Below are 57671 nucleotides of genomic sequence, written 5' to 3' on the forward strand. Positions count from 1 at the left end.
TAGCGAGGAGAACTGCCTCATCTGGAAGCTGTACGACGCATTCTTTGTGTCCTGTCAGTGCGAAGAAGGTGTCCGGCAAGGTCGACGCGATGGGGTCGCTTGCCGCCTCCGCTGTGAGCTGAACTTCCGTCGTGCCAGCTTCCTCTGAAAACTCGCGGTTGACCTGGCCACCCATGGTAAATGCGGTATAGCTCGTGCCGTAGCAGGTCAGCAACGCTGGAACAGGAGAGTTCAAGATCTCGAACAGTAGGTCATGGGAATGCTTCTGCAGGTCGCTGTGCTCCCAGTCCGTCACGTTGAATGGGCTGCCACCAACAAACACACCGTCAAACTGGGATAAGTCGGGAAGATCGACGGTCAGCGAGGTAATGGGAAAATGCACAAGGTCGGATTCAGCCAAACCCGAGGATTCGAGAAAATCGAGATACTCTGAGCGAGCGGCTTCTTCGCCATCGCGCATAGCAACCAACAAATACCGACCATTTTCCATAACGAAAATTCTAGCCTGACCACTACCTATTCATGAAAAATACCCCTAGAAAGCTGGCCTGAACCAACTATCCGGGGGTCTTTTTGCACACGAAGCGGGTCTACCGGGCACCTATAGGTGTCGAGCTACGAGTCATGAGAACGAAGAGACGTCTCTACCAGGTCGAGAACTCTATCCATTCCCTCAACTGTGCGTCCCGACGCCAGCCTGGAGATAATGCCGTCGAGCACCAACTCGAGTAATAGCTGCAATGTTTCCGGCGGGAAATCCGACCGAAGGGAACCAGTAGCCGCAGTCTCTTGCAGTCGAAGCTGCACAGCCTCGTCAAGCTGCTCCTGATGTTCCATCCATTGCGCGCGAAACTCACTGTCAGTGCGTAGCCGACGAACAATTTCTAGTCGAGTACCGAGCCAGCCATGCTGCTCTGGATGCGTCACGATATCTCGCATCACCTCAACTAATCCAGAACTGGTAGTCACCTCCGCCATTCGAGAAGCGTCTTCTTCCGCGAGTGCAAGAAAGAGACCTTCTTTAGAACCGAAATGGTGGAAAATCGCACCACGAGACTTACCGGTGGCTTCTTCCAACCTGGCGACGGTCGCCCCGTCATAGCCGAACTCCGTAAAGCAGCGTCGTGCACCGTCGAGAATCTCCCGTCGACGTAACGCAAGGTCTTGAACACTGACCTTCGGCATGGGAACTACCTTCTATCCACTATGTAGTTGGTTGATTCCGCTGAACGCACTGTGAGACGCAACAGGGGCCGGGTCAGCTGTCGCAAAAGCAACTAACTAACTCGGCCCCTGCGTTGTCAAGCACATGAGCTTAACGACGAAGTACTTAGCCGTTAATCATGTTGCGCAGAACGTACTGCAGAATGCCACCGTGGCGGTAGTAATCAGCCTCACCCGGGGTGTCGATGCGGACTACAGCGTCGAAGTCGAAGGACTCGCCGTTTTCCTTGGTGACAGTGACCTTGACGGTCTTAGGCGTGGTGCCCTCGTTGAGCTCCTCGATACCAGCGATATCGAAGGTCTCAGTGCCGTCGATGCCCAGGGACTTCCAGGACTCGCCCTCAGGGAACTGCAGTGGAACGACGCCCATGCCGATCAGGTTCGAACGGTGAATACGCTCGAAGGACTCAGCAATGACAGCCTTGACGCCGAGCAGCAGGGTACCCTTTGCAGCCCAGTCACGGGACGAACCGGTGCCGTACTCCTTACCACCGATAACAACCAGTGGGGTGCCTGCAGCCTTGTAGTTCTGAGCGGCATCGTAGATGAATGCCTGTGGGCCACCCTCCTGGGTGAAGTCACGGGTGTAGCCACCGGTAACGCCGTCGAGAAGCTGGTTCTGCAGACGGATGTTAGCGAAGGTACCGCGAACCATGACCTCGTGGTTACCACGACGGGCGCCCAGCGAGTTGTAGTCGTGGCGAGCAACGCCCATGGAATCCAGGTACTGAGCAGCTGGAGTGCCTGGCTTAATAGAAGATGCAGGGGAGATGTGGTCGGTGGTGACCGAGTCGCCCAGTGCAGCCAAAACGCGAGCACCCTGGATGTCAGAAACTGGAGTTGGCTCCATGTCCATGTCATCGAAGTAAGGAGCCTTACGGATGTAGGACGAGGAGTCCTCCCATGCGTAGGTCTTGCCTTCTGGGGTTGGCAGGTTCTGCCAGCGCTCGTCACCAGCGAAGACGTCCTTGTAGTCCTCGTCGTACAGCTCGGAGGAAATGGAAGCCTGGATGGTGGATTCGATTTCCTCGGTGGATGGCCAGATGTCCTTCAGGAAGACGTCGTTGCCATCTGCGTCCTGACCAAGTGCGTCAGTTTCGAAGTCGAAGTCCATGGTGCCGGCAATTGCGTAGGCGATGACCAGGATTGGCGAAGCCAAGTAGTTCATCTTCACATCTGGGGAGATGCGACCTTCGAAGTTACGGTTACCGGACAGAACTGCGGTTGCAGCCAGGTCAGCCTCGTTGATAGCAGAGGAAACTTCTGCTGGCAGTGGGCCGGAGTTACCAATACAGGTAGCACAGCCGAAGCCTGCGAGGTAGAAGCCCAGACCCTCGAAGTCCTTCCACAGGTCAGCGCGGTCGTAGTAGCCGTTAACGACCTGCGAACCTGGAGCCATAATGGTCTTGACCCATGGCTTAGCCTTCAGGCCCTTCTCCAGTGCCTTGCGAGCCAGCAGACCTGCACCCACCATTACGGATGGGTTAGAGGTATTGGTGCAAGAAGTGATGGAAGCGATTGCAACCATGCCGTGGTCGAGCGTGTACTCGCCGCCCTTTGGAGACTGAACGGTGATTGGGGACGATGGGCGACCCTCAGCGGATGAAGCTGCGGACTCGCCGTTACCCTCGCGGGACTCGTTGTAGTCATTTACTTCGATGCCTTCTGGAGCGGAAGCCTTGACGACGTCCTTAACCTGGCCATCGGAGTAGTTGTGCAGATCCTTGCGGAACTGCTCCTTGGAGGAAGTCAGCTCGATGCGGTCCTGTGGACGCTTCGGGCCAGCAATGGAAGGTACAACGGTGGACAGATCCAGCTCGAGGTACTCAGAGTACTCAGCGTCTGGGGTGTTCTCGTCCAACCACATGCCCTGAGCCTTGGCGTAAGCCTCGACGCGAGCAAGGGTTTCTTCATCGCGACCGGTCAGTGCCAGGTACTTGATGGTTTCATCGTCGATCGGGAACATTGCGGCCGTCGAGCCGAACTCTGGCGACATGTTGCCGATGGTTGCACGGTTTGCCAGTGGCAGCTTGGAGACGCCCTGGCCGTAGAACTCAACGAACTTACCGACGACACCATGCTGGCGCAGCATGTCGGTGATGGTGAGAACAACGTCGGTAGCGGTAACACCTGGGTTGATGTCGCCGGTCAGCTTGAAGCCGACAACGCGAGGAATGAGCATGGAGATTGGCTGGCCGAGCATCGCTGCCTCAGCCTCAATGCCACCAACGCCCCAGCCCAGAACGCCCAGGCCGTTTTCCATGGTGGTGTGGGAGTCGGTACCAACACAGGTGTCTGGGTAAGCCAGGCCGTCGTTGTCGAAGACAACGCGAGCCAGGTACTCAATGTTGACCTGGTGGACAATACCGGTTCCTGGAGGAACAACGCGGAAGTTAGAGAATGCGCCAGTGCCCCAACGGAGCAGCTTGTAACGCTCTTCGTTGCGCTGGTACTCGATCTCAACGTTCTTCTCCAAAGCATCAGCAGAACCGAATGCTTCGATGATGACGGAGTGGTCAATGACCATCTCAGCTGGGTTGAGAGGGTTGACCTTGTCTGGGTCGCCGCCCAGGGTCTTCACTGCTTCGCGCATGGTAGCGAGGTCAACGACACATGCAACACCGGTGAAGTCCTGCATGATGACGCGAGCTGGCGTGAACTGGATCTCGATGGACGGCTCAGCCGAAGCATCCCAGTTAGCAATAGCCTTGATGTGCTCTTCGGTAATGTTTGCGCCGTCTTCGTTGCGCAAGAGGTTCTCTCCAAGAACCTTCAGTGAGTATGGAAGCTTCTCCATGCCTTCAACTGCATCGAGAGCGAAGTAGTCATAAGACTTTCCGCCAACCTCGAGAGTCTTCTTGGCATTGAAGGAGTTCTTGCTATCAGTCACAGGATGCTCCAATTCTTTGCTCGGGTGAGTTGTGTACCGGCCAAAGGCCAAATGCACTCGAAAAACCTAAGGCCCCGCGTGCCAGCACATGGCGCGAAAGAGATCAGACAGTAATGCCCGGCTACTCTCAATCGTCCTATCCAACAGGATAACAGTACGAGCGTTATGTTGCATTTACCTTCTGGTGGCGCGCCGCATTAGGGGTACACCCGCAGATCACTAATCGGACACCGAGATGCCACGTTACGTTTGTTTTCCCGTGATCCCATACAGTCCGGCCACGCTTCCATCAATTTCCGTGGATCTTATGTAAACCTATGGAAATCAAGAGATATGCGAGGAGCGCACCATGCCAACCACTGCAGCACAGCAGTCGAATACTGAGGTATCCGTCTCGGACCTCAACTTCGACTCGGTGATGAGCGAACTCCACAAGGATCAGATATTCACTAGTAACCCACAACTGGAAGCAAGCCTGCGCGGACTTGTCGACGATGCCAGTGGCCGAGGTATCGACAACCTCAAAATTGTAGCGGTCGACATAGACCCCCAAGTTGACGCACAACTCATGAACTTAGCCCGCCAGATCGTCGAGGCTGATGGCGGTACTGCGGTAGTGCGGTCTCCATCACTCGCCGCAGCGGCATCAGATGAATTTCCGCGCGCCGCGCTAGATCGGGCCCAGTACGCGATGGTCTCAACCGGATCGGAATACCCGGACGGACTTAACAAGTTTCTCACCGAGCTGACTGACTGGGTGATCCCATGGACTATCTACAGTCTGATCGTCGGCATTGCCATCGTGGCCATTTTCTCGACCCTCATTGTCCAGTGGTGGAAGCGTTCCCACGCCTAGTTCCAACTGAAACTCTGGATAACTCGCTCTTCTTTGGTAACAACTCCACCTCTAGTCAAGCGACATTCCTTGACGGGCGACAGTCTCGACTACCTGTTATCACGATCCCGTCACGATGACACGCGGACTCTCACCCTAAATGTGACACATCTCACACTATTTCTATGCCCTAGCAAAAGTGCAGGCCACGATAGATAACGAAATCGTCACAGCCAATGCATTGCATGAGAATTCTGTGACAACTGTTCTTTTAGTTGCATCTGTGCCGTAGCGTTTCCCATGATGCTTAGTGAGGAAGAAGCCTATTCGGCTGAATCCTTTCTAGTCATGATGCTTGACTCCTGTCACTCGCGTCGCAGACATGCACATCCAGGCAATGGGGAAGTTGCCTTCTCGGACAAAATGCATGTCGTTACGCAGGCATGGGTGCGTGACTGCGCTTTACGCTGTCGCCAACGAGGCGATCGTCGCAAGGCTCGGTTTCGTACGCATGTCATCGAAGGTCAAGTGTCACCCCTTTACGATTTGCTGATTTAACCGAGGAGACCAGGTGGCACTGAGCCGGAATTCTTATGCGAAAGGCTGGACACGGCCTGTAGCAGGTGTCGTTGTCGCTGCATTCATCGCGACGAACGCACAGACCGCGTCTGCAACTCCGCAGCGTGTATCTGACGACACCATTGCACAGGCAGAAGGTGCCGCACGCGATGCCAACAATGTCTTGCAGACCCTGGTGTCCGACGTCTCGACACGAGAGCGCGCCGTAGCGGAGCTTGAGCTTCGCATGGGAACGCTTCGTGAGGACGTCAACAAGTCGATGGTCGACCTGGACCGTGCACGCAGCGATGCAGACAAGGCACGTAGCGCAGTTGACGATGCCCGCGCGGTTTTCAACTCGACGCGTAAGCAGCTTCGAGAAGCACAGCAAGAATTCGACAAGATAGCTCGGTCTGTCATGCGACAGGGCAATAACGGCAGCCCATCGCTGAATGGCGCTGAGGGTGTATCGGACGCTTTGAACCGTGCGGCTGCGCTTCGTCGTGAAGCTGATAAGCAGCGCGCGCTCGTCGAACGCCTCGACCGTGCCCGCTCCAAGGATGCAAACGCTGAATCGGATCTTCGTGCGAAGAAGAATCGAGCCGAGCAGGCCGAGGACGTCGCAGCGAAGCATCAGACGGATGCTCAGACTGCTCTTGATGAGGCGGCTGCTGCGTTGCAGACCGAACAGGCGGCGTACGACAAGGCTGTCTTTGACCGTGATTCTGCACAGGCAGCCCTGGATGCAGCTCGTAAGGCAGTTGAGGCACTAAATGCCGACAGCCCTGGTTGGAGTAATGACGCTGAACGTCGTAAGGCAGAGAACGAAGCAGCTCAGAAGGCAGCGGACTCCGCTGTTGAACAGGCCGAGCAAGATGGTACCGTGGGTTCCGGATCTACCTCTACTGATTCTGAATCTGCACACGAGTCGACCGGGTCGAACGGATCGAATGGTTCCACCAGCACTACTCAGGACGAGTCTGCTGAAGAGTCCGAAGAGTCGACATCTACGACCACAACGACTCCATCGACGACTACGCCGAAGTCTTCCGAGTCCGCACAGTCGACCGAGGAAGTAGAAACGTCTGATTCCACTGGTTCCACTGATTCCTCCGACTCCACGGAGTCCACGGACAATGCTGAGCCAACCGATACGACGGAATCCACGGACGATACCGATTCCAGCTCTACCGAGTCCGACTCGACCGATTCTGAGTCAACGGATTCTGACTCGTCTGACTCCACGACGGATAACGCTGAGTCTTCTTCGGAAAGCACCGAATCGACGGCCGGTACCACCACAGGCACGACCGTTCAGACCTCGACCCCAAGCAACCCAGAAGAGGGTTCCACCAGCTCCGGCTCTCGCGACCAGCAGATTGAACTGGTCATCTCTCGGGCCATGGCTCAGCTTGGTCAGCCATACGCCTGGGGTGGCGGTGACGCTAACGGCCCTACCAAGGGTATCCGCGATGGTGGCGTTGCAGACTCTCACGGTGACTACAACAAGATTGGCTTCGACTGCTCTGGCCTGACCCTGTACGCATATGCGGCAGTTGGTATTACGCTTCCGCACTACACGGGTTACCAGTACCAGAAGGGCACCCACTACCCAGTGTCACAGATGCAGCGTGGTGACCTGCTGTTCTGGGGACCGAACGGACACGGACATGTCGCCATCTACCTCGGTGATGGCACAATGATCGAAGCACCGCAGTCTGGTGATGTCGTGAAGATTTCTCCAGTCCGCTATAACGGAATGACACCAAACGTCGTTCGTTTGCTCTAATCACCGCCTAAAGGAGTTCTTCTGTGACCGTCAACGTCAATACCAACGCAACGGTTCCAGAATCTGCTCCAGATTTGCAGCGAGTACTGGCCGAAATGAGCCAGGTGGTCGTTGGACAAGAGCATCTCTGCCGCCAGTTGGTGGTTGCGATGCTGTCCGGCGGCCACGTTTTGCTTGAGGGCGTTCCGGGCGTTGCAAAGACGCTGGCAGTCTCAACATTTGCCACCGTTATCGGCGGTTCGTTCTCGCGAATCCAGTTCACTCCGGACTTAGTGCCGTCTGACATCGTCGGCACGCGTATTTTTCGGCAGGACACTGGCGAGTTCATCACTGAACCTGGTCCGGTGATGGCAAACGTTGTGCTTGCCGACGAAATCAACCGAGCACCAGCGAAAGTTCAATCTGCACTTCTCGAAGTCATGGCGGAGCACCAGGTGTCCATCGCCGGTGTAACCCGTAGTGTCCCAGAGCCATTCCTGGTGTTGGCAACGCAGAATCCGATTGAGAACCAAGGCGTGTATCCATTGCCGGAGGCACAGCGCGACCGTTTTCTCTTCAAAGTTCAGGTCGGTTATCCAACACCTGCGGAGGAACGCGAAATTGTCTATCGGATGGGGTCAACACCTCCGACTGCGCGACAGATTTTGACACCTGTTGTGGTTCGTGAGCTGCAGAAGAAGACTCGGGAAGTCTTTGTGCATCATTCTCTGATCGACTACGTTGTGGCGGTTGTCGAACTCACGCGTAATCCTTCGCGCGCAGAACTGACCGATGTTGGGCGTTGGCTCAGTTACGGTGCGTCGCCACGTGCGACACTCGGCACTATTGCTGCGGCTCGAGCCAATGCCGTGTTGAAGGGACGCGACTACGTAATCCCAGAGGACATCACCGAGGTGATTCCTGATGTCCTGCGCCACCGACTAGTTCTTTCTTACGAAGGCCTCGCCGATGGCATTACCCCTGAATACATTATTGATCAGGTGCTGTCTCGAGTTCGTTTGCCACAGGTATCCGGCCAGGCATGAGTGAGCAGCCAGCGCAGCAACCAGTTACCGAGGACCTGAGTAGGGTTCTCCGGTTTCTGGAGCTCACGGTCACTCGTCGCCTCGATGGTCTTCTGCGTGGTTCCTTTCCGTCTGCAGATCCAGGCCCTGGTACCGATCCTGATTCCGCCCGCGAGTACGTCGTTGGCGATGATGTCCGGCGAATGGATTGGGCGGTCACTGCACGAACGGGCATTGCGCATGTTCGTGATCCGGAGGCGGAGCGGGAACTCGAATGCTGGGTGATCGCTGACTGCGCAGCGAGGCTGTCGACGGGTTCGGGTCCAACATCGAAGCGTCATCTCCTTACCGCCGCCACTGCGGCCGTTGCTTTGCTCAACGACGGGCCAGGCGACCGAACCGGGTTGATCGCTGATTCCACAGTCATACCGCCATCGGCCGGTCGAGCTCACTCCATGCGACTCGTGCAGGCTGTCGCCGTACATGAAGGTGGTGGAACGCTCGACTCGGATATCGCATCTATCGCCAACCGGGCCCCACGCGCAGGCCTCATCGTTGTCATTTCCGATTTCTTGGGCCCTATAAATTGGGCACAGGCCCTTCGCGTTGCAGGTGCACGTACCGAAGTGCTAGCTATCCGACTGGTTGACCCTGCGGATGAGGCATTGCCTGGGCATGGTCCCGTCGTCATGGCGGATGCAGAGACGGGTGAAGTTCTCGAAGTCACCATTGATGACAAGACCCGCACCCGGTATGAACAGGCTGCAACCGAACATAAGATTGACGTGCTTGCTGCGTTACGACGAGCACGTGCCCGAGTAATCACGCTGCGCACAGATAATGACTGGGTCGCTGACTTTGCCCGACAGATGGGAGAGCGCTGATGACTGCGTGGTTTGCGCATCCGTGGTGGTTGCTCGCGCTGGTAGTACCCGTGGTTTTCGGCGTTGGCTATGCGTGGGTGGTTCGCAAACGGAAGGAACGAGCGATTGCTTTCGGCAATTTCACCATCGTTGCGTCCGTCAGCGGTAGAGGTAATCCGTGGTTGAAGCACCTCGGGCCAGTGTCAGCGCTCATAGCTTTGACACTGTTGGTGATTGCTATTGCGGGGCCCATTTCAGAGACGAAAGTGGCTCGTAATCGCGCTACAGTCATGCTAGTAGTGGATGTTTCATATTCAATGTCAGCCACAGATGTCAAGCCGGATAGATTGACCGCAGCGAAGGAAGCAGGTCGGGAGTTTATCGATTCACTGCCGGATGATCTGAACGTTGGACTCGTGACATTTTCAGGTCGAACGCAGACTCCTGTCACCCCGACAACTGATCATGAGACGGTGTCACGAGCGTTAGAAGGTGCCACCCTAGACTCAGCCACAGCAACCGGCGACGCTATCGCCGCGGCAACGAACGCGATTACTCAGTTTGGCGAGTCAATCAAAGGTACCGAAGGCGCACCACCTGCGACCGTCGTCATGCTGAGCGATGGAAAGCAGACAATTCCTACTGAACTCGACGACCCTCGTGGCGCGTACACCGCGGCAGACGAAGCTGCGAAGGCGGGCATTCCCGTCAATACGATTTCCTTTGGAACGCGGGAAGGTGAAATCACGGTCGACGGCGAAACGATCCCTGTCCCGAATGATGATGACTCGCTGATGGAGATTGCACGTCGTACTGAAGGGGAGTTCTACGCTGCATCGTCGTTGGAACAGCTCCGCGATGTCTATAGTGAACTCACAGCTGACATCGGCTATGAACTCCGTCGCGCTGAGAACCCTCGGCCATGGCTGATCGCAGCGTTTGCTGTGCTTGCGTTATCAGCTGCGGGTTCGCTGTGGTCGGCTCGACGCGTTCCGGAGTAGGCACTCGTTTTCATTTCTCTTTCGTCTAACGGATATGCTCAACACCATGAATTCATCGGGTCATTGCGATTCACATGCAGATGCTGAGCACGTGCCATACGACGCATTATTGCTCCTGTCTTTCGGTGGTCCTGAGCAGGTCGAAGATGTTCGTCCGTTCCTCGAGAACGTGACCCGCGGTCGTGGTATTCCGCCAGAGCGTCTCGACGAAGTAGGCGAGCACTACTTCCATTTCGGTGGCAAATCCCCACTTAATGATTTGAACCGCGAGATCATTGCCAACGTCGAAGCAGAGTTGACCCGTCAGGGCATATCGATGCCTGTGTACTTCGGTAACCGCAACTGGCATCCGATGGTGAACGACACTGTTCGTGAAATGGCAGACGCTGGGGTACAGAACGCACTTGTTTTTGCAACGAGCGCATGGGCTGGCTACTCAGGGTGTCGCCAGTATCTGGAAGATATCGACGCTGCACGGGAAAGTCTCGGTGACGCAGCATTCCATATGGAAAAGCTCCGTGGTTTTCACGACCACCCATTGTTTATCGGAGAGTACGCGGCTGCAGTAGAGGCTGCATACGCAAAGTTGCCAGATGATCGTCGCAACCGAGCTCGCCTCGTCTTCACTGCTCATTCCATTCCTGTTTCTGCAGATAAGGCATCGGGTCCTGTAGCTGACGGCGGTTTCTTGTACTCGCGTCAGGTGAGGGAAGCGGCGGGGCTCGTCGCAAAGCAGGTTGGCGTGTCTGACTTCGATGTGGTCTGGCAATCCCGCTCCGGTCCGGCGCATGTGCCGTGGTTGGAACCGGACATCGTCGATCATGTTGAGGCATTGGTCGCGGACGGTTGCGATGCCGCGGTTGTGTGTCCGATTGGTTTTATCTCGGATCACATCGAAGTGGTGTGGGATCTCGATTCTGAATTGCAGGATGAGATGGCTCATCATGACATCGCGATCGAACGCGTAGCAACGCCAGGGCCGTCAAGGTCTTTTGCTGAAATGGTTGTGGAACTGATCAAGGAACGAACCGAAGGGGTTCCTGCCCGTAGATTGGGCACCGAGCCATTGCTCGGTGCCCAGTGCAACGGCACTTCGTGTGCAGCGAATTGCTGCACGCCCACGCGCCGGCCACAGCGCTAGTAACCCGCTCAGCGGTGGCTAGTGGTCAGCGAAACGCCAGCTAGAAGTCAGCCGTCCATTCTCGCACGGCGTAATCAACGGCTGCGATTCTGGCCATGCGAATGTTGCACCACAACGGAATGAGCTGCGGATCGAACGTTGCCGAACCGACGCCTGATTCCGCGCCTTGGGCAACGGTCACAATGGAGGCCACTTTGTCTGCCCGAGCAATGAGCGATGCTGCCCGCCGTGGCACCGCATCAGGAATGTGGGCAAGGTCAAAGTGATCATCCAGCATGCCAACCATGAGCTGGGGATCGGGGGTCGACGAACCACGAATCCCCCGTGCAGAAACTGCTGAAGCACCTGGATTCATCGCTGCAATCGTGGCTGCGGTCTGGCGGGTCGCTTCCGCCAGCATGTAGTCAGCCTCACCAATTCCCAGGTGATGTGGCTGCGGCAGCAATTCATCCGTAGAAAACCACTGCCACGGTTTCCCCCCATGAGCTGGAACAATGATGTGTGACCACTCTGGCTCGGCATCCTTGACGACGATCGCGGCTCCCGCAGCAGCCGCCTCGCGTGCCACCTCCAAGCCGGCAGGCAACAATGGGGGATCTCCCGCACCGGACAAGATGAGGCGTACCGGTGGCTCAGTTTCGCGCGACCATTCCGAGCCATCTGTGACCGCACGAATCAACCGCAGGAAGTCTGCACGGCCAAGGCCTGAATCCGCATCGAGAACATCGGGGATTGTCGCATCCGTGAGCTCGAAGCCGACGCTGGGACCGTCGTCAAGCAAAGCGCCTGGTCCGCCGAGGCGTCCGAGGGCATCGTAAACGAAGTCATATCCCTCGTGACCAGTAACCCAGGCACCAAGCCATAGCGCGAGGTGCTGAGTTGGAGTCCAAACTTCGTGGATGACTGTACGTTTCATAACGCTCACACTGTAGCCGATGGGTGCGCGGGATTTGATAAGTGTGCAGGGCAAAGGGCGACATCGAGTGACGCCTTGTTGCTGCTAATCTAGTGCCACCATGAGCTACCGACATTCTTCTCGCGATCCATATGCAGGACAAGACATTTTCGCAGGTGCGAAGGGGCATCAGCGCCGCCAACGGCCGGTAGTGCCAGAAGTGCCTGCGGACAATGGGTTGGTCGTTGAAGAAATCCTCGATGGTTATGTCGGTGCCATTATTGGTTGCGAGCGCACGCCGGACGGAGAGTTTGTGCGCCTCGAAGATCGCCACGGCAAGAACAAATTGTTCAAAATGCGCCCCGGCGGTTTTCTTATCGACGGGTCCCCAGTTACGCTCACCCGCCCGGCACCCAAGAAGGTCGATCCGCGGACGGTGCGATCGGCTTCTGGTTCCCGCAAGGTGGAGAACGTGCAGGCACGAGTTGCGCTGCCAAGCCGAATCTGGGTGGAGGGCATCCATGACGCAGCCATTGTCGAGCGAGTTTGGGGGCACGACCTGCGGGTAGAAGGCGTCGTCGTCGAACACTTGGAAGGACTGGACAACTTGGGAGATAAGCTCGCAGAGTTCCAGCCTGGGCCTAAGCGTCGGGTTGGTGTGCTGGCCGACCACCTCGTCGATGGTTCCAAGGAGACGAAGATGACCCAACGAGTAGGAGAGCACGTGATGGTAACTGGGCATCCCTACATCGATATTTGGCAAGCCGTGAAGCCAGCTTCGGTGGGGATAAGGGAGTGGCCGAGTGTTCCCTATGGGGAAGATTGGAAAACTGGGGTGTGCCAGAGGCTTGGTTGGGGAGATCCGACCGACGGATGGCGTCGCGTGTACTCGTCGGTGAATAGTTTCCGTGATTTAGAGCCATCGCTTATCGGGGCAGTTGAGCGTCTCGTCGACTTTGTTACAGAACCTCACCTGGACTTCTAGTTATCGCAAATAGTTAATACGGATTACTCTTCATTCGGAAATCCGTGAATGAATGTAGCCTGAGGGCGTGGCTTCATTAATTTGGTTCGGACTGAGTTTGCTGTTTGTATTCGCTGAACTTCTTGTCGGCGATTTGTCCATGCTCATGTTGGGCGGTGGTGCGCTAGCAGCTGCTGGCGTTTCCCTAGCCGATACTCCGGTATGGGTTGACATCATCGTGTTCGTTGTCAGCACTGCAGGTCTGATGGGCGCGGTTCGCCCGGTCTTGCGTCGCAAGATGACAGCAAACGACCATTCGCATGAGGTCGAGTCTTCGCCAAAGTCACTTCCAGGAAAATCGGCGATGGTCGTCGAAAAGATCACAGCCGACTCCGGATTGATCCGGCTGTCGGGCGATTTGTGGACTGCCCGCCCCATTGACCCGGGCATCACTATCGATCCTGGTACGCGTGTCACGGTCATCAATATCGACGGCAATACCGCCGTCGTAGATAAGGAGGTGTGAACCAGTGGGTCCTACCATAGTTATCATCGCGTTTCTGGTTCTCTTCATTGTTCTCGTAGCCAAGACAATTGTTCTGATTCCACAGGGTGAAGCTGCAGTTATCGAACGACTCGGACGCTACACCCGCACAGTGTCCGGTGGCATTAGCTTCGTCATCCCCATCATCGACAGGGTTCGTGAAAAGGTAGATACGCGTGAACGCATGGTTACGTTCCCTCCACAGGCTGTGATCACGGAGGACAACCTGACGGTCGCAATCGACACGGTGGTGACATTCCAGGTCAACGATCCAGCGCGCGCCATTTACGGTATTGCCGACTACATTTTTGGTATTGAGCAGATTACAACGGCCACACTTCGCGACGTCGTCGGTGGTCTTACTCTTGAAGAGACGCTGACGTCGCGTGACTACATCAACCGCCGTCTTCGTGGTGAGTTGGACGAGGCAACTGCGAAGTGGGGTCTGCGCATTGCCCGCGTCGAGCTGAAGGCAATTGAACCACCTCCATCTATTCAGCAGTCGATGGAAAAGCAGATGAAGGCTGACCGCGAAAAGCGCGCCATGATTCTGACGGCAGAGGGTACTCGCGAGGCAGATATTAAGACCGCTGAGGGTCGCAAGCAGGCTCAGATTCTCGCCGCCGAAGGTAACAAGCACGCTGCTATTTTGGCTGCTGAAGCTGAGCGCCAGGCGACGATGTTGCGCGCCGAAGGTGAGCGAGCTGCTAAGTACTTGCAGGCGCAGGGCGAAGCGCGTGCAATTCAGAAGGTCAATGCTGCAGTCAAGGCTTCCCAGCTGACTCCAGAGTTGCTTGCCTGGCAGTACTTGGAGAAGCTTCCAGAGCTTGCCAACAAGGACGGAAATACTGTCTGGATGGTGCCAGCGCAGTTCGGCGATTCCCTCGAGGCGTTTGCCCGCGCATTCGGCAAGATGGATGCCGATGGCGTTTTCCGTTACGAGCCACCGGCTGTGTCCGAGTCTGATCGCCGTGAAGTTGCGGAAGGCAAGGATGACGATTGGTTTGATATGTCGACCAACCCTGAGATTGCAAAGGCCGTGGCGGCGGCAAACGAGGTCGCTAATCGCCCAGTAGCTGACCCGATGGCTGAAGCCCAGTCGAAGCGGAAGTCCGTAAAGGACAAGGAATCACTGGAGGATATGCCAGAACTACCAGCTCAGGCGCCATTCCAGCCACCTGCAGCACCTCAGGCCGGGGCACACGCAGCAGGAGCTCAAACGGCACCATCTGCACCATCTGCACCATCTGCACAGCCAGTGGAGTCGCAGCCAGTTCAGCCGCGTCACGCGCAGCAAGCGCCAGCCGAGCAATCTAAGCCTTTCCAACCCCCTCAGGATGAGAATCGCTGGTAGTAGCAACCCTTGCCCGTTGTGGACATGTCAACTATCATTGTTGGCATGGACACAACTTCTAAAGCACACACCACGCCAGGCACGTACGTCGAGAAGGATCGCGAGTTCACTCGCGATATGCGGTACATAACCGATAGCATCCCTGTTGTTCCGGGACACTATCGGCTTATTGCTGCCAAGGCCTGCCCGTGGGCTCACCGTTCAATCATTATTCGACAACTACTGGGTCTTGATTCCGTGATTTCCTTGGGTCTTGCTGGCCCTATCCATGATCCTCGGTCGTGGACTTTCGACTTGGATCCCGGCGGCAAGGATCCAGTACTCGGCATTGAGCGATTGCAAGAGGCTTACTTCAAACGATTCCCGTCCTACGAGCGCGGGATTACAGTACCTGCGATCGTCGATACGCAGACCGGGGAAGTAGTCACCAATGATTTCGACTACATCACCCGTGCGTTCTCGTTTGAATGGGCTGAACACCACAAAGAGGGTGCGCCAAACTTGTGGCCAGAAGAGACGCGCGATGAGATGGAATCGGTCATGCAGCGCATCTTTACCGAGGTCAACAATGGGGTGTACCGCTGTGGATTCGCGGGTAGTCAGGATGCGTACAACTCCGCATACGACCGACTCTTTACCGCATTGGATTGGCTCGAAGAACGCTTGGCTTCACGACGCTACCTGATGGGCAACTCCATCACCGAGGCAGATATTCGACTGTTCACCACTCTAGTGCGCTTCGACGCTGTCTATCACGGCCACTTCAAGTGCAATCGAAACAAGCTCTCAGAGATGGAGCACCTGGGCGCGTATGCCCGCGACCTGTACCAAACGCCTGGCTTCGGAGAGACAGTCGACTTCGACCAGATCAAGGCGCACTATTACGTCGTGCACGCCGACATCAATCCGACGCAGATTATTCCAGCAGGACCAGACAATTCCTGGTGGCTGTCGGAGCATGGACGAGAAAAACTATCGTCCTAGTCGCTACAGCACAAAAGTGGCGCCGAGGTGACGAAACCCGGTGCAGGACGGCCAACTGATGCCGCGTTCCTATAGTTCGTTTGCGCGTTCCAGCAGGTGTACGGCCAAAGACCAACCAGCTTCCTCCGCATGCCAACCAGCAGCTTGCAGACGCTGGTTGATAGCCTGCTTCGAGACACCGAGCTCTTCCGCAACTTCGACCTGCGTCCAGCCCGCGCGAACGAGGCTGGTTGCTTCACGACCTTCGGGGGATCGTCGCGAAATAACGTGGTGCAGCAGAGTGAATGCCGCTGAGATGTCATCACCGAATGGCTTGCCTGCAGGGTCATTAGTACGCACTCGGACCTTGACAGTTCCAGCGCGTCCGCCTTTACCTAGCACACTTTGTGCTGCTGAAGTCGCACTGTCTGCCGTCTTTGCACGGGGACAGACTCCAATGCCCATTGCCCAGTCACCTGCAGCCAATAGTGCGAGAACCAACGTTGTCGTTGCTACTGCGGTTTCAGGCATTGCCTGCAGTTCCTCAACACCAACAACAGAAACATCGCCGACGTTCTCCAGCGATGACAAGGCTTCTGCAGAAGCGCGCACATGATCTGCACGACGACGCGAACGTCCACGGTACCGAGCAAACACTGCATACATACTCGACAGTCTAGTTGTTAGCCTTGACGCGTTCGACCACTGGCATGCGCGAGTCGACAATTAATCCGGCAATTCCCACGAGAACAAAGAACACCGTCACTACCACTAGCCATGGGTTCATGCCTTCGGTGAGGGCGTCGCCAAGCAAAACCACCGCGATGGTGCCGGGCGCAGAGCCAACGACCGTCGCCAGGGCGAACGGCCAGAATCTGATCGATGATAAGGCGCAAGCATAGTTAAGCACTGAAAATGGGACGCCCGCGATCATCCGCAGCGATAGCACAGCTAGCCATCCGCGCTGTTCAAGGTGGTAATCAAGTTCTAAGAGGCGTCGGTGCCGGATATGCTCGCGAATCCAATCGCGCCCCAACCACCGAACGACACTAAGCGAAAGGGCAGCCGATACACCCGTTGCGACGATTGCAATGAGTATTCCCAAGGCCGGACCGAAAAGAAGCCCAGCCGCCAAGGTGAAGACAGTACGGGGAATAGGAAACTGAGTGAGGCCGATGTAGGCAGCAAAAAAGACGATGGGGAACCAGTTACCCGTTTCATCTGACCAGCGCCGAATATCCGAGACGGCTGGCACATCAATGAAGATGACAACAGCTACTGCAGCACACGCCAAGATGACGAGCATCACACGCCGAAAAATCGCATGTGGGCGACTCTTCTCCTGACCTACTGGAGCGGTTTTCTGCTGCCTCACAGAACCCTGTAAATCGTGTCCGGCGACACGATCCGGCGACCACTGTTCGCTGTCTTTCACCCGTTTGAGGTTACTTGCGGAACACCAGAAAACGACTGACCTGCGTACTCGGGGGTGTCGAACCCCGGGTCAACCAACCTGGAAACTGAGGGTTAATTAGGATAGTTGCAGTGGCCAGTGTGCCCATTTGCCAGTTTCTATCGGTAAAGCAAGCACATACGGTCCAATTCATTGGAGGTCGCTGGCCTTTTGTGCCATTGCCACCACCGCGTTGTCGCACCTAATTGCGCGGAAGTGGTGAAGCATGACGGGATACAGCGCTAACGCAAAAGCAAGGGAGAAGGTCTGTCGTGACTGACCGTACGGCCCCCGAAGCCGCCGGGACTCCACTACCGCCGGACTTCGAAGGCAACCAGTCTTCTTGGTACGAAGCTGTAGCCAAGGTGTTTGCCCGTGTATCGAAGAAAGACATTGCAGATGTCCCAACGGATGTCTGGAAGAAGCTCATCAAAACCACGTACGACGGAGTAGATGTTCGTCCGCTGTACACGCGTGCCGACGATCTCGCTGAGGCACCAGCTCCAGCAGAGTTCCCATTCGTTCGTGGCGCACAGCTCCGCGAAACCGACCGTGCTGGTTGGGGAGTTATGGAAACGTTCGGCCGTGGCGATGCCACCGCTGCAAACGATTTCTCGGCGAAGAACATCAACGAAGCGCTGCTGTCTGCACTCGCAAATGGCACTACCGATGTTCGCATCGACTTCCGTGACAATTTGACCGCTGCTGATCTAGCCACTGTCTTCGACGGTGTGTACCCAGATCTCGCACCGCTCTACTTGGAAGCGGGGGCTGACCTACCTGAGGTCGCTGAAGCTCTCTACGAGTTCGTCGACAAGGCTGAGGTTTCAAACCCTGACAGCATCGACATCACCCTGTCCGCAGCTCCTTTGACCTGTACTTTCGCTGGCATTGACAGCGTTGACATGGACAAGGCAGTAGAGCTAGCTGTAGCAGCAGCCCGTCGCCCAGGTAACGTCCGCGCGTTCCTGGTTGATGCAGTAGTGTTCTCGAACCTGGGTGCAACCGATACTCAGGAGATTGGCTACGCACTGTCCGTCGGTGTGACGTACCTACGTGCTCTCGTTGATGCTGGTCTGACACCAGCTGAAGCCCTTGGCCAGATCGCATTCCGCTTCACGGCTACTGACGACCAGTTCAACACCATCGCAAAGATCCGCGCTGCACGTGCCCTGTGGGCTCGCGTCGCAGAGGTTCTGGGTGCACCTGAAGCTGGTGCAGCACCGATGCACATGGTTACTGCTCCAGTCATGTTCTCGCAGCGTGACCCATGGGTAAACATGCTTCGTTGCACCGTTGCATCCTTCGCAGCTGGTGTCGGCGGCGCAAGCTCGGTCGAAGTTCTTCCGTTCGACTACGCCGTTGTTGGTGGTCAGCCAGGCGTTACCCACACGTTCAAGACCCGTATTGCTCGCAACACCAACCTGCTGCTTCTCGAAGAGTCGCACCTGGGTTATGTTGCTGACCCAGCCGGCGGTTCGTACTACGTAGAAGAGCTCACCTCTGAGATGGGCAACCGCGCTTGGGAGATCTTCCAGGGCGTTGAGTCTGCAGACGGTTTCGTCAAGGCAGAGCCAACTATCCGCGAAGCTATCGACGAAGCATGGGAGCAGCGTCGTGCTGACATCGCCCACCGTCGCACCAAGGTCACCGCAATCAACGAGTTCCCTAACTTGCTCGAGGCTCCGTTGTCTCCAGCTGCTCGTCCAGCGGCTGAGCCAATTCGTCGTTGGGCTTCGGATTTCGAAGCACTGCGTAACCGCTCCGATGATTTCTTGGCAGCTAACGGCGAGCGCCCGAAGGTAGCACTGCTGCCACTGGGTCCGCTTGCTAAGCACAACATCCGTACTGGTTTCACCACCAACCTCATGGCTTCCGGTGGCATCGAGACCATCAACCCTGGTCAGGTTGTACCAGGCGAGGATGCTTTCGCGGAGGCAGCTCAGGCTGCTCCAATCGTTATTCTCTGTGGTGCTGACGGCGAGTACGCAGCATCTGGCTCTGCGGCAGTGGAGGCTGCTCGCGCTGCTGGTGCTAAGGAAGTACTCCTCGCTGGCCCAGAGAAGATTTTCGCAGAAGCCGAAGGCGATGCACGCCCTGACGGCTTCTTGACCATGAACATCGATGCCGTCGCGGAACTTTCGCGACTGCTGGACGCACTGGGAGCGTGAAGTAAAAGATGACCTCCATCCCAAATTTTGCGGATGTGCCACGTACCTCTGACGAAGCCGGAGCTACTGGTGTAGTCGCTCCTGGTTCGGCAGATGTCTCCAACGACTCGTGGACCATTCCTGAAGGTATTGACCTCAAGCGCGTGTACAACCGTGCTGATCGTGAAGCAGCTGCCGCTGAAGGACATCCAGTGGATTCCTTCCCAGGTATCGCTCCATTCATGCGTGGCCCATACCCAACCATGTACACGAACCAGCCTTGGACGATTCGTCAGTACGCTGGTTTCTCCACCGCGGCAGAGTCGAATGCGTTCTACCGTCGTAACCTCGCGGCTGGTCAGAAGGGCCTCTCGGTCGCTTTCGACTTGGCTACCCACCGTGGCTACGACTCTGACAACCCCCGTGTTACCGGTGACGTCGGCATGGCCGGCGTTGCTATTGACTCGATCTACGACATGCGCCAGCTGTTCGAGGGCATCGACCTCGGCGGCGTGTCTGTGTCCATGACCATGAACGGCGCCATTCTGCCAGTCATGGCTATGTACATCGTGGCTGCAGAAGAGCAGGGCGTTCCTACTGAGGAACTGCGCGGTACGGTCCAGAACGACATCCTCAAGGAGTTCATGGTCCGTAACACCTACATTTATCCACCAAAGCCATCGATGCGAATCATTTCGTCGATCTTCGAGTTCACCTCAATGAAGATGCCGAAGTTCAACTCGATTTCGATCTCCGGCTACCACATCCAGGAAGCTGGCGCGACGGCTGACCTCGAGCTTGCTTACACGCTTGCCGACGGTGTCGAGTACATCCGCGCTGGTATGGATGCGGGCTTGGACATCGATAAGTTTGCTCCTCGTTTGTCCTTCTTCTGGGGCATTTCGATGAACACCTTCACCGAGATCGCGAAGCTGCGCGCTGGTCGAATTCTCTGGGCTGAGTTGGTGAACAACTTCGATCCGAAGAACCCTAAGTCCCGTTCGCTGCGTACCCACTCGCAGACGTCGGGTTGGTCGCTGACCGCTCAGGACGTGTACAACAACGTTGCCCGTACCTGTGTTGAAGCAATGGCCGCTACCCAGGGTCACACCCAGTCGCTGCACACCAACGCTCTGGACGAAGCTCTGGCACTGCCAACTGACTTCTCGGCTCGTATTGCACGTAACACCCAGCTGCTCCTGCAGCAGGAGTCCAACACGGTTCGCCCTGTTGACCCATGGGCTGGTTCGTACTACATCGAGTGGCTGACTAACGAGCTCGTGAAGCGGGCTCGCGCTCACATCGAAGAGGTTGAAGAAGCCGGCGGCATGGCTCAGGCAACCATCGAGGGCATTCCTAAGCTGCGTATTGAAGAGGCTGCTGCTCGTACCCAGGCACGAATTGACTCCGGCCGTCAGGCACTTATCGGTGTTAATAAGTACCAGGTCGAGGAAGACTCCGAGATTGAGGTTCTCAAGGTTGAGAACACTCGCGTTCGCCAGGAACAGAACGAGAAGCTCGAGCGCTTGCGCGCTGAACGTAACGAAGAGGAAGTTCAGAAGGCTCTGGCCGCTCTGACTGATGCTTGCCGTAACCCTGGCGAGCCAGGCGACCTGGACAAGAACCTTCTGAAGCTGGCTGTCGACTGTGCTCGTGCAATGGCATCCATCGGCGAAATCTCCGACGCGATGGAAGAGGTCTTCGGCCGTCACCAGGCAGAGATTCGTACTCTGTCCGGCGTCTACAAGGAGGAAGTCGGCAAGGAGGGTGCTGTGTCTAACGTCTCCAAGGCAATGGCCATGGCTGACAAGTTCGCTGAAGAGGAAGGTCGTCGTCCGCGTATCTTCCTGGCGAAGATGGGCCAGGACGGTCACGACCGTGGTCAGAAGGTTATTGCTTCTGCCTACGCTGACCTGGGCATGGACGTCGACGTGGGACCTCTGTTCCAGACTCCAGAAGAGGCTGCGAAGTCTGCAGTCGATGCCGACGTTCACGTCGTCGGTGTTTCTTCGCTCGCTGCTGGTCACCTGACTCTGGTGCCTGCACTGCGCGAAGAGCTGGCCAAGCTGGGTCGCGAAGACATCATGATTGTTGTTGGTGGCGTTATTCCTCCAGGAGATTTCCAGGAGCTTTACGACGACGGCGCTGCAGCAATTTACCCACCGGGTACCGTCATCGCCGACGCTGCTATCGACATGTTGGAGAAGCTGAGCGCTGACCTCGGCATCGACGTTTCTGTCGATGAAGAGTCCTAAGTCCGTCAGTCTTTGAAGGCGAGAGTGTAATGACCGAGTATCTCGAAGAAATTCTAGGAACACTAGTTACCACTGGTGGCACCGTCATTGACGGAACGACGGCAGTAGCACCTGAAAAGGTGATGCGCGCTCGTCGTCGCATCGATATCGATGATCTCTTTGACGGCGTCCGTTCGGGTAACCGCACGAAGTTGGCGCAAGCGATCACGCTGTTAGAGTCCACAGCGCCTGCCCACAAAGTGTTGGCTCAAGAGTTACTGGTGAAGCTCATTCCGTTTTCCGGAAATGCTTTGCGAGTGGGTCTCACGGGTGTTCCTGGAGTCGGTAAGTCAACGACTATCGAGACTCTCGGCATGCACTTGATTGAGAAGGGTCATCGCGTTGCCGTAGTCGCGATTGACCCATCCTCAACCAAGTCGGGTGGCTCAATCCTGGGTGACAAAACGCGGATGGCGAAGCTATCCGCGCAGGATGATGCCTTCATTCGACCGTCGCCAAGCGCGGGCACCCTTGGCGGTGTTGCCAAGGCAACGCGTGAGGCAATTGTCGTATTGGAAGCGGCTGGTTACGATGTCGTGATCGTCGAAACCGTTGGCGTTGGTCAATCAGAAGTCGCAGTAGCCCAAATGGTTGATTGTTTTGCATTCCTGGCGCTGGCGGGAGCTGGCGACCAGTTGCAGGGCATCAAGAAAGGTGTGCTGGAAATGGCAGATGTCATTTCCATCAACAAGGCAGATGGTGCGAATCTGCGTCCAGCCAAGCGGGCTGCACGCGATTTGGCTACCGCTATGCGAATGGTGCGCCCAAAGGATGCCGTGTGGACTCCACCAGTGCTGACAATGTCAGCCTTGGAAGGCGACGGCATCGAGAAGTTCTGGGAAGCGATCGAAGAGCATCGCGATGCGATGGTCGAAGCTGGAATGTTTGATACCCATCGAGCGAGCCAGCAGATCGGTTGGATGTGGTCGATGGTTCACGAAACGCTGTTACAGCGCCTGAATACCAATGAAGGCGTGACAGAAGTTCGTGCGCTTGTAGAGGATCAAATCCGTCACGGACAAATCACTCCGACACTCGGAGCAGAGCGCATCATGAAGGCGTTTGACACGTCCTACCACGAACTCGGCTGATAGTCCTTCAAGAAAACGCCCGCGTATAGCGTTCCTCGTTCACCAGCAACGATGGGATGGTAGACGCGGGCTGCTCCATCTATAAGGTCCAATGGCGCGTGGAAGCCTTCCTGGGCGAGTCGTTGTTTTGTCACGTGTGGACGTTCATCGGTGATCCAACCGGTGTCGACCGCCGTCGCAAAGATTCCGTGCTCTTTGAGCTCACCTGCCGATGTCCGCGTCAACATATTGAGAGCGGCCTTAGCCATATTCGTGTGCGGATGGCCTGGCCCCTTATAACCGCGACCAAACACGCCTTCCATAGCCGAAACGTTGACAATGTACTTGTTAGCGAAGGTGGATGCTTCCATCGCTGGTCGGAGCCGGTTCACCAGGATGAATGGCGCAACTGAGTTGCACAACTGCACTTCGAGCAGTTCCACGGGATCGACATTGCCGACGGTTGCCACCCAAGAATTATGAGCGACTAGATCGGGAATAAGTCCGCCAGCATCAACTGCGGTGCCCTGAGCAACTCTCTCTAAGGAGGCAGAACCGCCGGTGAGTGCAGCAGCAACGAGCGCATCGGCAGCATTCGCTGCCTTTTCATCATTATTGACGCTAGCCACGAGCTGATTCGGATGTAGCTGCATCGTCGCTCCGAGGCTAATCCACTGCGCACCAGTACCGTCGCTCATTGCTTCCTCCAGTTCTGGAGCCAGGGGAGCAGACTCAGCGTCAACCAGACCTGAATATGCGCCAGCTGATCGCTTCACGGTCTGTGCCGCATTGTTGATCAGAATGTCTAGCGGCCCATCTGCGGCAACGGTGTCCGCAAGACGGATGACTTGGGCGGGGTCGCGCAGATCCACGCCGATAACTTTGAGACGGTGCAGCCACTCCGGCGAATCGTCGTGGGCTGCGAACCTGCGCACAGCGTCTTTAGGGAAACGAGTGGTGATGGTCAGATGTGCGCCGTCGCGAAGCAAACGCAGGGCAATGTGCATTCCAATCTTCGCCCGTCCACCGGTGAGGAGAGCGCGACGGCCCCGCAAATCACACCGTGCATCGCGCCACATGTTGTTTTCATTGACGCAATCAGGGCATAGCTGATGGTGGAACTTGTCGACGAGCGTGAAAGGCCGCTTGCAGATGTAGCAATTCTGCGACCTGACTAGACGGCCTGCATGCTTCGCGGGGTCGAATTCCTGGCCACCATCGGCGGGCAGGTCACGTGACTGCAAGTTCGGCGTTCCGTACTCGTTACCGTGACCAGAATCGATGGCAGCTTTCGCACGAGTGATATCGAGTCCCAGGGTTTCGTCATCGATGCGGGCAGGGGAGCCGGTTGCTGTAGCCGAAATGACGGCACGATCGGCTTCGATACGGGCGCGTCGTGCTTCTTTACGTCGGGATCGCTTGACCTCCTTGAACAGCCGTCCAACAGCCCGTTGGAGGGTTATTGAATCGGGGTCGTCGACAGGTAGCTGCCCGCCTTGCTCAAGGACTTTAAGGCAGATAGCAAGTTCAGTGGGATCAAGCATGCTCACGAGATTAAGAGTAGTGGTTCCCCTGGTAATCCCTGAAAATGGTCAATGCTTACGGGAAGTACTGAAAACAGTAGACTCAATACTCATGGAAGAAATGGTGCGCACAGTACTCGATGCTGCTGCGTCTTTTGGTTGGGGGCAGATCGCTCTGCTGGTAGCCAACTACACCATTATTTTTATTTCTCTGGGCTGGGTACCAGAGAACCGAAAACCGTCCACGTCAACCGCGTGGTTGCTGGTCATTCTGCTTTTCCCGTTTGTCGGTTTTCCATTGTTTCTTTTGTTTGGTTCAGCTCAAATCACTGGACGACGGCACCGTATTCAGGCACAGGCTAACAAGCTCATCGTGGAACGTACGAAGCATTTGCCGGATGCGCCTGCGCACATTGATCCAAGCAGTGAAGTGATCTCAACTGTCAGACTTGCCCGAAAGCTCACGGGCATTCCTGCAGTGTCGGCAGTGAGTCATGGCATCTACACGGATTTCGACGAATCGCTGAATCGCATGATCGACGTCATCGATGCTGCACAGCGGACTGTTCACGTGCAGATGTACATCTTCGCCCTCGATGACCGCACAGAACCTTTTGTCGCCGCGATCGAGCGCGCACACTGGCGGGGAGTCACGGTGAAGGTGTTGGTGGATCCGATTGGGTCCTGGAAGTACCCCGGCTATTACCGGTTGAAGAAGCGCTTTAAAAAGTCCGGGGTTCCGTGGCACCCCATGTTGCCAGTCTCTATCGTGCAATTATCCTGGCGCCGTTTTGACCTGCGCAATCACCGCAAAATCGTCACAGTGGACGGCGAGATTGCCTTCATGGGGTCGATGAATGCCATCGAGCCTCCATATCAGCGTCGCAAGAACCATACGATCGGTCGCGAGTGGATAGATACCTGGATCGAGCTCACCGGGGAAGTCGTCTTCGCGCTTGACGCCGTATTCGCTGTCGACTGGTCCAGTGAAGTTCATACCGCACCTGAACCTCAGCAGCTGCCTCGGGTTCCAGCAGAACTGGCTGCGACTGAGCAGGACAACGTGGTGCAGGTGTTACCTTCTGGTCCTGGCTATACGACCGAACCAAACCTCCGAGTATTCAACGACCTCATTTACTCGGCGCGCGAGCGTCTTCTCGTGGTGAGTCCGTATTTCATTCCCGACGAGTCCATGTTGATGGCCTTGACGTCGGCTTCGTATGCCGGTGTTGACGTGCAACTGTATGTCAACGAAAAAGCCGACCAGTTCATGGTGGGCCATGCGCAGCAATCGTACTATCACGAGCTGTTGAACGCCGGTGTACAGATTTATCGCTATCCAGCGCCTACTGTGTTGCATTCCAAGTTCATGGTTGTGGATTCGGATGCGGCGGTGTTTGGCTCGTCCAACTTGGACATGCGCTCGTTCGGCCTGAACTACGAGATCACGTTGTTGACCATGAAGGGACCTATCGTCGACGAGCTCATCACAATCGCTGAGGAGTATCACGATGCTTCCACACAGCTGACCAAAGAACAGTGGAACAAACGGCCCTGGACTCAGCGCTACCTCGATAGTGTGTTCCGCCTGACCTCGGATCTGCAGTAGTTTCTGCAGTAATTCCCGCAATACAAAAACCGAGCCGCTAAGCGACTCGGTTTCTCTCTTTGTGTCCGGAGGGGGACTTGAACCCCCACGCCCGTTAATAGGGCACTAGCACCTCAAGCTAGCGCGTCTGCCATTCCGCCACCCGGACAGGTGACAAGCACGGAACTCTATCGAGCCCCTTCGTGCTGACCTCGGATAATGTACCCCAGATTTCGATAAGAACACAAATCTGCAGGTCACGGCACAATATGTCGAAGTAAATACCATCGTTGACATTCACCGTGACACGTGACTGAATCTGATTCCGGCGAAACTCCTAGCGGAGCCACCCGAGACTGGGCACACTGGAAGCATGACTACTGCACAGACACCAACCAATTTTCCCGGACCAGATCCGTACGCTCCATTGAAGGACCTTCCTTCGTTCGAGCTGTCCTCGCCAGACATCGTCGACGGACAACCACTCGACGACAAGTTCCGTGCGCCAGAGAGCGTTTCCCCTGAACTCAATTGGGCAGGCCTGCCTGAGGGCACCAAGTCCATTGCAATTACGTGCTACGACCCGGATGCTCCAACAGCTGCAGGCTTCTGGCACTGGGCCGTATTCAACATCCCTGCTGATGCCCAGGGAATCGCACAGGGCGCAGGCACCGAAGGCAGCACCGACCTCCCAGAGGGCACTATTCAGCTCGTGGGCGACTCCGGCGTTCGTGGCCATTACGGAGCTAATCCACCGGCACAACATGCCCCTCACCGCTACATGTACGCGGTGCATGCGGTGGACGTCGAAAAGCTCGATGTTCCAGAGGACGCAACACCGACGGTGCTTGGGTTTAACCTGTACTTCCACTCGATTGCGCGTGCAATCATCACTCCGTGGTGGGAGAACAAGGGCTAGGTGAACTAGCAGCTATCTAGCGCGCCACTCCAGGTTCGTGCCCACGGCATCAGCAATCGACTGCAAACCATGAGCGCGAACCTGCTGCGCCAACCCAAGGTGAATGTCGCGGATCCAATCCGGGCCACCATAAATAAGCGGCGTGTAGCCCTGCAGCAGGGTAGCGCCAGCTGTAATACGCTCCCACGCTTGTTCCGCGGTCTCAATGCCACCAACACTGATGATCACGAGCTTGTCACCGGCATGCCCGCGCAACAGCTTCAATACTTCCAGCGAACGCTTTGCGACGGGAGCGCCCGACACTCCACCGGGTCCCATAGCTTCGACTTCGTCCTGAGGAGTGGAAAGCCCCTCACGCGAGATCGTCGTATTGGTGGCAACGATGCCAGCCAAGCCCAGCTCAAGGGCGAGGTCTGCGACGGCGATGACATCCTCATCCGCCAAATCTGGGGCAATTTTCACCAGAACTGGTGTCTCCGTCTCTTCCTGCACGGCAGCAAGAATTGGGCGAAGTGAATCCACTGCCTGCAATTCTCGTAGCCCTGGTGTATTCGGAGACGACACATTCACGACAACGTAATCCGCCAACTCACCCAAAGTACGCGCGGATTTGCGGTAATCTTCGACAGCATGTTCTAGCTCAACGACTTTGGTTTTGCCGATGTTGATGCCAATGACATCCTCACTCCGGCGAGCCTTCAAATTCTTCGCAACAGCTTCACACCCAGGATTGTTGAAGCCCATCCGATTCAAGATCGCGCGATCCGCTTTCAACCGGAACAAGCGTGGGGCTGGGTTACCAGGCTGGGGCTCACCCGTGACGGTTCCTAATTCGGCATAACCAAAGCCGATCGGTGCCCAACAATCCGATGCCGTAGCCGCCTTATCGAAACCAGCTGCCAAGCCCATTGGGCGAGGAAAGTCGACTCCAAAAACGGTCTGCCTCAATACCGAATCATCGACGATGAGCAGTCGCCCCACCGCACGCTGCAGCTTTGGCGACTTCTGCAACTGTGCAAGTGCATCGTTCATCAGAACATGGATTCGTTCTGGATCAAGCTTGAACATTGCCTTCAACGCCAGGCTATATGCCGCTGCGCGTGCTGGGTGGACCATAGCTGTGCTCCTTGGGTAAAGGTATTTAGTTCTTTTCTCCGGTAGGCAATCGATGCTCTGGCTTACGGAGCTCCTTGAGCTTCGCATCCGCGTCAGCGTCAGACTTTTGCTTATCGATCTCATCGTCGATGGCAGCCTTGTCTAACACATGTGCACCTGCCCCAGAAGCAGAGTAGGCCACAATAGAGCCGTCGGAAAGCGCAACGAGCCCCTGAGGATCTGCGACAGTCGGAATCTTCGCGACCTTTACCGCGGTACCCGAGGAAATATCCCACGCGGTGAGTACACCATCGACGGTGGAGGAGACCCATACGAGATCGCGTTCTTCATCGATTGCGACGCCCCACGGGCCATCCGGCACCGGAGAAGCTTGGTGCAGACGGACGACATCAGTTGCGGTGTAAATCAGCAGTTGGTTGCCCTTGGTGTCGACAGCTGCGACAGTGCCGTCGTCGGCAGCAACGGCAGGACCCACGCCGATGCCGGCGCGCAATCCATTGCCAGAGCGAGAATCGCTGAGCACGATCTCGTGAATCGACGTCTCAGGTCGGTTGATCTCCAGCAGCATGACCTTGTCGTCGTTCGCGCCTTCGCCAGCCTTAGCCTTTGGTACCTCGATCAGCTGAGAACCATGACGCGACGCTGCGAAGTCCTCCGACAACTCACCATTGGCTCCGTAAACATCAATGCGGTCGGAGTCCGCGCGGTGCCCAAGAATGCGACCATCCTTCAGTCCCACAGCGGACGAATATGCAGTGCCACGACCAATAACAGCCGTATCCGTACTATCCGCGGCAATCACATGGATGCCATCGCCACATGGAAGCACCGCCACATCATGCGCGGGCGCTAACTCACCACAGGAGGAATCCACCTTCGAACTGCTCTTATTCGGCTTATCGACGGTGCCCGACAGCACCTCGCCGCCCGCACGCAGCAACACGTTGTCAGCTACGACAACCGCACCCGTGACATCGTTGGGAAGTGCCACAACTTCACCAGGGAGATCGTTTTCCTGCTCCTTTACTGCGGGAATAGGAGTTGCGTTTCCCATACCTTCGGAAACGTCTCCCTCCGCTTCGGAAGCACCGCCACATGCAGCGAGGGGGAGAGCCAACGCGAGGCTACTGGCCAAGAGATGTCGTTTGATACTGCTCACAACTCACGACGCTACCACTGACCACGGCTGGAGCTAGCCATCGAGTGACGCAGTGCCTTAGAGGGAAACATCGTCAAGCGCATCGCAGATAGCGCGAGGCAATGCAACATCCTCCGCCTTTAACAGTTCCCGCAGTTGAGCCGGGGTGCGCGCACCCATCAACACAGATGTCACCCCCGGACGATCGCGGGTCCACGCGAGCGCGGCTGCAAACGGGGTAACACCAAGGCCTTCCGCCGCCGTGCACAATGCCCCAACAACCGTTACGCCGTGAGTATCCAGGTAGTCCTGAACCTCGGCATCGGCGTGCTCGGATGCACCTCGGGAGTTCTCAGGGATGCTCGTCCGGTACTTGCCGGTCAATACACCCTGAGCGAGGGGAGCACCTGCAATGAAACCGAGCCCTAAATGCTCACACGCAGGCAGAATCTCCTGTTCTGGTCGTCGCTGCAGCAAGCTGTACTCATGCTGCGCCATCACTGGACGAATCCTGTCTGACGACGCATGGGTTACTGCGACCTGCCATCCGTTGTAGCCACGAACACCGACATAGCGAACACGCCCGGACCGAACCGCATATTCCAACGTGTCAGTGACTTCTTCAGGTGGGGTTGAGGCATCCCAGTAGCCGGGAGACCACACATCAATGTGGTCGACGTTCAACCTCGATAGCGTGCGGTCCAAATCCTGAATGAGTGCCCGGCGCGAACAATCGACTCGGCGTCCAACGGGTTGAGTTGCATCGACACCCGATGCCGCTGAGATGATGACATCTTCACGCAAGCCACGACGTCGCAGGATCGCGCCGAGCATTTCAGGTACTGCGTTACTGAGGGGGTTGGCGCCATGCACGGGGGTTGCGTCGACGAGAGTGCCTCCTGCATCGACGAATTCGTTGAGAATTGCGGTGGCTTCGTCTTTTGACGTGCCCGCGCCCCAGGTAGCGGTACCAATACCCAATGCAGAAACGCGCAATCCACTTGCGCCGAGAAGTCGTCTACGCACAGTGCCACTGTAATAGGTGGAGCGTCAGGTACGGGCACAACAAGGAATTGCGAGTAAGGTTTCTCGTCATGACAGATATCAGCATGCTTGCCTCAGCGTCGCAGACCGCGACGGATGCAGTGGCTGGCGACGCAGGTGGAGTCACCTGGGCGCAGACCATTGTCCTGTCCATCGTCCAAGGACTTACCGAGTTCTTGCCAGTCAGCTCCTCGGGACACCTCCGCATCGTGTCGGAGTTATTGTGGGGTAAAGACGCTGGTGCGTCGTTTACCGCTGTGATCCAGCTAGGTACTGAGCTTGCTGTGTTGGTGTACTTTGCCAAGGACATCTGGCGCATCCTGACCGCGTGGTTCCGTGGCTTGTTTAACAAAGACGCTCGGGATTTCGATTACCGCATGGGATGGATGGTCATTGCTGGCACCATCCCCATTGCTGTGTTGGGCTTTGTCGGTAAGGACCTCATCCGCGATAACCTCCGTAATCTGTGGATCACCGCATCGGTGCTGGTCTTGTTCAGCTTCGTCTTCATTTGGGCGGAGAAGGTGGGCAAGCACAAGCGCAGCTTCGACGAGTTGACGATGAAGGATGCCCTCGTCATGGGCTTCGCCCAGTGCTTGGCGTTGATTCCTGGAGTGTCCCGTTCGGGTGGCACAATCTCAGCAGGTTTGTTCTTGAATTTGGATCGTGAAGTCGCAACTCGCTTTTCGTTCTTGTTGGCAATTCCAGCGGTGTTGGCGTCCGGCATCTTTTCATTGCCTGACGCATTTGCTCCATCCTCAGGACAGGCGGCGTCGGCAGCCCAGCTTCTGGTGGGTACGGTCATTGCCTTCGTAGTGGGTTACGCCGCTATCGCGTGGTTGTTGAAGTTCGTGTCAAACCACTCTTTCGCGTGGTTTGCTGCTTACCGCATCCCAGTTGGCATCATCGTGATGGGTCTGCTTCTCTTCGGAGTCATGCAGCCGATGTAGTCTTGTCAACATGTATTCGTGGCCTGAGCCTAAAGTCTCCCGTATTGCTGACGTTGCACCTTCGTTAACCCCGATTCCGCTGAATTTGTATGACACTGCGGATCAGCGGATCAAGCCTGTAAAAGCGGGGCGGGAGGCGAAAATGTATGTCTGCGGCATTACGCCGTACGACGCCACCCATTTGGGCCACGCCGCTACCTACCTGACTTTCGATCTCATTCACCGTGTGCTCCTCGACAATGGGCACACGGTTCATTACGTCCAGAACATCACGGACGTCGATGACCCCCTTTTCGAGCGCGCTGAGCGCGACGGTGTTGATTGGCGCGAGCTTGGTGCTTCCCAGATCGATCTCTTCCGGTCGGATATGAAGAATCTGTCCGTCATCCCGCCCCGCGATTACATCGGTGCCATGGAATCTGTCGACGAAGTAGTCGACATGGTTCAGCGTTTGCTTGATCTCGGTGCTGCGTATCAGCTTGACGACGAGTACCGGGACATCTACTTCCGTCGTAACGCTACGGAGAACTTCGGTTATGAATCGAACTACTCAGAGGCACAGATGGCAGAGTTCTTCGCCGAGCGTGGCGGAGACCCGGATCGCGCAGGCAAGCAGGATCCTTTGGACGCACTACTGTGGCGTGCTGCGCGCGATGGTGAGCCGTCGTGGGACGCACCATTTGGAGCAGGCCGACCGGGTTGGCATATCGAGTGTTCGGCGATCGCCATGAATCGCCTTGCAGACTCACGGGAGAGCGACGCGACGTATGCCTTCGACATTCAGGGTGGTGGCAGCGACCTCGCTTTTCCACACCACGAGTTTTCGGCTGCACACGCGGAGGCAGCATCAGGTTGTGAGCGCATGGCTAACCATTACGTCCATGCGGGCATGATTGCTTTGGATGGCGTCAAGATGTCGAAGTCCCTCGGCAACTTGGTGTTCGTGTCAAAGCTGGTTGCTGCTGGTGCTGATCCGTCGGCTATCCGACTGGGTGTCTACGCCAGCCATTACCGCACGGATCGCGATTGGTCTGAGCAGGTTCTCGCCACCGCCGAGAAGACTGTGCAGCGGTGGCGACGGGCCGCTCGCGTCGCACAAGCTACGGAGGCAGCGACGCGAACGGTTCAGTTAGTACGCTCTGCGCTGGCTAACGACTTGGATACGCCTGCTGCACTCGCCGCGATTTCTGCATGGGCTGATTCGGTGCTGTTTGTCACCGGACTTGACGACGACACCGCAGACACCGCCACTGTCGATTCGGGGGAGATCACTCCGGCAGGCGTAATCGTCAGTTCTGCAGTTGACGCCCTATTGGGCATCGCCTTGTAGACACCCCGTCCTGCACGTTTTTGCCAGTCCTGCCACAATCGAGGTATGACCGGCACAGAGCAGTCAAAGATTCGTGAACGACTAACGCCAGCCATCGATGAGTTCACCGAGGACCTGCGAAGCTTCGCTGAAGGTTCTTACTTGCGTGACAACGAACGCACCCATTGGGAACAGCCGTTTCCCACCGACGTCGCCGATGAGGTGCGAAACACCCTGATTGGTTTCGTATCTCGCCTCGACAACGAAGTCGTCAATGCAGACGAGGAAGCGAAGATCGGTCTCGTTGATGATGCTGTGCGGGCGACCGTCGAAAAGCTCCGTTCGATTAATGAGGCGAACGAAGAGGCTGTCCTTGACATCGAAGAGTACGACGAGTTGTCGAGGATTTTCGCAGTCGCTATCGAGACTGCGGGGGTCGACTCCGACGAAGTTCCGACTGATTTCTTCAGCATCGAGACTTTCGAGGGCGAGTAGCGACGGCGAGTAAGACGCCGGGAAAAGGCACGTATCCCTGGGCATTCGGATTTTCCGGGTGCCCTTTCTTCGTGTCTAAGTGGGCTCAAAGTAGGGATTTCAAAAAAGTAGACTAAGGTGTCTACTTATGACTACAGAGCTGACATCCCCATTCCTTGATGCCCTTCGTAACCGAGTATTAATCGGCGACGGGGCCATGGGCACTCAGCTGCAGTCGTTTGACCTGGATGTCGAGAAAGATTTCTTTGGCCTGGAAGGGTGCAACGAGATCCTGAACGACACGCGCCCGGATATTCTCGAGCTGATTCATCGTCGCTATTTCGAAGCGGGGGCTGACCTCGTTGAGACCAATACTTTCGGCTGCAACCTGCCTAACCTCGCAGACTATGACATTGCAGATCGTATTCGTGAGTTAGCGGAGAAGGGCACCGCGATTGCTCGCAAGGTAGCCGACGAGATGGGTCCTTCGGAGGACGGCACTCCACGCTTCGTGCTGGGGTCACTTGGGCCGGGCACCAAGCTGCCTTCGCTTGGCCATGCACCGTACGCTTCACTTCGCGACGCGTATACCGAAGCTGGACTCGGGATGCTCGATGGTGGTGCCGATGCCTTCCTCATCGAGACGTGCCAGGACCTGCTTCAGGTCAAGGCCGCTGTCAACGGTGTCAAGGCAGCGATGCGCCAGCTGGAAAAGCGAATTCCGATCATCGTGCACGTCACAGTAGAGACAACTGGAACGATGCTCATGGGCTCTGAAATCGGTGCTGCACTTGCTACTTTGCAGCCACTCGGCATTGACATGATCGGACTGAATTGTGCCACCGGCCCAGACGAGATGAGCGAGCATCTCCGTTATCTCTCTACGAATGCGTCGATCCCTGTTTCCGTCATGCCCAACGCAGGATTGCCTGTACTTGGGAAGAACGGTGCGACATATCCACTCCAGCCGGACGAGTTGGGCACCGCACTGCGTGGCTTCATTGAAGACTACGGGCTATCCATGGTCGGCGGCTGCTGTGGTACGACTCCGGAGCACATCTCCGCTGTCCGAGATGCAGTTCTCGGACGTGGCGCATGGGAGAGCGAGGGTGCAGCTGTTCGCGCGGTACGTGAGCGTGAAGCTGCCGACGCACCTGCGATCGACGAAGTTTCCTCGCTGTACGCTCCGATGCCACTTACGCAGGACACCGGCATCACCATGATCGGTGAACGCACCAACGCCAACGGATCGAAAGCATTCCGCGAAGCAATGCTCGCTGGCGACTGGGAAAAGTGCCTCAACACTGGGCGTAGCCAGGTCACCGATGGTGCACATCTGGTGGATCTCTGTGTGGACTATGTTGGCCGCGATGGACGCGAAGACATGGCGACGTTAGCGTCGCAGATCGCCACGCAAGTGACGCTGCCAGTCATGTTGGATTCCACTGAGCCAGATGTCCTGAGGGTTGGCCTGGAACATCTCGGTGGCCGTTGCGCAGTCAACTCAGTCAACTTTGAAGACGGCGATGGCCCAGATTCTCGTTACCAGCGCATCATGGAGCTCGTCGTCGAGCATGGTGCAGCCGTCGTCGCGCTTGTCATCGACGAAGAGGGGCAGGCGAGAACCGCCGATAAGAAGGTGGAGATTGCCGAACGCCTCATCGCAGATATCACCGGCACCTGGGGGCTACGCAAGCAAGACATCATCGTTGACTGCTTGACCTTCCCAATCTCTACCGGCCAGGAAGAAACGCGTCGCGACGGCATCGAAACCATCAACGCGATCCGAGAGTTGAAGGATCGCCACCCAGAAATTCACACCACCCTGGGCTTGTCGAATATTTCTTTCGGGCTGAATCCTGCCGCCCGGCAGGTGTTGAACTCCGTCTTCCTTAATGAGTGCATTAACGCCGGCCTGGATTCGGCGATTGCTCACAGCTCGAAGATCTTGCCGATGAACCGTATCGACGAGCGCCAGCGCGAGGTGGCGCTCGACATGGTCTATGACCGTCGTCGTGACGCGTCCCACCCAGATGGTGAATACGATCCGCTGCAGACCTTCATGGAACTATTTGAAGGCGTGTCGGCAGCAGACGCGAAGGATGCGCGCGCCGAAAAACTCGCAGCACTGCCTTTGTTGGACCGACTTGCCCAGCGCATCATTGATGGCGAGCGCACCGGCATCGAAGAGGACCTGGACCTCGCGATGAAGGAAAAGGAACCCCTCGCGATCGTGAATGAGGATCTTCTCCGCGGTATGCAAACTGTCGGCGACTTGTTTGGTTCGGGGCAAATGCAGCTGCCATTCGTACTGCAATCCGCCGAGACTATGAAGGCTGCGGTGGGCTACCTCGAAGGCTTCATGGATGCCGAAGATGCAACCGGTTCGAAGGGATCCATCGTCCTTGCGACGGTAAAGGGCGACGTCCACGACATCGGCAAGAACCTGGTCGAAATCATCTTGTCCAACAACGGTTACACCGTGCATAACCTGGGCATTAAGCAGTCGGTGTCATCGATCCTATCGGCAGCGAAAGACCATGACGTTGATGCGATCGGCATGTCCGGGCTGCTGGTGAAGTCGACCGTTATCATGAAGGAGAACCTCGAAGAGTTGAATTCCACGGGCGATGCCCAGCGCTTCCCGGTTCTCCTCGGTGGTGCGGCTCTGACGCGCACGTATGTCGAGAACGATCTTTCGGAAATCTACCAAGGCGATGTCTTCTACGGTCGTGACGCTTTCGAGGGACTTCGCATCATGGACGCGCTCATGGCAGAAAAGAGGGGAGAAGGCCTTGACCCGACGTCTCCCGAAGCTATCGCTGCAGCAGAGAAGAAGGAAAAGCGACGCGCCCGTAATGAGCGCTCAAAGCGTATCGCCGCTAAGCGCGCGGCGGAAGCAGCTGCCAACGCGCCAGAAGTACCCGCACGTTCGGATGTTGCTGTAGACGTGCCCGTCGCAAAGCCACCGTTCTGGGGTACGCGCATCGTCAAGGGAATTCCAATCAACGATTATTTGACGTGCCTCGATGAACGCGCTCTTTTCATGGGCCAGTGGGGTTTGCGTGGCACGCGTGGCGACGACGGCCCGTCGTACGAGGAGCTCGTCGAGTCAGAGGGCCGTCCGCGTTTCCGAGCTTGGCTCCAGCGTCTGCGTGCCGAAAACATCCTGCAGCACGCTGCGGTCGTCTATGGCTATTTCCCAGCTATCAGCGAAGGAGACAAGGTTCACGTTTTGCCACTACCAGCGGCCGGCGAAGAGCCAGATCCGCATGCCGAGCCTGTCGTGACCTGGGAGTTCCCACGCCAGCAGCGTGGCCGTTTCCTGTGCATCGCGGACTTCATTCGCTCGAAGGAGACTGCAATTCACGAGGGGAAAGTGGACGTACTGCCATTCCAGTTGGTCACGATGGGTCAGCCAATCGCGGATTTCGCAAATGATATCTACGCGAAGAATGAATACCGGGACTACCTGGAAGTCCATGGAATTGGCGTCCAGCTCACAGAGGCCCTAGCGGAGTATTGGCACCAGCGCGTGCGCTCTGAACTCGCGTTCACAGACGGCACAACAGCAGCTCGCGACGACTCGGATGACACGCAAGACTTCTTCAATCTGAAGTATCGCGGTGCACGGTATTCCTTCGGTTACGGTTCCTGCCCAGACCTGGAGTTCCGCAAGGGCATGATCGATCTTTTGCAGCCTGAGCGCATCGGGGTAGAGCTTTCAGAGGAGCTCCAGTTGCATCCCGAGCAGTCGACTGATGCCTTCGTTCTTTACCATCCCGAGGCGAAGTATTTTAACGTGTGACGGGGCCGGTGAGCGGTCAACGATGAATACCAATTGCATAATCACCAGTTCAACAGCGTTATCTCCCTCAGTGAAAACTTATAGATTTTTCACGATACTGCTATAGGCCTATCTAGACATGCCTATGCCCCTGGCGGTATATTTGGTTATGCCGGGTCGCTGGTCCGTCTGCAGAGTATTGAATCTGCAAACCTGCGACCTGCCATTTTACTAGGAGTAGCTATGAGTAACTCACTCATTGCCAGTGGCCTCGCAGCCCTGCTTGCATTTGGTGGCTCACTGGGCAGCCCTTCCGTGGATTCCCCAGGCTTCCCATCCCCACAGCTTCCAGAATCTCCAGGCATTGAGATTCCTGCACCTGAACTTCCAGGCGAGAACGACCAGCTCAGCGAAGTCGACAAGGATTTGCTAGTCGCGCTGGACGAAGAGCGCATGGCTCGTGACCTTTACTTGGAGTTCAACAAGCTGTACCCAGGCACCAACCAGTTCGAGAACATTCCAAATCGTGGCGAACAGGGCCACATGGATGCCATCAAGGCGCAGATCGATGCACGTGGTCTTGACGGTTCGAACTACTACGGAGAACCTGGCAAGTACCAGTTCCCAGAAGTTCAGGCAATGTACGATGCATGGCTGCTCCAGGGAAAGATCAGCAAGAAGCAGGCCTTCCAGGCTGCTGTCGACCTTGAAAAACAAGACATTATCGACCTCACTGCAATGAAGGATCGTGCTGCTGCAGCAGGCGAAACCGAACTTGTGGCAATGTACGAGCACCTGATTGCTGGCTCCGAAAACCATATCGTCGCATTCACCCGTGGACTCGAGGGTGGCGGCGGTGGCGGTCGTGGCCCAGGTGGCGGTGGCGGTGGTGGCTACCGTGGTGGCCGCTAACCACTAACGCTTCAACAACTCGTGCGCGCCCACCGGGGTGCACAACTTTGGCGACCTGCCTCTCATGCAGGTCGCCTTTTTCATTTTCTGGCTTACCTTAGCCTTCGAACAAACGTTTAGGAATGCCGTTATTTTTCCTGTTCAGATAGCCTAAACATGTGTGCGAACCTGCGCAGACTTGTGCGACGATAGTTATATGAGCACCGAAATGACCATCCATTCCCGTAGCTCCACAGCGCCCACTGCTACGACAGCTTCGGCACCAGGCCGAGGCGTCAAAGCATTCTTTACGTCGGCCGATGGGGCCATCGCCACAGCGACACTCATCGCGATAGTGCTGCACCTCGTGCTTCGCTACGGGCTGCACTACGACAGCTGGGCTGCACACTGGCCCCTCATTGCAATGGTCGTAGTCGGTGGCATTCCGCTGACCATTGATGTCATCAAGGGGGCGATTAAGGCCCGTGGTGGCGCTGACATGTTGGCTGCGATGTCCATCATTGCTGCAGTGCTCATGGGCGAATGGCTGGTCGCTGCCATCATTGTCCTCATGTTGTCGGGCGGTGAAGCTCTCGAAGAAGCCGCATCAAAACGCGCGTCCGCAACATTAGACGCGTTAGCGAAGCGCAGTCCTACGGTTGCGCACAAACTTCGTGGCACTACGCTTGCCGACGGCACTGACGACGTCCACGCCGACAGCATCACCGTAAACGACCTGATCGTCGTGTTGCCGCACGAGCTCAGTCCTGTTGACGGCGAGGTCGTTGATGGACACGGCTCAATGGACGAGTCGTACCTAACCGGCGAACCTTATGTCGTCCCGAAGTCGAAAGGTTCGACTGTTATTTCCGGCGCAATCAATGGGGAAGCAGCGCTGACCATTAGGGCTACCGCTGCTGCAAAGGACTCTCGCTACGCAAAAATCGTTGGTGTCTTGCGCGAGGCTGAGAACAATCGTCCTCCTATGCGACGCATGGCTGATCGGTTGGGTGCTTGGTACACGGTCATCGCGCTCATTCTTGCCTGCCTCGGGTGGGCAATGTCGGGGGACCCATCTAGGTTCTTGGCAGTGCTCGTCATCGCAACGCCTTGCCCTTTGCTTATTGGCGTTCCAGTCGCCATTATTGGCGCCATTTCCTTGTCCGCCCGACGCGGTATCATCATCAAGAATCCAGCCATGCTCGAAGATGTCGGACGAGTTACCACCGTGATGTTCGACAAGACAGGCACGTTGACGTACGGTCGCCCTTCGGTCACAGAAGTCATCACACCACACCGTTCTGCGATCTCCGCTGATGAAGTGTTGGCGTTTGCAGCGGCCGTCGAAAAGTACTCCAAGCACCCGCTAGCTTCTGCGATTGTGCGCGAGGCAGCTGATCGCAACCTTGAGGTACCCGAGGTTGACACAATTTCCGAACATCCCGGTCAGGGTCTAATAGGTGAAGTCGCAGGTAGAGCAGTGCGAATTACCAATCGTGCGGGGCTCGCGAAGTTTGATCCGCAATCCGTTGTGCAGCTGCCACCCACCGCAGCAGGAATGGAATCGGTCATTCTTATCGACGATTCGTATGCCGCCACACTGCAGTTCCGAGATGAGCCACGGTCGACCGCCTCCAGCTTTATCGAGCACCTGCCGAAGAAGCACGGTGTCAAGGAAATGATGATTCTGTCGGGTGACCGTGAAGCCGAGGTTCGTCACCTGGCCCAACAGGTCGGTATTGACACGGTGTTTGGTGGCATGTCGCCTGAGCAAAAGCTCGACATGGTTCGAGAAAAGACCACGGAGGGGCCAACCCTGTTCTTGGGCGATGGCATCAACGATGCGCCGGCGATGACGGCCGCGTCCGCCGGTGTCGCCTTTGGCGCGACCTCGGATGTCACCAGTGAAGCTGCTGATGCCGTCGTGCTTGATTCGTCATTGGAAAGGCTCGACGATCTGCTGCACATTGGTACCCGTATGCGTCGAATCGCGTTGCAGAGCGTCATCGGCGGCATGGGGCTATCCATCATCGGCATGATCTTGGCTGTATTCGGACTATTCACGCCTATAATGGGTGCGATTGCACAGGAGATCATCGATATCCTGGCAATCTCCAATGCAGCGCGAGTCGGCATAGTCCGAAAGGGACTATCCGACTTCGACGATAAGTAGTTAAGCCCGGCTAGGCTGCGTCTACCTATGCCAGTGGCGCTGCCTGCGGGCGGACCAGGAGAGTCTGAACGGAGCGGCCGATCGGGCCGTATTCGTCGTAAAGTTCGCCGGAGGTCATGCCAATTCCATCCGGCCCTACGGAACCGCGGGCGCTAATACCGATCCAGCGGTCGGTGGTATCGAGGTTCGGCTGGCGATGGATGTGAACAACCAAGTCGGTGTTCATAAACGCCCACTTGTTGTAGTCCAGCGTCGCGCCAATGCCGTTGGCGGTGTCAGTCAATTGCATCAGGTACTCGATAGGCGTTGGTACCTCGCCCTCGACGATTGGGTAGGGGGTACGCACCCAGTGGATGCGTGTTCCAGGGCCGGAATGGTGAACTGGGCTCTTGTCTTCGCCGGAGCGAGCTTCCACCGAGGAAATGAATCCGCCTGGCCATTGCTTTAGTGGCACAACCTCATCATTGCATTCGTCTGGCCCCGGGATGCTGCGGTCAAAAGCTCGCTCGATCTCGCTGGTATCAATCGTTGACATCTGCCATGCAGCGCCGGAGGCGACTGCACGCCAATTGCCGTTTTTGTCTTCGGCCAAGATCTCCGCCTCGATCTTCTGAATCTGCCGACCAGGGCGAGACACCCACGAACGAGTGCGAATCTCGGTGTAAGGCACCTGGCCGAGGAGGTCCACCGCGATTCGCGTGGTGCGCATTTCCGAGTCAGATCCTGGTCCGCGTTCCAGTGCACGCGTCAGCAACGCAGCTGGGGGAGCACCGTGCTGGAATGGGCCCCACGCACCATGTGCCAGCTCGGTACAAAGGAAGCGCTCGAACGTTGCTGGTCCTTGCTTGGTATCCATCTCGACGGTGCCGAGAAATTCAAAGTATGCCTGTGGCTGATCTGCAGATTCGCTCATATGGCGCACACTATCAGTTAATGGTGATTTACATCACTAGAAGTGGGGATTTTCCTCCGACTATCACCAGGTACCAATCCGGGCTAGGCTTGGCGATCGTGCGCGCACTACTTTGGGACATGGACGGCAGCCTCATCAATTCCGAACCCTTCTGGGAAATCGCAACCTATGAGTGCTCCGAACGACTCGGCCGTCGCCTTACTCCCGAGCTTCGCGCCACCTGCGTCGGAAACACACTGCGCGATACCGTCGCCATTTGTGCTGCACACGCCGGTGTTCCGCTTGACGACGACGTCGTGAAGCAAGAATCCGATTTCTTGGAAAACCGTGTGATTGAGCTGGTGCGCGAGAACGGAGTCGTGTGGCTACCAGGAGTGCGGGACATTATCGCCGAGGCGCATGCGGAGAGTATCCCGGTGGTGTTGGTGACGAATACGCGCCGTAAAGTCGCTACGCCGTGCATTGAAGCGATGGGCGAGCACATGTTTACCGCCACCGTGTGTGGAGATGACGTTCCCCATGGCAAACCAGCACCAGATCCATATTTGCGAGGCGTGGAGATCGCTGGCTTTCGACCGCAGGAATGTTTAGCTCTTGAAGACTCTGCGACTGGTACGCGATCCGCACTGGCCGCACAGTGTGAAGTGCTGTGGATTCCAATGGAAGGCGCGCCTCCACCAGCCGATGCAATAACGGCGTTGTCACCATTCGCTCGGCACTATGAAGGCACCCTGGAGGGGTGGCGGCTCGCCGATCTGCGGGCTGCCTTCGCCTGCGATCTGAAGACATGGAACAATAGGCCGAGTGAAGAACTTTGATGACCTCTATGCCGAATTGAAAGAAAAGGCAGAATCCCGCCCAGAAGGCTCCGGAACTGTAGAAGCACTGGACAAGGGCGTCCATTTCCAGGGAAAGAAGATCGTCGAGGAGGCTGGCGAAGTGTGGCTGGCCGCCGAGTACGAATCTGACGAGGAACTGTCGGAGGAAATCTCGCAGCTACTGTACTGGCTGCAGGTAGTCATGGTGGGTCGCGGACTCACTCCTGAAGACATCTACAAGTACCTGTAGGAAAGGACCCGCTTGATGCTGCGCGTTGCAGTCCCTAATAAAGGTTCACTGTCCGAAGCTGCTGTCGAGATTCTCGAAGAAGCTGGCTACCCGGGCCGTGGTGACTCCAAGAGCCTGACCATTGCCGATGCAGACAATGACATTGAGTTCTTCTTCCTTCGCCCGAAGGACATCCCAATTTACGTGGGCAACGGCCATCTCGATTTGGGTATCACGGGTCGTGACCTGGCTGCCGATTCCTTGGCTCCGGTCAAGGAAGTCTTAACCCTGGGGTTTGGCGGTTCGACGTTCCGTTACGCAGCGCCAGCAAACGAAGAGTGGAGCATTGAAGCTCTGGATGGCAAGCGCATTGCGACGTCGTACCCAAACCTCGTTCGTGAGGATCTGAAGGCTCGCGGTATGTCCGCGGAGGTCATTCGCCTGGACGGCGCAGTCGAGATTTCCATTCGACTGGGTGTCGCCGATGTTATTGCTGATGTCGTGTCGACCGGACGTACGCTGCGCAAGCAAGGTCTCGCTCCATTCGGTGAGCCACTGTGCACGTCGGAGGCAGTCGTTGTTGGCCGCGAAAACAAGGAAGTCACGGACGCACAGAATGTGTTCCTGCGTCGCCTGACCGGCATTCTGCACGCAAAGAACTACATGATGGTGGACTACAACATCAAGCGTTTGCACCTAGAGGAAGCGACCAAGGTCACGCCAGGCTTGTCGGGTCCAACGGTCTCTCCGCTTGCGCATGATGATTGGGTTGCTGTCCGCGCAATGGTGCCACGGAAGATGGCTAACCCGATTATGGACGAACTGGCCGAGCTCGGTGCTCAGGCTATCCTCGCATCGGAAATTCGCATCGCTCGAATTTAGGGGAACATCACCACGACTGCTGTCAATGGAAGTTCACTGTGACTTTCCTTATAGCAGTCTTCCCATCAGCAATTCTAGGGTAAAATAGCTGGTCACAGGCGGTTGCACGCGTTGAGCGCGCAACCGTCTTTTTCGTTCAAGTGTAGGGTCGAGAGTAGTTGGCTTGAGTCCACAATTTCCGAACCATAGGAGATTATCTATGTCGAACACCCGCACAGAAATTGACCTTCTTGGTGAACTCGAAGTTCCCAATGGCGCCTACTACGGGGTGCATACCCTCCGGGCCATCAACAACTACCAAATTTCGGGAAAAACCATCAACGAAGTTCCGGAGTTCGTTCGGGGCATGGTGATGGTCAAGAAGGCCGCGGCAATTGCCAATCAGCGTGTTCACACGATTCCTAATGATGTCGCTGCAGCAATCATTGCCGCTTGCGACGAGGTTCTGGAAAACGGCCGTTGCATGGATCAGTTTCCTATCGACGTATTCCAGGGTGGCGCTGGCACCAGCTTGAACATGAACACCAATGAGGTCATTGCGAACCTCGCGCTGGAACATCTCGGTTTCCCCAAGGGCCGCTACGACATCATCAACCCAAATGACGATGTCAATCAGTGCCAGTCCACTAACGATGCTTACCCAACTGGTTTCCGACTAGCCGTCCACATGGCGCTGGAGGATTTGAAGGAGCATCTACAGGAACTTGCTACCGCACTGCACGCTAAGGGCGATGAGTTCGGCAACATCATCAAGATGGGTCGCACCCAGCTGCAGGATGCTGTGCCAATGACGCTCGGCCAGGAATTCCATGCGTTTGCCACGAACCTGGAGGAGGAGCAGGCCACTATTTCTCAGGCTGCTGCTCGTCTGTTGGAAATTAACCTCGGCGCTACGGCAATTGGCACCGGAGTGAATGCTCCATCCGGCTACCGCGAAGCAGTTACTCAGGCGTTGCGCGAAGTGTCAGGTCTGGACGTCTCCTCGGCAAAGGACCTCATCGAGGCAACCAGCGACACTGGCGCGTACGTCAATGTCCACGCTGCACTGAAGCGCGCTGCTATGAAGATGTCCAAGATGTGCAACGACCTTCGACTGTTGGCATCGGGGCCACGGGCTGGATTGAATGAAATCAACCTGCCAGAACGCGCCGCTGGATCGTCGATTATGCCAGCAAAGGTTAATCCGGTGATTCCTGAGGTTGTCAACCAGACGTGCTTCAAGGTCTTCGGCAACGACGTCACTCTGACCATGGCATCAGAGGCTGGTCAGCTTCAGCTGAACGTCATGGAACCGGTTATCGGCCAGTGCATTTTCGAGTCGATCAGCCTGATGAAGAACGCAGCAGATACCTTGCGGGAAAAGTGCGTCGTCGATATCACCGCAAACGAAGAAGTGTGTCGCAATTACGTCAATAGCTCGATCGGCATCGTCACGTACCTGAATCCAGTGATCGGTCACCATGAAGGTGATGTCGTGGGTCGCGAGTCAGCCAAAACTGGCAAGTCGGTTCGAGACATTGTCCTGGAACGCAAGTTGCTGGACGAAGCAGAGTTGGATCAGATTCTGTCCGCTCACAACCTCATGCATCCCGAGTACCGAGGCAAGCGCTACATCGATGGCGAGACCCGACTTGGTGCACTCGGCATTGAAGCACCAAACAAAACCACGTAAATCCGTGTGACAGCATGACCGCAGCGAAGGGCCTTCCCAGGGTAAACAACCCGGGGGAGGCCCTTTAGCGTTGGTACATTCCCCACCAAAAGTAAATATAGATTCATAATCACCAATTCCCCAGAGAGGAACTGACATGTTGCTTACCCTGCAGATTGTCATCGTTCTAGCAGCCATCATCATTGGCGCACGTCTCGGGTCGATTGCGATCGGCCTCGCAGGCGGTCTCGGAGTCTTACTGTTGGGCCTCACCGGCATCCCAGTAACCCGAGAAGACATCCCATTCGACGTTATCGGCATCATCATGTCGGTCATCGCAGCGATCGCCGCTATGCAAAAAGCTGGCGGTATGGACTATTTGGTCCACGTCGCGGAGAAACTACTACGCAAGAACCCACGCCACATCACGTACTGGGCGCCCATCGTGACCTACTTGATGACTTTGCTCGCAGGCACCGGCCACACCGCCTTTTCCACGCTGCCGGTCATCGCAGAAGTCGCAAAGGAAGGCAAGGTCCGCCCATCACGACCACTATCGATCGCAGTTGTCGCCTCCCAAATGGCCATCACTGCTTCACCTATTTCAGCGGCCGTTGTGTTCATGGCGAGCCTGCTGGAGCCGAAAGGCGTCGGCTATCTGTCCCTGCTTGCCGTTGTCATCCCTTCAACATTCCTCGCGATTCTGCCCACCGCACTCATCACGAATCATTTGGGCAAAGAGCTTGCCGACGACGAGGTCTACCAAGATCGCCTCGCACGAGGTTTGGTCAAGCCCCCGCAAGGCCAGCTCGCAGAATATGTCGCCCCAAAGGGCAGCAAGCTGTCGGTTGGCATTTTCCTTGGTGCGATTCTCCTCGTCATGGCATACGCCACCATCAGTGCGGAACAGGTAGGTCTGATCACCGATCCAACGTTGCCTCGTAACGAGGCAATCATGACCATCATGTTGAGTGCTGCGACATTCATCGTCTTGGCCTGCAAGATCGATGCCGCAGAAATTCTGAATACTCCAGTGTTCAAGTCTGGTATGTCCGCCAGCGTCTGTGTCCTGGGTGTGGCATGGCTCGGAACAACCATCATCAACGAGCACATCGATGCAATTAAGAGTGGCTCCGGAGAACTGCTGAAGGAATCCCCGTGGATGCTCGCCATTATTCTCTTCTTCGCCGCAGCGCTTCTGTACTCGCAGGCTGCCACGTCGAAGGCTCTGATGCCGGCTGCTCTGGCGGTAGGCGTATCGCCTTTGACAGCCGTCGCATCGTTTGCAGCGGTTTCAGCACTCTTTATCTTGCCGACATACCCAACATTGCTTGCCGCAGTCGAAATGGATGACACTGGCACGACTCGCATTGGCAAGTACGTATTCAACCATTCGTTCATCATTCCGGGCACAGTGTGCATCGTGCTTGCCGTGATGTTCGGCTTCGCCATCGGCAGTGTGGTGCTCTAGCAACAAGGACGAACTGGATGCCGATCAGTCGCCGAAGGAACCAGGCCAGCCTGGATACTCCGGAGTAACCCCTCCGAATGCTGGGCACAATTCCTGGAATGAGCACCAACCACATAGTTTGGATTTCTTCGGAACAAAGTCACCGAATTCGCCATCCCTAACAATGTTTTCCCACAACGTCGCGAGCTCAGCCTCAAACTGGATGAGCTCCGATGTTGTTGGACTATGTACCAGGTCATCTGCAACCTTCAGGTACATCAACCTAAGTTGCGTTGGCACCCGACCCGTCAGGCGCCACCACACGAGCGCATAAAAGCGCATTTGGAAGAGCGCATCATCCTGGAAATGGGGATGTGGCTTCTTTCCCGTCTTGTAGTCAACGACTCGAACTTCACCTGTTGGCGCGATATCTACGCGGTCAATGAAACCGCGAACGGGCACGGTGGTGCCCACCGACTCGTCGCCAAGAATGAGCTGCACGAATTTCTCGGTCTCTGACGCATCGAAACCGGCTGGGTTTTCCATGAAGAAATACCCCTTGAGAAGGGCACGACACTCGACCAAAAACTCCATCAAGTCGTCTTCTGGCACCAGCTCATGCAGCGACTCATCCTTCGCTTTCATCTCAGCCCAATGTGGCTTCAGGCGCAGGACTGCGCCTGGATAGGTGCGCTCCTCACGCGGCCAACTATGCATTTCCTCCAAGACAGCGTGAACCAGCGTGCCCTTGACCTGAGCAACCGTGGACGGCTCCGGCAACTTATCAATGGCACGAAATCGATACTTCAGCGGGCATTGCTGGTAGTCATTTGCACGCGACGGCGATAACGCAAGCTTGCTTACCTTGCGCTTCGGAGCGGACTCAGTGCCGGCGCTAGCTTCAGTTCCAGAATATCCACTTACCTCAGGCATACTGTCTACGTTAAAGCACGACCCGGATTGCCTCCGCGTAGCCCGGCATCTCAACTCACAAGGAGCTTGTATTCCACATGGCAGATAGCGGACCATTTCAGGTAGGCGACAGGGTTCAACTGACGGACTCGAAGAACCGCCATTTCACAATCATTCTTGAAGAAGGCGGCCAATTCTTCACCCACCGTGGTGCCATTGCACACGACGATCTCATCGGCGCTGCCGAAGGCACCACGGTGACATCAGCGGAAGGCACCGTCTACCTGGCGCTTCGCCACCTCATGGTCGACTATGTCCTGTCGATGCCGCGAGGCGCAGCCGTCATCTACCCAAAGGATGCAGCTCAGATCGTCATTGAGGGAGACATCTTCCCAGGTGCCCGCGTCCTGGAAGCCGGTGCCGGCTCCGGTGCGCTGAGCCTCAGCTTGCTCCGCGCTATCGGCCCAGAGGGACAGCTCATTTCGTACGAGGTTCGCGAGGATCACATCGAGCATGCCGAGCGCAATGTCGTCGACTTCATGGGCGAGAAGCCTGCAAACTGGGATCTACGGCTCGGTGATCTGAATGAGGCGACCGTCGAAAAGCTCGGAGGCCCAGTTGACCGCATTATTTTGGACATGTTGTCGCCATGGGAATGCCTCGATACCGTCAGCTCGGTACTGCAGCCAGGTGGTGTGCTGATGGTGTACGTGGCGACGGTGCCACAGCTCATGAAGGTTATGGAAGGTATCCGTGAGCAGAAGTGTTTCACGGAGCCTCGCGCGTGGGAGTCATTGGTCCGGGATTGGAACGTCAAGGATCTGTCGGTTCGCCCAGCACACCGCATGCAAGCGCATACTGCTTTTCTCGTGTGGGCGCGTCGCTTGGCTGATGGCACGGTTCCGCCACGTCCGCAACGCCGTAACCAGCGGTAGTTACGTGACTCACACCCGGGTGACGGTAACCTAAGTGTATGACCAACCCCGCAGAACAAATCCGTGACTTAGAGCACAAGAATCATACGTTGGGGATCCGCAATAACCGGCTTGTCCAGTTGCTGCGGGACTCTCGAAATCAGCTCGAACTGCTGCGCCAGGACATCGAGCAGATGATGGAGCCGCCCTCGACGTATGGCATTTTCTTGGAGCCCGGCGCGCAAGATGGCTCTGCAGAAGTTTTTGCTGGTAATCGACGGATGCGCCTGCAGGTGCTGGCATCGATCGATGTGAAGTCTCTTGTTCCGGGAAGCCTGGTTCGGCTTAACGACGGCTCGTTAGTGGTCGAGGACTGTGGTTATCCAGATCATGGTGATTTGGCGCTTGTGCGTGAGGTCCTCGCGGATAGGCAGCGTGTTCTTGCGACGGATCATCACGGGGAAGAGTTTGTGCTCCGGTTGGCGGGGAATCTGAACGCCAAGGTCGGTGACACGGTCTTGATTGACCGTAAATCAGGTCACGCCTTTGAGGTCATTCCGAAGGCCGAAGTTGAGAACCTGGTGCTGGAGGAAGTCCCTGATGTCGAGTACACCGACATTGGCGGTTTGGATAAGCAGATCGGCCAGATTCACGACGCCGTCGAGATGCCATTCTTGCACCCTGAGCTTTTTACTCGGTATGACCTGCGCCCGCCTAAGGGTGTCCTGCTGTATGGCCCTCCAGGCAACGGTAAGACACTGATTGCGAAGGCCGTGGCGAATTCGCTAGCTCGCAAGATTGCATTGAAGAGCGGCAAGAGCGAGAAGGAAGCAGCCCGCGCACAGTCGTACTTCCTTAATGTCAAGGGCCCGGAGCTGTTGAACAAGTTCGTGGGCGAGACCGAGCGTCAGATTCGATTGATCTTTGACCGTGCCCGCGACATCGCGGAAGATGGTCGCCCGGTCATTGTCTTCTTCGACGAGATGGATTCCATTTTCCGCACCCGTGGCTCCGGTGTGAGCTCCGACATGGAAAATACTGTGGTGCCGCAGCTGCTCGCTGAGCTCGATGGTGTCGAGGGACTGGAAAATGTCATCGTCATCGGCGCCTCGAACCGCGAAGAGATGATCGACCCGGCCATCCTGCGCCCTGGTCGTCTCGACGTCAAAATCCGCATTGAGCGCCCGGACATCGACGGCGCTCGCGACATTTTCGGCAAATACCTCACTCAGGAGCTCCCGTACCGCGAGGACGATATTGCCCGCCACGGTGGAGTAGAGCAGAACATCGCTTCGCTTATCGACGCCGTCGTGGAGCGTATGTACCGAGCAACGCCAGATAACGAGTACGTGCGTATTCGCTACGTCGATGGTTCGGCGGAAACGCTGTACTTCCGTGATTTCAACTCGGGCGCCATGATTGCCAACATTGTGGATCGCGCAAAGAAGTCCGCAATTAAGAGTGTCATTGCTGGTGGACCTGACGGTATTTGCGAGCAGCATTTGATGGACGCTGTCGCTGAAGAGTTCATGCAGAACGAAGATCTCCCGAATACGTCGAACCCAGACGAATGGGCGCGTATTTCCGGTCGTCCTTCCGGCAAGGTAGCCGCTGTGGAGGTCGTTCACCATGACCACTAATGCTCAGCAGACCAACGGGGGCGAGCGCCGTATTTTTGGCACCGAGGTCGAGTACGGCATCTTGTCGCCGGAGGATCCCACGGCGAGCCCTATCGTGACCTCAACGCAAGCGGTGCTGGCATACGCCAAGGCACATGAGGGTGGCTTGGATCGGCGCACCCGGTGGGACTACGCACCAGAGTCGCCACTGCGAGATAGCCGTGGCTTTGATCTGCGTCGCTATCACCAGACTCCGATCATTGATCCCAATGCAGTGGGTGCTGCCAACCTTTTGCTGCGCAATGGTGCGCGTTTCTATGTTGACCATGCGCACCCTGAATACTCCGCACCAGAGACAACATCAGCGTGGGATGCTGTTATTGCTGACCGCGCAGGTGACCACATCATGCTGGAAGCCGCAAAGCTTGCAGCGCAAGAAATCGATGACGAGGGCAATCCAGGCCCAGTACTGAAGATCTACCGCAATAATGTAGACGGCAAGGGCGCAAGCTACGGCACACACGAGAACTACTTGTTCCGTCGCGAGACAGATTTCGCCAACATCGTTGTCGGTCTCACTCCGTTTTTCGTGACTCGCCAAATCTTCACTGGTGCTGGACGAGTAGGTCTTGGCCAGCGTGGCCAAGAAGCTGGCTTCCAGGTTTCCCAGCGTGCCGACTACATCGAGACGGAAGTCTCTCTGGAAACGACACTGAACCGTGGCATCATCAACACCCGCGATGAACCACACGCGAATCCAGACAAGTGGCGTCGCCTGCACGTCATCATTGGCGATGCGAACATGAGCGAGTACGCAACGTTTTTGAAGCTCGGCACCACTGCGTTGGTTCTCGACGCTATCGAAGACGGCGTTGACTTCTCCGACCTCGCACTGCGAGAACCCGTAGCAGAAGTACACCGCGTCTCACATGACCTGACGTGTACGAACAAACTGGAACTAGCCGATCACACGACTCACCTCACCGCCATCGACATTCAGCGCGAGTATCTCCGCCGAGTGAGCGTGTACGACACCGAGGGGACCGTCGTAAAGCTGTGGGCACAAGTTCTTGATCTACTTGCCGACGATCCCCTGAAGACTTCACACCTGTTGGACTGGACTGCGAAGTTGAAGCTCATGGAAGGGTTGCGCAGTCGCGCAGGGCTTGGTTGGGATCATCCGAAGTTGGCGTTGATTGATTTCCAGTACTCGGATATTGATCCGGCGCGTGGTTTGTATCATGCACTGGTTCGTCGTGGGGCAATGCAGACGCTGGTTCCGGAAGAGGACGTACTCCATGCTGTGACGCACGCGCCGACAACTACTCGTGCGTATCTGCGCGGTGGATTGTTGCGCAGGTTCTCGGATGACATCGTGGCGGCGAGCTGGGAAAGTGCGGTCGTCGATCGATCGGGCACGTACAAGCAATCCGGTGACATCAATGACGCGGATCTTGTGCGCCTGAGTTTCAGTGAAGTGGATGGTCTTCATGAGGATGAAGTCGGCGACATTATGGAATCCGCATCGGGCATCAGTGATCTTGTCGATGTCCTCTCTGAGCGAGGGCTCGCAGGGCTCGGCGCGCAGGAGTAACGCGACCATCGCGCACTGCGCCGTGCTCACGCAAGTAGCAGCACCTGCGAACTAGCATATGAATAACAAACATAATTTTTGAGGAGTGAAGAATATGGCTGATGTGAAGGGCACCCAGATTTCCGGTGGCGGTACCGGCGGTGGCGACGACGATGTCCTCGGCGACGTCTCCGGTGGCGGTCAGGCGCAGGCTCATGTGAGCTCGACTGACGATCTTCTCGACGAGATCGACGGCCTGCTGGAAAGCAACGCTGAGGAGTTCGTCCGTTCGTACGTTCAGAAGGGCGGCGAATAGGCCGTGACCGGGGACGCTTCTACCGTGCCCGCTGCCACCGCGCCTGCTGCTGCTCTTGTCCGTCGTATCAACGGCATCGAAACCGAGTATGGAATCACGTGCACAGTCGATGGTTCACGGCGGCTAAGCCCGGATGAGATTGCTCGCTACATGTTCCGCCCAGTGATTGAGGAATATGGCGCGACCAATATCTTCACCGCGAATTCCGGTCGCCTGTACCTTGACGTGGGTAGCCATCCTGAGTTCGCGACCGCTGAGTGCGACTCGGTGAGCCAGCTCATTGCGCATGACAGGGCAGGAGAGAAGCTTCTCGACGATCTCGCCGTCACAGCGGAAGATGCCCTGGCGAAAGAGAACATCGGCGGCAAGGTGTTCTTGTTCAAGAACAACGTCGACTTCGCCGGCAATTCCTACGGTTGCCACGAGAATTATCTCGTTGGTCGCGACATGGGGCTGAAGGCACTGTCAAAGTTGCTGCTGCCGTTCCTGGTTACGCGCCAGTTGATTTGTGGTGCCGGACGCATTTGGCATCCGTACCCGAATTCTCCACATGCTGATGATCCTGTCCAGTACTGCTTCTCGCAGCGCGCAGATCACGTGTGGGATGGTGTCTCATCTGCGACGACGCGTTCGCGGCCAATTATTAATACCCGCGATGAGCCACACGCGGACTCGACTCGTTTCCGTCGTCTGCACGTCATCGTCGGCGATTCCAACATGAGCGAGACGACGACTGCCCTCAAGGTCGGCTCGACCCAGCTGGTGTTGGAAATGATTGAGGCAGGCTTTGCACTGCCGGATCTGGAAGTCGCAAACGAAATCAAGGCGATTCGCGCAGTGAGTCGCGACCTGACAGGCACCACCCCGATTGCGCTGCGCAACGGGGAAGAAGCGACAGCGCTGGAGATCCAGCTTGCATTCTTGAACGCGGCGAAACAGTGGTTGCAGCAGCGTCCAGAGTTCAGCCGCGTTGAAGGCATTCCAGGTCGAGGCACACCGAACGTGGATATGGCTCGCATTATCGAGCTGTGGGGACGAGTACTGGATGCTATCGAGTCGGGCGATTACTCAACCATCGACAAAGACATCGACTGGGCTATCAAATGGTCTTTGATCAAGCGCTATCTTGATCGTGGCCTGGCCATCGATGATGCCAAGCTCGCACAGATCGATCTCGCGTATCACGATATCCGCCCAGGTCGCGGTATTTTCCGAATGCTCGAAGCAAAAGGCGCGGTGACCCGGTGGATTGACGATGCTGCTATCGAAAGTGCCGTCGCAAAGCCTCCGCAGACTACGCGAGCAAAGCTGCGCGGTGAGTTCCTCGCCGCGGCACGTGCGTCGAAGGCACAAACCGTTGTGGACTGGACGCATTTGAAAGTCAGCGACGATGAGCCAGAGACCGTCGTTGTCGATGACCCATTTGAGGTCGACAACGCTAAGGTCGCAGCTCTTATCGAGACGATGGTCGGACGCGAAACCTAAGACCGGAAGACAACACCGAACTCCCACTCGTGAGAAGGAGACCTTTTATGGCGACGGAAGTCACAGACGCAGCTCGCTCCCGTATGGCCTCATTGGTCATTGCACTTGCCGACGATCCCGGCTGGATCTCCACCGACTGGATCGGCCACAACGTCGACGGATATACGGGCATCAAGAGGGAGAGTGTCGAGCGATATTTGCGTACCGATGTCGCCATGCTGCAGGACTACGGTGTGCCCATTCAAGAATCTGGTGGTCGTTTCCGTCTCGACGACGCCATGTGGCGCCTCAGCGACCCTGAGTTCACAGAAGACGAAGCAGCAGTTATCGCCATGGCTGCCCGTGTCGCCTTTAATAGCCCTGACCTCGCGCAATTCGCGAAGTCGGGTTGGGGAAAACTTGCCTCTGTGGCTCGGCGCAGTGACCTACGCGGTAGCGAATCTACAGTCGTCGTTGCCGACACCGTTGACCTTGACGGCGCGCATTTTGAGCTTCTGTTGGAGGCTGCTCAACCGCCACGTCGACAAGTGCAGTTCTGGTACGCCAAGCAGCACGGTGCCGATGACGAGCTGCGCACGATCGAACCGTGGGGGATCGCCAATTTGCGCGGTCGCTATTACCTCGTCGGCTTCGACTTGGACCGCAAGGACGTCCGTACGTTCCGGCTCACGCGCGTCCACGATGTCGTTGATACCGGCACCGAAGCAATGTACCCGCGTGAGAAGGGCAATCTGCAAGACATCGTGGAACGTACCCTGTCGCGTGGCCAATCGCCCGTGGTCGGCGTGGTTCGAGTCGCGCCAGGCCGATGCCTCGACCTCACCCGTCATGCGGAACTGCTTCACGACGACGTCTGGAAGCTCCCACCCGTGCCTGAATGGCAGTTGGTCGAACATGGGCTTCACTACGCGGGGTTCCTCGAAGTAATCGAGCCAGTGAGCGTGCGGGAGGCCGTCGTCAAGCGTTTGCAGAACATCATCGCGGCGGATGCTGCCGGGGAGGACAACTAAATGAAGCCTCAGAATGATTCACCAGACCTGACGCTGCCACAGTTATTGAATCTGGCACCGTACTTTGAGGAGCCGAAAACTTTCACAGAGGCAGCGACCGACTTGGGGCTTACCGTTGCGCAAGTACGCGCCGGGCTGGAGCAGTTGGCGAATCTCTCTAGGCCGGGATTGACTACCCGCAATGCATACACGGTGACTTACTCGGGACCGTGGACTGCTCAAGTCATCCCGGCTGTGGAAGCACTGGCGCAGCCGATGAAACTCACTCCAGCAGAAGCTGCGACGCTGCTGCTTACGTTGGAGACGTTGGAAACATCGGCAGCTTTGAATGATCCGGAAGTGGTGCGGTCGGCGGCCGCGAAGCTGCGGGAGATTAGCTGGACCTCTGGTGCGATCGTGGATACGACTCCAGCGACGGCGGGCAACATTGAGTTTGCACAAGTCATTCAGTCAGCAATCCGGGACCGGAACGTCATCGAAGTCGAATACCGCAATGCCTCAGACGAGCGATCAGTTCGATTGCTGGATCCAGTTCAGGTGATGGCGGTAGAGGACATCACCTATCTGCAAGCGGCTGACCATGACGACGATGCCAAGACAGTCAAGACTTTCCGTATCGATCGCATCGAGTCTGTGCGCGCCACGGACGCTCAAGCTCGATGGATTGCCCCTCGAAGTGTGGACCCGCTCGACCCGTATGGTTTCAACGAGGATGAGACTCCGGAGAAGTGGGCAAGCATTATGGTGAATGCCGATGCGACCTGGGTATCGGACTACGACCCAGTGTTCTGGTCGGACGAAGAAGACGATGGTGAACAGGGGTACCCAGCGTTTATCCCGATGGGGAATGTTGACCAGGCCGTTTCTTTTGTCCTGCGGCGTGCGCCAAGCGTAGAGGTTATAGAACCGGTATCGTTGCACAAGGCCGTTATCGCTCGCGCACGCGAGGGTCTTGAAGCGTATGGTTACCAACCACAGACTTCATCTGCACGATAGTGGCAGAGTATTTCTTAGTCTTATCGTTCCCGTGAAAGGTGAATAAGCGAATGCCAAATCTCGGACCTTGGGAAATCATGGCTATCCTCGTCGTCATTGTGTTACTCTTTGGCGCGAAGAAGCTCCCAGACGCTGCACGTTCACTGGGTCGTTCCATGCGCATCTTCAAGTCTGAAGTGAAGGAAATGCGTAACGACGACGAGCAGCCACAGGCAATTCAGCAGGCTCCACAGGCACAGCCACAGTCTTACTGGGATCAGCAGGCTCAGCAGGCAGTTTCTCCACAGCAGCCACAGGCACAGCCAATGCAGCAGCCTCAGGCACAGCAGCCTGTCCAGCCGGCTCAGCCGATCCAGCAGCCACAGCAGGACCAGAACCCAGGCTCTGGCCAGCCACAGCAGTAGGCGCCAGTAGGGACAGTGACTTCGCCAACTAAACCTTCGCGATCCCGTAAGAAGAGGGAGCGGGATCCCGAAGGCGTAATGACGATCGTTGAGCACATCCAGGAGCTTCGCTCCCGGCTGCTAAAAGCTATAGCCGGCTTGTTGATCGGTACTATTTTGGGCTTCATGTGGTACCAAGCGGCGTTCACTCTTGGCCCCTGGAAGATTCCGTTCACGGGAGCCTCGACTGGCTCGCTGCATTTCAACTCCCTCGGCGAGTTGTTGAAGGAACCGTATTGCGCGCTGCCAGAGGAGCAGCGTTTTGGCAATGACGGTGAGTGCCGTTTGCTTGCTACCAGCCCATTCGAGATGTTTATGCTGCGCATGAAGGTCGGCGCACTTGCCGGCCTCGTTCTTTCATCTCCGTGGTGGCTGTACCAGATTTGGGCTTATGTCACGCCTGGTTTGGTCCGCAAGGAACGACGCTTCACGCTTCTTGCTGTCTCCGCAGCTGCGCTGCTTTTCGCCGCTGGTGCGGTTCTAGCGTACTTCGTTGTTTCGTATGGCCTCGAGTTCTTGTTGCAGATGGGCGATAACGCACAGATTGCAGCGCTCACTGGTGAACGGTACTTTAACTTTTTCCTCGCATTGATCCTCATTTTCGGCGTGAGCTTCGAGCTGCCGCTGTTCATCATCATGTTGAATGTGGCGGGCGTTCTTCACTACGAAACGATGAAGGATAAGCGACGCATCATCATTTTGCTGCTGTTCCTTTTCGCAGCATTCATGACACCAGGCCAGGATCCTGTTTCCATGCTGGTGCTAGCGCTGTCGCTGACGATCCTCATGGAAGTCGCAATTCAATTCACGCGTATCAACGACAAGCGTCGCAACCGGGAACGACCAGAATGGCTCGACCTTGACGACGAACAAGCATCGCCTCTCGCCGGTAACGGCGGAATTGGCGCACCAACGCCAGTTGAGGGAGCAAGCCCAATTACGACGTCGCAAAGCCCAATGAATTCGACACCACCGGTAGCGGGACCGATCGCGCCACCGGCACCAGTGCAAACAGAACGGACAGATCTCCGACAGCGCCCCGCTTCAGACTTCGATGACGTTTTGTGACACCCTATATCTATGACACTTCTTGGTGACTTCGTCTCCGACTTAGGGTTCGAACTCGATGAGTTTCAGCTCCGCGCTTGCCAATCAATTGAGGCAGGGCGGGGCGTTCTCGTGTGTGCACCCACCGGCGCAGGTAAAACCGTCGTTGGTGAGTTCGCAGTGCGCGCAGCGCTCGACATGGGTGGTAAATGCTTTTACACGACGCCCATTAAGGCTCTGAGCAACCAGAAGTACCATGACCTCGTCGACGTTTATGGCGAGAACAAGGTCGGCCTGCTAACTGGCGATGTATCCATTCATGGCGATGCGGACATCGTCGTGATGACCACCGAAGTGCTGCGCAACATGCTCTATGCAGGCTCACCGACGCTGCGCCGGCTTTCGCATGTGGTCATGGACGAGATTCACTATCTCGCAGATAAAGAACGCGGTGCGGTCTGGGAAGAGGTCATTTTGAACCTCGACCAGGCGGTGTCCGTAGTTGGGTTGTCAGCGACGGTGTCGAACTCCGAAGAGTTCGGCAACTGGCTCACGACGGTTCGTGGCAAGACCGACGTCGTCGTGACGGATTTTCGCCCAGTTCCGCTGACACAGCACATGCTGGTGGGCAATCGGATGTACCCGTTATTCGAGGCAGGCGGCACTGAAGTCAACCGTGATCTAGCCGAAGCGTGTCGACGAGCCGAAGGCAACTACGGTGACGCCGGCGGCAGAGCTCGGTACGAGTACCAAAAGCGTCGGCAATGGGACGATGAGAAGAAGCCACAGCGCTTTCGCCCGGCGCGTCGCGGCGATGTCGTTCGCATGTTGGGTGGCGCGTCGATGCTGCCTGCGATCGTGTTTATCTTCTCGCGTGCGGGCTGTGAGGGTGCTCTGCAGCAGTTGTCTGCCTCTCGGATGGAACTCACCACGCCCGAGGAGCAACAGGAGATCGCGCAAATCATGGACGCGGGTGTCGCGGACATTCCCGTCGATGATCTGCAGATTCTTGGCTACCGTCGCTGGCGTCGCATCGTGATGCGCGGTTTTGCTGCGCACCATGCGGGGATGTTGCCGGCGTTCCGGCACATCATCGAAAAGCTCTTTAACAAGGGTCTGGTCAAGGTCGTCTTCGCGACGGAGACGTTGGCGCTAGGTATCAATATGCCTGCGCGCACCGTCGTGTTGGAGAAGCTCGTCAAGTACAACGGTGAGGCTCACGTTGATCTGACTCCGGGGCAGTACACGCAGATGACGGGTCGTGCTGGTCGTCGTGGCATTGATACCGAAGGCCACGCGCTGGTGCAGTGGGCTCCAGCAATGGATCCGAAGTGGGTGGCAGGTCTTGCTTCGACTCGAACCTATCCGTTGATTTCGACGTTCGCGCCAACCTACAACATGTCCATCAACTTGCTGCGCACCCTTGGGTACGAGGACGGCAAAAAGATGATGGAGCGTTCCTTTGCCCAGTTCCAGACTGACGGCGATGTCGTTGGCGATGCTGCTGAG

General features: G+C 56.5%; 47 protein-coding genes, 1 tRNA gene and 1 pseudogene (2 of these 49 running past the window's edge). 36 read left to right on the forward strand and 13 right to left on the reverse strand.

Annotated features, from left to right (window positions below):
* The 3 genes from WG934_RS05835 to acnA all read right to left on the reverse strand — a co-directional run.
* Positions 1–490, reverse strand: the 5' portion of a protein-coding gene (locus tag WG934_RS05835; protein ID WP_339989080.1) for a glutamine amidotransferase-related protein. It extends 248 nt beyond the left edge of the window; the window shows 490 of its 738 coding nt (coding positions 1–490); the start codon lies at positions 488–490; its stop codon lies beyond the left edge, outside the window.
* A 125-nt stretch (positions 491–615) separates the two neighbouring features.
* Positions 616–1185: a TetR/AcrR family transcriptional regulator gene (locus WG934_RS05840; protein ID WP_339978470.1), complete on the reverse strand. Its 570-nt coding sequence runs from the start codon at positions 1183–1185 to the stop codon at positions 616–618.
* Between the two features lie 145 nt (positions 1186–1330).
* Positions 1331–4114: an aconitate hydratase AcnA gene (gene acnA / locus WG934_RS05845; protein WP_339989083.1), complete on the reverse strand. Its 2784-nt coding sequence runs from the start codon at positions 4112–4114 to the stop codon at positions 1331–1333.
* 349 nt (positions 4115–4463) lie between these two features.
* Here acnA and WG934_RS05850 point away from each other — a divergent pair, with 349 nt between their 5' ends.
* From WG934_RS05850 to WG934_RS05875, 6 genes are all read left to right on the forward strand, one after another.
* The gene (locus WG934_RS05850) at positions 4464–4970 is read left to right on the forward strand and encodes an Rv1476 family membrane protein (protein ID WP_339989085.1); all 507 of its coding nucleotides are present in this window, start codon (positions 4464–4466) and stop codon (positions 4968–4970) included.
* Positions 4971–5520: 550 nt separating this feature from the next.
* A complete protein-coding gene (locus tag WG934_RS05855; protein ID WP_339989087.1) occupies positions 5521–7296 on the forward strand; it encodes a DIP1281 family NlpC/P60 protein in 1776 nt (591 codons plus the stop codon).
* A 23-nt stretch (positions 7297–7319) separates the two neighbouring features.
* Positions 7320–8321 carry an AAA family ATPase gene (locus WG934_RS05860; RefSeq protein ID WP_445228188.1) on the forward strand — a complete coding sequence of 334 codons (1002 nt, stop codon included), beginning with the start codon at positions 7320–7322 and terminating at the stop codon, positions 8319–8321.
* Positions 8318–9184, forward strand: a complete 867-nt coding sequence (locus tag WG934_RS05865) for a DUF58 domain-containing protein (RefSeq protein ID WP_339989089.1) — start codon at positions 8318–8320, stop codon at positions 9182–9184. The genes WG934_RS05860 and WG934_RS05865 overlap by 4 nt, the downstream gene beginning before the upstream one ends.
* On the forward strand, positions 9184–10164 hold the full coding sequence (locus tag WG934_RS05870; protein ID WP_339978480.1) for a VWA domain-containing protein: 981 nt from the start codon (positions 9184–9186) through the stop codon (positions 10162–10164). Before WG934_RS05865 ends, WG934_RS05870 begins: the two co-directional genes overlap by 1 nt.
* 46 nt (positions 10165–10210) lie before the next feature.
* Positions 10211–11305 (forward strand): ferrochelatase, encoded by a 1095-nt coding sequence (locus WG934_RS05875; RefSeq protein WP_339989091.1) that lies wholly within the window; start codon positions 10211–10213, stop codon positions 11303–11305.
* A gap of 40 nt (positions 11306–11345) precedes the next feature.
* Here the strand turns inward: WG934_RS05875 and WG934_RS05880 are convergent, their stop codons facing one another.
* The gene (locus tag WG934_RS05880; RefSeq protein ID WP_339989092.1) at positions 11346–12221 is read right to left on the reverse strand and encodes a hypothetical protein; all 876 of its coding nucleotides are present in this window, start codon (positions 12219–12221) and stop codon (positions 11346–11348) included.
* Positions 12222–12321: 100 nt separating this feature from the next.
* Here WG934_RS05880 and WG934_RS05885 point away from each other — a divergent pair, with 100 nt between their 5' ends.
* The 4 genes and pseudogenes from WG934_RS05885 to WG934_RS05900 all read left to right on the forward strand — a co-directional run.
* Positions 12322–13185: a DUF3097 domain-containing protein gene (locus tag WG934_RS05885; RefSeq protein ID WP_339989094.1), complete on the forward strand. Its 864-nt coding sequence runs from the start codon at positions 12322–12324 to the stop codon at positions 13183–13185.
* 67 nt (positions 13186–13252) lie between these two features.
* Positions 13253–13690, forward strand: a complete 438-nt coding sequence (locus WG934_RS05890; protein WP_339978488.1) for an NfeD family protein — start codon at positions 13253–13255, stop codon at positions 13688–13690.
* A gap of 4 nt (positions 13691–13694) precedes the next feature.
* On the forward strand, positions 13695–15062 hold the full coding sequence (locus tag WG934_RS05895) for an SPFH domain-containing protein (protein ID WP_339989096.1): 1368 nt from the start codon (positions 13695–13697) through the stop codon (positions 15060–15062).
* A 45-nt stretch (positions 15063–15107) separates the two neighbouring features.
* A pseudogene (locus WG934_RS05900) lies at positions 15108–16037 on the forward strand (glutathione S-transferase family protein); the annotation flags it as partial.
* A 78-nt stretch (positions 16038–16115) separates the two neighbouring features.
* Here the strand turns inward: WG934_RS05900 and WG934_RS05905 are convergent.
* Positions 16116–16691 carry a helix-turn-helix transcriptional regulator gene (locus WG934_RS05905; RefSeq protein ID WP_339989098.1) on the reverse strand — a complete coding sequence of 192 codons (576 nt, stop codon included), beginning with the start codon at positions 16689–16691 and terminating at the stop codon, positions 16116–16118.
* Between the two features lie 10 nt (positions 16692–16701).
* The gene (locus tag WG934_RS05910; protein WP_339989100.1) at positions 16702–17460 is read right to left on the reverse strand and encodes a TVP38/TMEM64 family protein; all 759 of its coding nucleotides are present in this window, start codon (positions 17458–17460) and stop codon (positions 16702–16704) included.
* Positions 17461–17750: 290 nt separating this feature from the next.
* Between WG934_RS05910 and WG934_RS05915 the strand changes: the two genes are divergently transcribed.
* The 3 genes from WG934_RS05915 to meaB are packed head-to-tail and all read left to right on the forward strand — an operon-like array spanning position 17751 to position 23013.
* Complete coding sequence (locus WG934_RS05915; RefSeq protein ID WP_339978498.1) at positions 17751–19649, forward strand: methylmalonyl-CoA mutase family protein; 1899 nt, start codon at positions 17751–17753, stop codon at positions 19647–19649.
* 8 nt (positions 19650–19657) lie between these two features.
* A complete protein-coding gene (gene scpA, locus WG934_RS05920) occupies positions 19658–21883 on the forward strand; it encodes a methylmalonyl-CoA mutase (protein ID WP_339989102.1) in 2226 nt (741 codons plus the stop codon).
* 29 nt (positions 21884–21912) lie between these two features.
* Positions 21913–23013 carry a methylmalonyl Co-A mutase-associated GTPase MeaB gene (meaB, locus tag WG934_RS05925; protein ID WP_339989103.1) on the forward strand — a complete coding sequence of 367 codons (1101 nt, stop codon included), beginning with the start codon at positions 21913–21915 and terminating at the stop codon, positions 23011–23013.
* Here meaB and WG934_RS05930 read toward each other — a convergent pair.
* Positions 22995–24536 (reverse strand): SDR family NAD(P)-dependent oxidoreductase, encoded by a 1542-nt coding sequence (locus tag WG934_RS05930; RefSeq protein ID WP_339989261.1) that lies wholly within the window; start codon positions 24534–24536, stop codon positions 22995–22997. The two genes, meaB and WG934_RS05930, sit on opposite strands and share 19 nt — an antisense overlap.
* A gap of 91 nt (positions 24537–24627) precedes the next feature.
* On the opposite strand from WG934_RS05930, the gene cls reads away from it, so the two are divergent.
* Positions 24628–26124 carry a cardiolipin synthase gene (cls, locus tag WG934_RS05935; RefSeq protein WP_339989105.1) on the forward strand — a complete coding sequence of 499 codons (1497 nt, stop codon included), beginning with the start codon at positions 24628–24630 and terminating at the stop codon, positions 26122–26124.
* Between the two features lie 62 nt (positions 26125–26186).
* Here the strand turns inward: cls and WG934_RS05940 are convergent.
* A tRNA-Leu gene (locus WG934_RS05940) sits at positions 26187–26272 on the reverse strand.
* 204 nt (positions 26273–26476) lie between these two features.
* On the opposite strand from WG934_RS05940, the gene WG934_RS05945 reads away from it, so the two are divergent.
* Positions 26477–27022, forward strand: coding sequence for a YbhB/YbcL family Raf kinase inhibitor-like protein (locus tag WG934_RS05945; protein ID WP_339989107.1), 546 nt, complete (start codon positions 26477–26479; stop codon positions 27020–27022).
* Between the two features lie 12 nt (positions 27023–27034).
* Here the strand turns inward: WG934_RS05945 and WG934_RS05950 are convergent, their stop codons facing one another.
* From WG934_RS05950 to WG934_RS05960, 3 genes are read right to left on the reverse strand one after another with little or no spacing between them, the layout of a single operon-like run.
* Positions 27035–28138, reverse strand: coding sequence for a quinone-dependent dihydroorotate dehydrogenase (locus tag WG934_RS05950; protein ID WP_339989108.1), 1104 nt, complete (start codon positions 28136–28138; stop codon positions 27035–27037).
* A 25-nt stretch (positions 28139–28163) separates the two neighbouring features.
* Positions 28164–29297, reverse strand: coding sequence for a YncE family protein (locus WG934_RS05955; protein WP_339978510.1), 1134 nt, complete (start codon positions 29295–29297; stop codon positions 28164–28166).
* Between the two features lie 57 nt (positions 29298–29354).
* The gene (locus WG934_RS05960; RefSeq protein ID WP_339978512.1) at positions 29355–30302 is read right to left on the reverse strand and encodes an aldo/keto reductase; all 948 of its coding nucleotides are present in this window, start codon (positions 30300–30302) and stop codon (positions 29355–29357) included.
* Between the two features lie 68 nt (positions 30303–30370).
* Here WG934_RS05960 and WG934_RS05965 point away from each other — a divergent pair, with 68 nt between their 5' ends.
* The 6 genes from WG934_RS05965 (at position 30371) to WG934_RS05990 (ending at position 39904) form a co-directional block, all read left to right on the forward strand.
* Positions 30371–31270 carry an undecaprenyl-diphosphate phosphatase gene (locus tag WG934_RS05965; RefSeq protein ID WP_339989110.1) on the forward strand — a complete coding sequence of 300 codons (900 nt, stop codon included), beginning with the start codon at positions 30371–30373 and terminating at the stop codon, positions 31268–31270.
* Positions 31271–31280: 10 nt separating this feature from the next.
* Positions 31281–32600: a cysteine--1-D-myo-inosityl 2-amino-2-deoxy-alpha-D-glucopyranoside ligase gene (mshC, locus tag WG934_RS05970; protein WP_339989112.1), complete on the forward strand. Its 1320-nt coding sequence runs from the start codon at positions 31281–31283 to the stop codon at positions 32598–32600.
* 45 nt (positions 32601–32645) lie between these two features.
* Positions 32646–33074 (forward strand): hypothetical protein, encoded by a 429-nt coding sequence (locus WG934_RS05975; protein ID WP_339978518.1) that lies wholly within the window; start codon positions 32646–32648, stop codon positions 33072–33074.
* Between the two features lie 127 nt (positions 33075–33201).
* Positions 33202–36861 carry a methionine synthase gene (metH, locus tag WG934_RS05980; RefSeq protein WP_339978520.1) on the forward strand — a complete coding sequence of 1220 codons (3660 nt, stop codon included), beginning with the start codon at positions 33202–33204 and terminating at the stop codon, positions 36859–36861.
* A 222-nt stretch (positions 36862–37083) separates the two neighbouring features.
* Positions 37084–37752 (forward strand): DUF2202 domain-containing protein, encoded by a 669-nt coding sequence (locus tag WG934_RS05985; protein ID WP_339978522.1) that lies wholly within the window; start codon positions 37084–37086, stop codon positions 37750–37752.
* 196 nt (positions 37753–37948) lie between these two features.
* The gene (locus WG934_RS05990; protein ID WP_339989113.1) at positions 37949–39904 is read left to right on the forward strand and encodes a heavy metal translocating P-type ATPase; all 1956 of its coding nucleotides are present in this window, start codon (positions 37949–37951) and stop codon (positions 39902–39904) included.
* 25 nt (positions 39905–39929) lie between these two features.
* Here the strand turns inward: WG934_RS05990 and WG934_RS05995 are convergent, their stop codons facing one another.
* Positions 39930–40817: a thioesterase family protein gene (locus WG934_RS05995; RefSeq protein WP_339989116.1), complete on the reverse strand. Its 888-nt coding sequence runs from the start codon at positions 40815–40817 to the stop codon at positions 39930–39932.
* A gap of 98 nt (positions 40818–40915) precedes the next feature.
* Here WG934_RS05995 and WG934_RS06000 point away from each other — a divergent pair, with 98 nt between their 5' ends.
* The 5 genes from WG934_RS06000 to WG934_RS06020 all read left to right on the forward strand — a co-directional run bounded on the left by WG934_RS06000 (position 40916) and on the right by WG934_RS06020 (position 45868).
* Positions 40916–41635 (forward strand): HAD family hydrolase, encoded by a 720-nt coding sequence (locus WG934_RS06000; protein WP_339989119.1) that lies wholly within the window; start codon positions 40916–40918, stop codon positions 41633–41635.
* Complete coding sequence (locus WG934_RS06005; protein WP_339978527.1) at positions 41622–41885, forward strand: phosphoribosyl-ATP diphosphatase; 264 nt, start codon at positions 41622–41624, stop codon at positions 41883–41885. Before WG934_RS06000 ends, WG934_RS06005 begins: the two co-directional genes overlap by 14 nt.
* A 15-nt stretch (positions 41886–41900) precedes the next feature.
* Positions 41901–42746 carry an ATP phosphoribosyltransferase gene (gene hisG / locus WG934_RS06010; protein ID WP_339978528.1) on the forward strand — a complete coding sequence of 282 codons (846 nt, stop codon included), beginning with the start codon at positions 41901–41903 and terminating at the stop codon, positions 42744–42746.
* 199 nt (positions 42747–42945) lie between these two features.
* Entirely contained in the window at positions 42946–44418 is a 1473-nt protein-coding gene (aspA, locus tag WG934_RS06015; protein WP_339978530.1) for an aspartate ammonia-lyase, read from the forward strand.
* Between the two features lie 136 nt (positions 44419–44554).
* Positions 44555–45868 carry an anaerobic C4-dicarboxylate transporter gene (locus WG934_RS06020; RefSeq protein ID WP_339978532.1) on the forward strand — a complete coding sequence of 438 codons (1314 nt, stop codon included), beginning with the start codon at positions 44555–44557 and terminating at the stop codon, positions 45866–45868.
* A gap of 24 nt (positions 45869–45892) precedes the next feature.
* On the opposite strand, the gene WG934_RS06025 is transcribed toward WG934_RS06020, so the two are convergent.
* Positions 45893–46780 (reverse strand): RecB family exonuclease, encoded by an 888-nt coding sequence (locus WG934_RS06025; protein WP_339989120.1) that lies wholly within the window; start codon positions 46778–46780, stop codon positions 45893–45895.
* Between the two features lie 77 nt (positions 46781–46857).
* Here WG934_RS06025 and WG934_RS06030 point away from each other — a divergent pair, with 77 nt between their 5' ends.
* The 10 genes from WG934_RS06030 to WG934_RS06075 form a co-directional block, all read left to right on the forward strand.
* Positions 46858–47694, forward strand: coding sequence for a tRNA (adenine-N1)-methyltransferase (locus WG934_RS06030; RefSeq protein WP_339989122.1), 837 nt, complete (start codon positions 46858–46860; stop codon positions 47692–47694).
* A gap of 38 nt (positions 47695–47732) precedes the next feature.
* The gene (gene arc / locus WG934_RS06035; RefSeq protein WP_339978536.1) at positions 47733–49313 is read left to right on the forward strand and encodes a proteasome ATPase; all 1581 of its coding nucleotides are present in this window, start codon (positions 47733–47735) and stop codon (positions 49311–49313) included.
* Complete coding sequence (gene dop, locus WG934_RS06040) at positions 49303–50886, forward strand: depupylase/deamidase Dop (protein WP_339989123.1); 1584 nt, start codon at positions 49303–49305, stop codon at positions 50884–50886. Before arc ends, dop begins: the two co-directional genes overlap by 11 nt.
* 94 nt (positions 50887–50980) lie before the next feature.
* The gene (locus WG934_RS06045) at positions 50981–51181 is read left to right on the forward strand and encodes a ubiquitin-like protein Pup (RefSeq protein WP_339989125.1); all 201 of its coding nucleotides are present in this window, start codon (positions 50981–50983) and stop codon (positions 51179–51181) included.
* Positions 51182–51184: 3 nt separating this feature from the next.
* Positions 51185–52666, forward strand: coding sequence for a Pup--protein ligase (gene pafA, locus WG934_RS06050; RefSeq protein WP_339989127.1), 1482 nt, complete (start codon positions 51185–51187; stop codon positions 52664–52666).
* 47 nt (positions 52667–52713) lie between these two features.
* The gene (locus tag WG934_RS06055; protein ID WP_339989128.1) at positions 52714–53676 is read left to right on the forward strand and encodes a helix-turn-helix transcriptional regulator; all 963 of its coding nucleotides are present in this window, start codon (positions 52714–52716) and stop codon (positions 53674–53676) included.
* Positions 53677–54672 carry a WYL domain-containing protein gene (locus WG934_RS06060; protein WP_339978543.1) on the forward strand — a complete coding sequence of 332 codons (996 nt, stop codon included), beginning with the start codon at positions 53677–53679 and terminating at the stop codon, positions 54670–54672.
* Between the two features lie 50 nt (positions 54673–54722).
* Positions 54723–55076 (forward strand): Sec-independent protein translocase subunit TatA, encoded by a 354-nt coding sequence (gene tatA / locus WG934_RS06065; RefSeq protein WP_339978545.1) that lies wholly within the window; start codon positions 54723–54725, stop codon positions 55074–55076.
* A gap of 78 nt (positions 55077–55154) precedes the next feature.
* Entirely contained in the window at positions 55155–56183 is a 1029-nt protein-coding gene (gene tatC / locus WG934_RS06070) for a twin-arginine translocase subunit TatC (RefSeq protein ID WP_339978547.1), read from the forward strand.
* A gap of 12 nt (positions 56184–56195) precedes the next feature.
* Positions 56196–57671, forward strand: partial view of a DEAD/DEAH box helicase gene (locus tag WG934_RS06075; RefSeq protein ID WP_339989129.1) — the 5' portion only. The gene runs 1242 nt beyond the window's last position; 1476 of the gene's 2718 nt are visible here — the first part of the coding sequence; its start codon is at positions 56196–56198; its stop codon lies beyond the right edge, outside the window.

It is taken from the genome of Corynebacterium sp. H78, assembly GCF_037572275.1.
In the GTDB taxonomy this organism is placed as follows: Bacteria; Actinomycetota; Actinomycetes; order Mycobacteriales; family Mycobacteriaceae; genus Corynebacterium.

What these genes read in the sequence shown, in the direction of transcription:
- WG934_RS05840 (WP_339978470.1), bottom strand. Translation starts at nt 1,185, where the DNA reads ATGCCGAAGGTCAGTGTTCAAGACCTTGCGTTACGTCGACGGGAGATT.
- WG934_RS05850 (WP_339989085.1), top strand. Translation starts at nt 4,464, where the DNA reads ATGCCAACCACTGCAGCACAGCAGTCGAATACTGAGGTATCCGTCTCG.
- WG934_RS05865 (WP_339989089.1), top strand. Translation starts at nt 8,318, where the DNA reads ATGAGTGAGCAGCCAGCGCAGCAACCAGTTACCGAGGACCTGAGTAGG.
- WG934_RS05870 (WP_339978480.1), top strand. Translation starts at nt 9,184, where the DNA reads ATGACTGCGTGGTTTGCGCATCCGTGGTGGTTGCTCGCGCTGGTAGTA.
- WG934_RS05875 (WP_339989091.1), top strand. Translation starts at nt 10,211, where the DNA reads ATGAATTCATCGGGTCATTGCGATTCACATGCAGATGCTGAGCACGTG.
- WG934_RS05880 (WP_339989092.1), bottom strand. Translation starts at nt 12,221, where the DNA reads ATGAAACGTACAGTCATCCACGAAGTTTGGACTCCAACTCAGCACCTC.
- WG934_RS05885 (WP_339989094.1), top strand. Translation starts at nt 12,322, where the DNA reads ATGAGCTACCGACATTCTTCTCGCGATCCATATGCAGGACAAGACATT.
- WG934_RS05905 (WP_339989098.1), bottom strand. Translation starts at nt 16,691, where the DNA reads ATGTATGCAGTGTTTGCTCGGTACCGTGGACGTTCGCGTCGTCGTGCA.
- scpA (WP_339989102.1), top strand. Translation starts at nt 19,658, where the DNA reads ATGACCTCCATCCCAAATTTTGCGGATGTGCCACGTACCTCTGACGAA.
- meaB (WP_339989103.1), top strand. Translation starts at nt 21,913, where the DNA reads ATGACCGAGTATCTCGAAGAAATTCTAGGAACACTAGTTACCACTGGT.
- WG934_RS05930 (WP_339989261.1), bottom strand. Translation starts at nt 24,536, where the DNA reads ATGCTTGATCCCACTGAACTTGCTATCTGCCTTAAAGTCCTTGAGCAA.
- cls (WP_339989105.1), top strand. Translation starts at nt 24,628, where the DNA reads ATGGAAGAAATGGTGCGCACAGTACTCGATGCTGCTGCGTCTTTTGGT.
- WG934_RS05945 (WP_339989107.1), top strand. Translation starts at nt 26,477, where the DNA reads ATGACTACTGCACAGACACCAACCAATTTTCCCGGACCAGATCCGTAC.
- WG934_RS05950 (WP_339989108.1), bottom strand. Translation starts at nt 28,138, where the DNA reads ATGGTCCACCCAGCACGCGCAGCGGCATATAGCCTGGCGTTGAAGGCA.
- WG934_RS05965 (WP_339989110.1), top strand. Translation starts at nt 30,371, where the DNA reads ATGACAGATATCAGCATGCTTGCCTCAGCGTCGCAGACCGCGACGGAT.
- mshC (WP_339989112.1), top strand. Translation starts at nt 31,281, where the DNA reads ATGTATTCGTGGCCTGAGCCTAAAGTCTCCCGTATTGCTGACGTTGCA.
- WG934_RS05975 (WP_339978518.1), top strand. Translation starts at nt 32,646, where the DNA reads ATGACCGGCACAGAGCAGTCAAAGATTCGTGAACGACTAACGCCAGCC.
- metH (WP_339978520.1), top strand. Translation starts at nt 33,202, where the DNA reads ATGACTACAGAGCTGACATCCCCATTCCTTGATGCCCTTCGTAACCGA.
- WG934_RS05985 (WP_339978522.1), top strand. Translation starts at nt 37,084, where the DNA reads ATGAGTAACTCACTCATTGCCAGTGGCCTCGCAGCCCTGCTTGCATTT.
- WG934_RS05990 (WP_339989113.1), top strand. Translation starts at nt 37,949, where the DNA reads ATGAGCACCGAAATGACCATCCATTCCCGTAGCTCCACAGCGCCCACT.
- WG934_RS05995 (WP_339989116.1), bottom strand. Translation starts at nt 40,817, where the DNA reads ATGAGCGAATCTGCAGATCAGCCACAGGCATACTTTGAATTTCTCGGC.
- hisG (WP_339978528.1), top strand. Translation starts at nt 41,901, where the DNA reads ATGCTGCGCGTTGCAGTCCCTAATAAAGGTTCACTGTCCGAAGCTGCT.
- aspA (WP_339978530.1), top strand. Translation starts at nt 42,946, where the DNA reads ATGTCGAACACCCGCACAGAAATTGACCTTCTTGGTGAACTCGAAGTT.
- WG934_RS06020 (WP_339978532.1), top strand. Translation starts at nt 44,555, where the DNA reads ATGTTGCTTACCCTGCAGATTGTCATCGTTCTAGCAGCCATCATCATT.
- WG934_RS06025 (WP_339989120.1), bottom strand. Translation starts at nt 46,780, where the DNA reads ATGCCTGAGGTAAGTGGATATTCTGGAACTGAAGCTAGCGCCGGCACT.
- WG934_RS06030 (WP_339989122.1), top strand. Translation starts at nt 46,858, where the DNA reads ATGGCAGATAGCGGACCATTTCAGGTAGGCGACAGGGTTCAACTGACG.
- arc (WP_339978536.1), top strand. Translation starts at nt 47,733, where the DNA reads ATGACCAACCCCGCAGAACAAATCCGTGACTTAGAGCACAAGAATCAT.
- dop (WP_339989123.1), top strand. Translation starts at nt 49,303, where the DNA reads ATGACCACTAATGCTCAGCAGACCAACGGGGGCGAGCGCCGTATTTTT.
- WG934_RS06045 (WP_339989125.1), top strand. Translation starts at nt 50,981, where the DNA reads ATGGCTGATGTGAAGGGCACCCAGATTTCCGGTGGCGGTACCGGCGGT.
- WG934_RS06055 (WP_339989128.1), top strand. Translation starts at nt 52,714, where the DNA reads ATGGCGACGGAAGTCACAGACGCAGCTCGCTCCCGTATGGCCTCATTG.
- WG934_RS06060 (WP_339978543.1), top strand. Translation starts at nt 53,677, where the DNA reads ATGAAGCCTCAGAATGATTCACCAGACCTGACGCTGCCACAGTTATTG.
- tatA (WP_339978545.1), top strand. Translation starts at nt 54,723, where the DNA reads ATGCCAAATCTCGGACCTTGGGAAATCATGGCTATCCTCGTCGTCATT.
- tatC (WP_339978547.1), top strand. Translation starts at nt 55,155, where the DNA reads ATGACGATCGTTGAGCACATCCAGGAGCTTCGCTCCCGGCTGCTAAAA.